Source organism: Rhodococcus sp. Leaf225, assembly GCF_001426145.1.
Lineage (GTDB): Bacteria > Actinomycetota > Actinomycetes > Mycobacteriales > Mycobacteriaceae > Rhodococcoides.
Map to the genome: position 1 here is coordinate 115,343 of NZ_LMRN01000022.1, position 50,655 is coordinate 165,997.

The 50,655-nt window shown below is 68.5% G+C and carries 63 protein-coding genes and 1 pseudogene (1 of these 64 running past the window's edge); 27 read left to right on the top strand and 37 right to left on the bottom strand.

Annotated features, from left to right (window positions below):
- Positions 1-457 carry the start of a hypothetical protein gene (locus tag ASG69_RS17995; RefSeq protein ID WP_156380574.1) on the bottom strand. 803 nt of this gene lie to the left of the window's left edge, so the window shows 457 of its 1,260 coding nt (coding positions 1-457); the start codon lies at positions 455-457; its stop codon lies off the left edge, out of view.
- A 37-nt stretch (positions 458-494) separates the two neighbouring features.
- Between ASG69_RS17995 and ASG69_RS22565 the strand changes: the two genes are divergently transcribed.
- Positions 495-662, top strand: coding sequence for a hypothetical protein (locus tag ASG69_RS22565; protein ID WP_156380575.1), 168 nt, complete (start codon positions 495-497; stop codon positions 660-662).
- 24 nt (positions 663-686) lie between these two features.
- Here ASG69_RS22565 and ASG69_RS18000 read toward each other — a convergent pair whose 3' ends face one another.
- Both ASG69_RS18000 and ASG69_RS22265 read right to left on the bottom strand, forming a co-directional pair.
- Positions 687-1,673: a phytanoyl-CoA dioxygenase family protein gene (locus ASG69_RS18000; RefSeq protein ID WP_056448728.1), complete on the bottom strand. Its 987-nt coding sequence runs from the start codon at positions 1,671-1,673 to the stop codon at positions 687-689.
- On the bottom strand, positions 1,664-2,476 hold the full coding sequence (locus ASG69_RS22265; RefSeq protein WP_162246788.1) for a class I SAM-dependent methyltransferase: 813 nt from the start codon (positions 2,474-2,476) through the stop codon (positions 1,664-1,666). Before ASG69_RS22265 ends, ASG69_RS18000 begins: the two co-directional genes overlap by 10 nt.
- A 48-nt stretch (positions 2,477-2,524) precedes the next feature.
- Between ASG69_RS22265 and ASG69_RS18010 the strand changes: the two genes are divergently transcribed.
- A complete protein-coding gene (locus tag ASG69_RS18010; protein WP_162246787.1) occupies positions 2,525-3,406 on the top strand; it encodes a class I SAM-dependent methyltransferase in 882 nt (293 codons plus the stop codon).
- Here ASG69_RS18010 and ASG69_RS18015 read toward each other — a convergent pair.
- Complete coding sequence (locus ASG69_RS18015) at positions 3,387-4,241, bottom strand: alpha/beta fold hydrolase (RefSeq protein WP_027505550.1); 855 nt, start codon at positions 4,239-4,241, stop codon at positions 3,387-3,389. The two genes, ASG69_RS18010 and ASG69_RS18015, sit on opposite strands and share 20 nt — an antisense overlap.
- A 156-nt stretch (positions 4,242-4,397) precedes the next feature.
- Between ASG69_RS18015 and ASG69_RS18020 the strand changes: the two genes are divergently transcribed.
- Positions 4,398-5,900, top strand: a complete 1,503-nt coding sequence (locus ASG69_RS18020) for a flavin-containing monooxygenase (RefSeq protein WP_056448723.1) — start codon at positions 4,398-4,400, stop codon at positions 5,898-5,900.
- Between the two features lie 18 nt (positions 5,901-5,918).
- Here the strand turns inward: ASG69_RS18020 and ASG69_RS18025 are convergent, their stop codons facing one another.
- From ASG69_RS18025 to ASG69_RS18035, 3 genes are read right to left on the bottom strand one after another with little or no spacing between them, the layout of a single operon-like run.
- Positions 5,919-6,572 carry an enoyl-CoA hydratase/isomerase family protein gene (locus ASG69_RS18025; RefSeq protein WP_056448719.1) on the bottom strand — a complete coding sequence of 218 codons (654 nt, stop codon included), beginning with the start codon at positions 6,570-6,572 and terminating at the stop codon, positions 5,919-5,921.
- Complete coding sequence (locus tag ASG69_RS18030; RefSeq protein WP_235579001.1) at positions 6,569-7,222, bottom strand: TetR/AcrR family transcriptional regulator; 654 nt, start codon at positions 7,220-7,222, stop codon at positions 6,569-6,571. Before ASG69_RS18030 ends, ASG69_RS18025 begins: the two co-directional genes overlap by 4 nt.
- A gap of 59 nt (positions 7,223-7,281) precedes the next feature.
- The gene (locus ASG69_RS18035; protein ID WP_082544688.1) at positions 7,282-8,133 is read right to left on the bottom strand and encodes an SDR family oxidoreductase; all 852 of its coding nucleotides are present in this window, start codon (positions 8,131-8,133) and stop codon (positions 7,282-7,284) included.
- Positions 8,134-8,333: 200 nt separating this feature from the next.
- Between ASG69_RS18035 and ASG69_RS18040 the strand changes: the two genes are divergently transcribed.
- Positions 8,334-9,614 carry a sensor domain-containing phosphodiesterase gene (locus ASG69_RS18040; protein ID WP_056448713.1) on the top strand — a complete coding sequence of 427 codons (1,281 nt, stop codon included), beginning with the start codon at positions 8,334-8,336 and terminating at the stop codon, positions 9,612-9,614.
- A 3-nt stretch (positions 9,615-9,617) separates the two neighbouring features.
- Here ASG69_RS18040 and ASG69_RS18045 read toward each other — a convergent pair whose 3' ends face one another.
- The 3 genes from ASG69_RS18045 to ASG69_RS18055 form a co-directional block, all read right to left on the bottom strand.
- A complete protein-coding gene (locus ASG69_RS18045) occupies positions 9,618-10,088 on the bottom strand; it encodes a MarR family winged helix-turn-helix transcriptional regulator (protein WP_027505555.1) in 471 nt (156 codons plus the stop codon).
- 30 nt (positions 10,089-10,118) lie between these two features.
- Complete coding sequence (locus ASG69_RS18050; protein ID WP_056448708.1) at positions 10,119-11,336, bottom strand: FAD-dependent monooxygenase; 1,218 nt, start codon at positions 11,334-11,336, stop codon at positions 10,119-10,121.
- 100 nt (positions 11,337-11,436) lie between these two features.
- Positions 11,437-12,012, bottom strand: a complete 576-nt coding sequence (locus ASG69_RS18055) for a TetR/AcrR family transcriptional regulator (RefSeq protein WP_235579002.1) — start codon at positions 12,010-12,012, stop codon at positions 11,437-11,439.
- A gap of 98 nt (positions 12,013-12,110) precedes the next feature.
- Between ASG69_RS18055 and ASG69_RS18060 the strand changes: the two genes are divergently transcribed.
- Positions 12,111-12,731, top strand: a complete 621-nt coding sequence (locus tag ASG69_RS18060; RefSeq protein WP_056448705.1) for an NAD(P)H-dependent oxidoreductase — start codon at positions 12,111-12,113, stop codon at positions 12,729-12,731.
- A 9-nt stretch (positions 12,732-12,740) separates the two neighbouring features.
- Here ASG69_RS18060 and ASG69_RS18065 read toward each other — a convergent pair whose 3' ends face one another.
- The gene (locus ASG69_RS18065) at positions 12,741-13,256 is read right to left on the bottom strand and encodes a hypothetical protein (protein ID WP_056448702.1); all 516 of its coding nucleotides are present in this window, start codon (positions 13,254-13,256) and stop codon (positions 12,741-12,743) included.
- 152 nt (positions 13,257-13,408) lie between these two features.
- Here ASG69_RS18065 and ASG69_RS18070 point away from each other — a divergent pair, with 152 nt between their 5' ends.
- Complete coding sequence (locus ASG69_RS18070) at positions 13,409-14,356, top strand: ABC transporter substrate-binding protein (protein WP_056448699.1); 948 nt, start codon at positions 13,409-13,411, stop codon at positions 14,354-14,356.
- 161 nt (positions 14,357-14,517) lie between these two features.
- Here ASG69_RS18070 and ASG69_RS18075 read toward each other — a convergent pair whose 3' ends face one another.
- Genes ASG69_RS18075 through ASG69_RS18090 form a run of 4 tightly spaced genes read right to left on the bottom strand, consistent with a single transcriptional unit; the run spans position 14,518 to position 16,983 of the window.
- Positions 14,518-14,985 (bottom strand): Sec-independent protein translocase subunit TatA/TatB, encoded by a 468-nt coding sequence (locus tag ASG69_RS18075; RefSeq protein ID WP_082544687.1) that lies wholly within the window; start codon positions 14,983-14,985, stop codon positions 14,518-14,520.
- Positions 14,973-15,755 (bottom strand): twin-arginine translocase subunit TatC, encoded by a 783-nt coding sequence (gene tatC / locus ASG69_RS18080; protein WP_082544686.1) that lies wholly within the window; start codon positions 15,753-15,755, stop codon positions 14,973-14,975. Before tatC ends, ASG69_RS18075 begins: the two co-directional genes overlap by 13 nt.
- On the bottom strand, positions 15,752-15,985 hold the full coding sequence (locus ASG69_RS18085) for a twin-arginine translocase TatA/TatE family subunit (protein ID WP_027505561.1): 234 nt from the start codon (positions 15,983-15,985) through the stop codon (positions 15,752-15,754). The genes tatC and ASG69_RS18085 overlap by 4 nt, the downstream gene beginning before the upstream one ends.
- 23 nt (positions 15,986-16,008) lie before the next feature.
- Positions 16,009-16,983 (bottom strand): intradiol ring-cleavage dioxygenase, encoded by a 975-nt coding sequence (locus tag ASG69_RS18090; RefSeq protein WP_056448696.1) that lies wholly within the window; start codon positions 16,981-16,983, stop codon positions 16,009-16,011.
- A gap of 161 nt (positions 16,984-17,144) precedes the next feature.
- On the opposite strand from ASG69_RS18090, the gene ASG69_RS18095 reads away from it, so the two are divergent.
- Positions 17,145-17,480 carry a nuclear transport factor 2 family protein gene (locus ASG69_RS18095; RefSeq protein WP_056448693.1) on the top strand — a complete coding sequence of 112 codons (336 nt, stop codon included), beginning with the start codon at positions 17,145-17,147 and terminating at the stop codon, positions 17,478-17,480.
- 12 nt (positions 17,481-17,492) lie between these two features.
- Entirely contained in the window at positions 17,493-18,305 is an 813-nt protein-coding gene (locus ASG69_RS18100; protein WP_056448690.1) for a MerR family transcriptional regulator, read from the top strand.
- A 9-nt stretch (positions 18,306-18,314) separates the two neighbouring features.
- On the opposite strand, the gene ASG69_RS22570 is transcribed toward ASG69_RS18100, so the two are convergent.
- Genes ASG69_RS22570 through ASG69_RS18115 form a run of 4 tightly spaced genes read right to left on the bottom strand, consistent with a single transcriptional unit; the run spans position 18,315 to position 20,290 of the window.
- Positions 18,315-18,485 carry a hypothetical protein gene (locus ASG69_RS22570; protein ID WP_156380576.1) on the bottom strand — a complete coding sequence of 57 codons (171 nt, stop codon included), beginning with the start codon at positions 18,483-18,485 and terminating at the stop codon, positions 18,315-18,317.
- Entirely contained in the window at positions 18,482-18,817 is a 336-nt protein-coding gene (locus tag ASG69_RS18105) for a hypothetical protein (protein WP_056448688.1), read from the bottom strand. The genes ASG69_RS22570 and ASG69_RS18105 overlap by 4 nt, the downstream gene beginning before the upstream one ends.
- Before the next feature lie 59 nt (positions 18,818-18,876).
- Complete coding sequence (locus ASG69_RS18110; RefSeq protein ID WP_156380577.1) at positions 18,877-19,284, bottom strand: hypothetical protein; 408 nt, start codon at positions 19,282-19,284, stop codon at positions 18,877-18,879.
- Positions 19,285-19,306: 22 nt separating this feature from the next.
- Positions 19,307-20,290, bottom strand: coding sequence for an arsenic resistance protein (locus tag ASG69_RS18115; RefSeq protein WP_056448682.1), 984 nt, complete (start codon positions 20,288-20,290; stop codon positions 19,307-19,309).
- A 93-nt stretch (positions 20,291-20,383) separates the two neighbouring features.
- On the opposite strand from ASG69_RS18115, the gene ASG69_RS18120 reads away from it, so the two are divergent.
- From ASG69_RS18120 to ASG69_RS18135, 4 genes are all read left to right on the top strand, one after another.
- On the top strand, positions 20,384-21,034 hold the full coding sequence (locus ASG69_RS18120; RefSeq protein ID WP_056448680.1) for a dihydrofolate reductase family protein: 651 nt from the start codon (positions 20,384-20,386) through the stop codon (positions 21,032-21,034).
- 31 nt (positions 21,035-21,065) lie between these two features.
- Positions 21,066-24,590, top strand: a complete 3,525-nt coding sequence (locus ASG69_RS18125) for an AAA family ATPase (RefSeq protein ID WP_156380578.1) — start codon at positions 21,066-21,068, stop codon at positions 24,588-24,590.
- A 59-nt stretch (positions 24,591-24,649) separates the two neighbouring features.
- Positions 24,650-25,666, top strand: a complete 1,017-nt coding sequence (locus ASG69_RS18130; RefSeq protein WP_027505574.1) for a LacI family DNA-binding transcriptional regulator — start codon at positions 24,650-24,652, stop codon at positions 25,664-25,666.
- A gap of 117 nt (positions 25,667-25,783) precedes the next feature.
- A complete protein-coding gene (locus ASG69_RS18135) occupies positions 25,784-26,968 on the top strand; it encodes a phytanoyl-CoA dioxygenase family protein (RefSeq protein ID WP_056448674.1) in 1,185 nt (394 codons plus the stop codon).
- Position 26,969: 1 nt separating this feature from the next.
- Here the strand turns inward: ASG69_RS18135 and ASG69_RS18140 are convergent, their stop codons facing one another.
- Complete coding sequence (locus tag ASG69_RS18140; protein WP_027505576.1) at positions 26,970-27,173, bottom strand: zinc-ribbon domain-containing protein; 204 nt, start codon at positions 27,171-27,173, stop codon at positions 26,970-26,972.
- A gap of 69 nt (positions 27,174-27,242) precedes the next feature.
- On the opposite strand from ASG69_RS18140, the gene ASG69_RS18145 reads away from it, so the two are divergent.
- Both ASG69_RS18145 and ASG69_RS18150 read left to right on the top strand, forming a co-directional pair.
- Positions 27,243-28,505 (top strand): MFS transporter, encoded by a 1,263-nt coding sequence (locus tag ASG69_RS18145; protein ID WP_056448962.1) that lies wholly within the window; start codon positions 27,243-27,245, stop codon positions 28,503-28,505.
- Positions 28,506-28,519: 14 nt separating this feature from the next.
- Positions 28,520-28,882 carry an ArsR/SmtB family transcription factor gene (locus ASG69_RS18150; RefSeq protein ID WP_027505578.1) on the top strand — a complete coding sequence of 121 codons (363 nt, stop codon included), beginning with the start codon at positions 28,520-28,522 and terminating at the stop codon, positions 28,880-28,882.
- 6 nt (positions 28,883-28,888) lie between these two features.
- On the opposite strand, the gene ASG69_RS18155 is transcribed toward ASG69_RS18150, so the two are convergent.
- Genes ASG69_RS18155 through ASG69_RS18175 form a run of 5 tightly spaced genes read right to left on the bottom strand, consistent with a single transcriptional unit; the run spans position 28,889 to position 32,597 of the window.
- Complete coding sequence (locus ASG69_RS18155; RefSeq protein ID WP_056448671.1) at positions 28,889-29,494, bottom strand: response regulator transcription factor; 606 nt, start codon at positions 29,492-29,494, stop codon at positions 28,889-28,891.
- Entirely contained in the window at positions 29,491-30,630 is a 1,140-nt protein-coding gene (locus tag ASG69_RS18160; protein WP_056448668.1) for a sensor histidine kinase, read from the bottom strand. Before ASG69_RS18160 ends, ASG69_RS18155 begins: the two co-directional genes overlap by 4 nt.
- A gap of 40 nt (positions 30,631-30,670) precedes the next feature.
- Positions 30,671-31,456: an ABC transporter permease gene (locus tag ASG69_RS18165; RefSeq protein WP_056448665.1), complete on the bottom strand. Its 786-nt coding sequence runs from the start codon at positions 31,454-31,456 to the stop codon at positions 30,671-30,673.
- Entirely contained in the window at positions 31,453-32,373 is a 921-nt protein-coding gene (locus tag ASG69_RS18170) for an ABC transporter ATP-binding protein (protein ID WP_056448663.1), read from the bottom strand. Before ASG69_RS18170 ends, ASG69_RS18165 begins: the two co-directional genes overlap by 4 nt.
- Positions 32,370-32,597 (bottom strand): hypothetical protein, encoded by a 228-nt coding sequence (locus ASG69_RS18175; RefSeq protein WP_056448660.1) that lies wholly within the window; start codon positions 32,595-32,597, stop codon positions 32,370-32,372. Before ASG69_RS18175 ends, ASG69_RS18170 begins: the two co-directional genes overlap by 4 nt.
- Positions 32,598-32,720: 123 nt before the next feature.
- Here ASG69_RS18175 and ASG69_RS22910 point away from each other — a divergent pair, with 123 nt between their 5' ends.
- The 5 genes from ASG69_RS22910 to ASG69_RS18195 all read left to right on the top strand — a co-directional run bounded on the left by ASG69_RS22910 (position 32,721) and on the right by ASG69_RS18195 (position 36,133).
- Positions 32,721-32,876 (top strand): hypothetical protein, encoded by a 156-nt coding sequence (locus ASG69_RS22910; RefSeq protein WP_197027779.1) that lies wholly within the window; start codon positions 32,721-32,723, stop codon positions 32,874-32,876.
- Between the two features lie 106 nt (positions 32,877-32,982).
- Positions 32,983-33,654, top strand: coding sequence for a TetR family transcriptional regulator (locus tag ASG69_RS18180; protein ID WP_056448656.1), 672 nt, complete (start codon positions 32,983-32,985; stop codon positions 33,652-33,654).
- The gene (locus ASG69_RS18185) at positions 33,651-34,583 is read left to right on the top strand and encodes a TIGR01777 family oxidoreductase (RefSeq protein WP_056448653.1); all 933 of its coding nucleotides are present in this window, start codon (positions 33,651-33,653) and stop codon (positions 34,581-34,583) included. Before ASG69_RS18180 ends, ASG69_RS18185 begins: the two co-directional genes overlap by 4 nt.
- An 80-nt stretch (positions 34,584-34,663) precedes the next feature.
- Positions 34,664-35,068, top strand: coding sequence for a four-helix bundle copper-binding protein (locus ASG69_RS22270; RefSeq protein ID WP_082544685.1), 405 nt, complete (start codon positions 34,664-34,666; stop codon positions 35,066-35,068).
- A gap of 207 nt (positions 35,069-35,275) precedes the next feature.
- The gene (locus tag ASG69_RS18195; RefSeq protein ID WP_056448647.1) at positions 35,276-36,133 is read left to right on the top strand and encodes a cyclopropane mycolic acid synthase family methyltransferase; all 858 of its coding nucleotides are present in this window, start codon (positions 35,276-35,278) and stop codon (positions 36,131-36,133) included.
- Here the strand turns inward: ASG69_RS18195 and ASG69_RS18200 are convergent.
- Complete coding sequence (locus tag ASG69_RS18200) at positions 36,117-36,650, bottom strand: hypothetical protein (RefSeq protein ID WP_056448644.1); 534 nt, start codon at positions 36,648-36,650, stop codon at positions 36,117-36,119. The genes ASG69_RS18195 and ASG69_RS18200 overlap by 17 nt on opposite strands.
- Complete coding sequence (locus tag ASG69_RS18205; RefSeq protein ID WP_231476307.1) at positions 36,641-37,315, bottom strand: RNA polymerase sigma factor; 675 nt, start codon at positions 37,313-37,315, stop codon at positions 36,641-36,643. The genes ASG69_RS18200 and ASG69_RS18205 overlap by 10 nt, the downstream gene beginning before the upstream one ends.
- Before the next feature lie 233 nt (positions 37,316-37,548).
- Here ASG69_RS18205 and ASG69_RS18210 point away from each other — a divergent pair, with 233 nt between their 5' ends.
- The 4 genes from ASG69_RS18210 to ASG69_RS18225 all read left to right on the top strand — a co-directional run bounded on the left by ASG69_RS18210 (position 37,549) and on the right by ASG69_RS18225 (position 41,205).
- Positions 37,549-37,968 carry an Asp23/Gls24 family envelope stress response protein gene (locus ASG69_RS18210; protein ID WP_162246786.1) on the top strand — a complete coding sequence of 140 codons (420 nt, stop codon included), beginning with the start codon at positions 37,549-37,551 and terminating at the stop codon, positions 37,966-37,968.
- A gap of 217 nt (positions 37,969-38,185) precedes the next feature.
- The gene (locus tag ASG69_RS18215; RefSeq protein WP_037185699.1) at positions 38,186-38,884 is read left to right on the top strand and encodes an aquaporin; all 699 of its coding nucleotides are present in this window, start codon (positions 38,186-38,188) and stop codon (positions 38,882-38,884) included.
- Between the two features lie 92 nt (positions 38,885-38,976).
- Positions 38,977-39,618 (top strand): luciferase domain-containing protein, encoded by a 642-nt coding sequence (locus ASG69_RS18220; protein ID WP_056448638.1) that lies wholly within the window; start codon positions 38,977-38,979, stop codon positions 39,616-39,618.
- 87 nt (positions 39,619-39,705) lie between these two features.
- A complete protein-coding gene (locus ASG69_RS18225; RefSeq protein WP_056448636.1) occupies positions 39,706-41,205 on the top strand; it encodes an amidase in 1,500 nt (499 codons plus the stop codon).
- On the opposite strand, the gene ASG69_RS18230 is transcribed toward ASG69_RS18225, so the two are convergent.
- The 5 genes and pseudogenes from ASG69_RS18230 to ASG69_RS18245 all read right to left on the bottom strand — a co-directional run bounded on the left by ASG69_RS18230 (position 41,186) and on the right by ASG69_RS18245 (position 42,897).
- Positions 41,186-41,335: a hypothetical protein gene (locus tag ASG69_RS18230; RefSeq protein WP_235579003.1), complete on the bottom strand. Its 150-nt coding sequence runs from the start codon at positions 41,333-41,335 to the stop codon at positions 41,186-41,188. The genes ASG69_RS18225 and ASG69_RS18230 overlap by 20 nt on opposite strands.
- A 6-nt stretch (positions 41,336-41,341) precedes the next feature.
- A pseudogene (locus ASG69_RS23375) lies at positions 41,342-41,386 on the bottom strand (hypothetical protein); the annotation flags it as partial.
- Positions 41,383-41,628, bottom strand: coding sequence for a hypothetical protein (locus ASG69_RS18235; protein ID WP_056448629.1), 246 nt, complete (start codon positions 41,626-41,628; stop codon positions 41,383-41,385). The gene ASG69_RS18235 and the pseudogene ASG69_RS23375, both read right to left, overlap by 4 nt.
- 28 nt (positions 41,629-41,656) lie before the next feature.
- Positions 41,657-41,953, bottom strand: a complete 297-nt coding sequence (locus ASG69_RS18240) for a hypothetical protein (RefSeq protein ID WP_056448626.1) — start codon at positions 41,951-41,953, stop codon at positions 41,657-41,659.
- Positions 41,950-42,897 carry a DMT family transporter gene (locus tag ASG69_RS18245; protein ID WP_056448623.1) on the bottom strand — a complete coding sequence of 316 codons (948 nt, stop codon included), beginning with the start codon at positions 42,895-42,897 and terminating at the stop codon, positions 41,950-41,952. The genes ASG69_RS18240 and ASG69_RS18245 overlap by 4 nt, the downstream gene beginning before the upstream one ends.
- Before the next feature lie 35 nt (positions 42,898-42,932).
- Here ASG69_RS18245 and ASG69_RS18250 point away from each other — a divergent pair, with 35 nt between their 5' ends.
- Complete coding sequence (locus tag ASG69_RS18250; protein ID WP_056448620.1) at positions 42,933-43,514, top strand: TetR/AcrR family transcriptional regulator; 582 nt, start codon at positions 42,933-42,935, stop codon at positions 43,512-43,514.
- On the opposite strand, the gene ASG69_RS18255 is transcribed toward ASG69_RS18250, so the two are convergent.
- Entirely contained in the window at positions 43,488-44,513 is a 1,026-nt protein-coding gene (locus ASG69_RS18255) for an LLM class flavin-dependent oxidoreductase (RefSeq protein WP_056448617.1), read from the bottom strand. The genes ASG69_RS18250 and ASG69_RS18255 overlap by 27 nt on opposite strands.
- A gap of 82 nt (positions 44,514-44,595) precedes the next feature.
- Here ASG69_RS18255 and ASG69_RS18260 point away from each other — a divergent pair, with 82 nt between their 5' ends.
- Positions 44,596-45,258 (top strand): GNAT family N-acetyltransferase, encoded by a 663-nt coding sequence (locus ASG69_RS18260; protein WP_056448613.1) that lies wholly within the window; start codon positions 44,596-44,598, stop codon positions 45,256-45,258.
- A gap of 19 nt (positions 45,259-45,277) precedes the next feature.
- Here ASG69_RS18260 and ASG69_RS18265 read toward each other — a convergent pair whose 3' ends face one another.
- The 3 genes from ASG69_RS18265 to ASG69_RS18275 are packed head-to-tail and all read right to left on the bottom strand — an operon-like array spanning position 45,278 to position 48,145.
- On the bottom strand, positions 45,278-46,150 hold the full coding sequence (locus ASG69_RS18265) for a sugar phosphate isomerase/epimerase family protein (protein ID WP_056448610.1): 873 nt from the start codon (positions 46,148-46,150) through the stop codon (positions 45,278-45,280).
- 1 nt (position 46,151) lies between these two features.
- Positions 46,152-47,186 (bottom strand): Gfo/Idh/MocA family protein, encoded by a 1,035-nt coding sequence (locus ASG69_RS18270; protein WP_027505593.1) that lies wholly within the window; start codon positions 47,184-47,186, stop codon positions 46,152-46,154.
- Positions 47,187-47,221: 35 nt separating this feature from the next.
- Complete coding sequence (locus tag ASG69_RS18275; protein ID WP_027505594.1) at positions 47,222-48,145, bottom strand: sugar phosphate isomerase/epimerase family protein; 924 nt, start codon at positions 48,143-48,145, stop codon at positions 47,222-47,224.
- Between the two features lie 161 nt (positions 48,146-48,306).
- Between ASG69_RS18275 and ASG69_RS18280 the strand changes: the two genes are divergently transcribed.
- Positions 48,307-49,308: a LacI family DNA-binding transcriptional regulator gene (locus ASG69_RS18280; protein WP_056448607.1), complete on the top strand. Its 1,002-nt coding sequence runs from the start codon at positions 48,307-48,309 to the stop codon at positions 49,306-49,308.
- On the opposite strand, the gene ASG69_RS18285 is transcribed toward ASG69_RS18280, so the two are convergent.
- On the bottom strand, positions 49,287-49,556 hold the full coding sequence (locus tag ASG69_RS18285) for a WhiB family transcriptional regulator (protein ID WP_056448604.1): 270 nt from the start codon (positions 49,554-49,556) through the stop codon (positions 49,287-49,289). The two genes, ASG69_RS18280 and ASG69_RS18285, sit on opposite strands and share 22 nt — an antisense overlap.
- 114 nt (positions 49,557-49,670) lie before the next feature.
- Between ASG69_RS18285 and ASG69_RS22915 the strand changes: the two genes are divergently transcribed.
- Positions 49,671-50,645 (top strand): MSMEG_6728 family protein, encoded by a 975-nt coding sequence (locus tag ASG69_RS22915; protein ID WP_200933854.1) that lies wholly within the window; start codon positions 49,671-49,673, stop codon positions 50,643-50,645.
- Positions 50,646-50,655 lie beyond the last annotated feature (10 nt).

The following is a 50,655-nucleotide window of genomic DNA, read 5'->3' on the forward strand; positions in this document are numbered from 1 at the left end:
ATCGGAAGTGGTCCGGATACTGCTGCGCAACGAGTGGGGAGAAGCGGTAGGCCGATGCGGCTCCGAGAGCCAGAGCGACGAATGCGGTGCGACTGGTGTGGGCCAGTGTCACCGCCGTGACGAGGATCAGTCCGGATCCGACACCGGCCACAGTCACGGACCACGCCGTGGAGATGTCGACCGCCGCCGGCGTTGCCAGGACGGCGGTGCCCGCCGCGCCGACACCGGTGATCAAGCCCCGCCGCGAGTGAGTGAACGCCACACGGACAGCCGTCAATACCACCACGACTGCGACGACGCCGGCCCACGCGGGACTGAGGAACACAGAGCTGACAGGAGAGTCGCGCTCTGCCACCATCAGATCGGTGGGCGGGGTGGACATCACCGCGAGACACGCTGTGAAGGCGCCCGTTCCGGCGGCGGCGCTCGCCCGAGGGTCGTACTGTCGCCACTGCACGGCGACCAAACTACAGCGGTGACACACGGAGGCAGCGATGAGTACCGACCACGAGCAGCCGGACGACCCACGCGCCCACTGGCGCGTTCTGCCGCAGACGGTGTCACCGACAGACGACGGAGTGCAGACGCAGACGACGCAGGTCGATCTCGATGTGCCGACGTCGTTCGATCCGATTCAGGGAATGGTGCGCACGTACCGCTGACGACGGCCGCTGCCGCCGGCCGACTCAGTCCCGGCGACCCACCACCGGGTTGAGCTCGGAGTCCGCGAGTCCGCCGGGCTCGATGCCGGGGAGGAACTCGCGCCACGTACCGCTGATCAGGGTCGGCGATTCCACGACACGGGTGCCGTCGGCGAAGTAGGTGGTGGCGAGTGCTCGACGCGGCTGCGTCGTCCGGTTCGGGCCCGCAGTGTGGAAGCACAGCGCGGAATGGAACGACACGTCTCCCACTGCGAACGGCTCCGCTTCCACCGCGACGTCACGCTGGAGGAAGCGTTGGGTGACGGCCTCGTCGTACGACGTGCCGACCTTGTCGAACTCCAGATCGGCGACCTCGTCCAACACGTCCCGGCCGCGGGCGAAGGACAGCGGACCCATCCGGCCCGGGATGGCCGACATCGGCATCCACGCGGTGACGGCGTCGGTGGTCTGCAGGGGGAAGTGTTCGGCGTCGTGATGCCACGGCGTGCGCCCGCAGCCGGGCTCTTTGGACAGCGCATTGTCGTGGTACAGGCGCACTCCGGGCACGTCGAGCAGTGCCGCAGCCAGACCGCCGATGCGGGGCGAGAGCGCCACGGTGCGCATCAGATCGTCGTGGAGCCACATCTGCTCGAGCGCGGTGAATCGCCCGGCGACGTCGTCACCGTGCTCCGCGCGCAGCAACTCCTCGAGTCGCTCGGCGAGGCGGCGCACCACCGCCGGCGACAGCACTGCGGGCAGTCGCACGAAAGCCTGCCGTGCGAAGGCCTCGACGGAAGCGGGATCGAGGGCGTAGGGCTCGGCCAGCTCGCGCTCGATCTGCTCGTCCGTGGCGGCCTCGACATCGGGCAGGCCGGGACCCTCGACCAGTTCGGCGGGCGCCGCATCGTTCGCGGCCAGGGTGACGTACCAGTCCCACCAGTCCTGATCGTCGCCTGCCCAGTCCTGATCGATACCGCCGTCCCGGTTCTGTTCGGGCAGGCGATCATTGGTGGTCGAGTCGTTCAGAGCCACAGCAGCGCCGCCTCGTGTGAGAAGGTGTAGGAACCGGACGCGTCGCGGCATGAGGCCAGGTACTCGCCCAGCACCGGAGCGGCTTCCATCTCTTCCAGCGACACCGAGTCGTCGAACGCGCAGCGCTGGAGAAAACCTTCGGCGATGCCACGGTCGGAGGTACCGGTCGTGTAGGTGACGCGCTGATCGCGTACGTCCGCGCCGGCTCGTGTCAGTGCGTCGCGCACCTGCTCGGCGGTCGTGTACGGCGTCGCCTCGCGCACCCCGGCGCGGAAGGCGTCGTAGAACGCGAGGTAGTGCGAGGCCGCCGTGGCCTGTGCGACCAGGCCCAGGCCTCCGGGAGCCAGTGCGGCCACGAATCGTTCTGCCGCAGCGTCCAATTCGTCCGGCGGCAGTGCGTAGAGAGCGTGGGTGGCCCAGACGACGTCGTAGCCGGCGTGATCCGCGGGGAGGTCCTGCAGGGTCATCACCAGGTCATGCCGGGCCGCGAACGGCGCGCCGAGCGCGCCGCGTGCCTCGGCGACGGAGAACGCGGACGGGTCGAGAAGGTCGTAGGCCAGCTCGGGAACCGCCGACAGGTCGGTGTAGCGGCGCAGCGCGGTGGGGAACTTTCCGCTGCCGCACGCCACGTCGAGCAGCGACCAGCCCTCGTGCGCGCGGTCGCCGAGGAGCGTCGGCCAGTCGGCGGCCAACGCCAGCTGCCGGTAGTCCTCGGTCGCGAGAGCGTAGAACGCCTCCATGCCCGTGCGACCGGCTTCGCTCCAGTGCTCGAGGCTGCGCTCTGCTGTGTCTCCGCTGCTCATGTCACTCCTCCTGAAAGGAGCCGACCGCAACACACCGGATGAGGCGTCGTGATTGACTCGTATCTGATGTCCAACATAGCTGCGCCACCGCCCACCGAGCTCGCCGCAGTGCTTCTCGACGGTGTGCGCGCCGTGCGGCGGGGAGCTCCGGCCCTGGCCGGCCTCGAACCCGACTCCTACGCCCGCCTGCATTCCGCTTTCGAACTGCTCTCCGATCAGCGCGATCTGATCGCCGAGCACCTTGCCGGCAGGCTGGGTACCAGGGGGGACGGACCGATCTCGGTGCTGTCCGTGGGATGCGGTGACGGCGTGCTGGACGTCCGTCTCGCCGCCGGTCTGGTGTTGGCGGTGCCAGGGCGCCCCGTGCGGTACGTCGGAATCGATCCGTGGATCGGCAGTGTCGAGCGCTTCACCGCCACGATGGCCGCGCTGGGTGCCGACGAGCTGAGTGCCGACGGCCACGTGGCGTCGTTCGGTGACTCCCCGGTGGACGACGAGACCTTCGACGTCGTGATGTTCGTGCACTCGATGTACTACGTCGCCGATGTCGGGGCGACCCTGCGCGCTGCTCTCGCGCTGCTACGTCCCGGCGGCGAACTGTGGGTGGCTGTCGCACCGTCGGCCGAGCTGAACGCGCTGGTGGGAGTTCTCGCACCTCCGCTCGAGGGTCATCGACAGTGGTTCAGCGGTGACGTCGGAGACGCCTTCGTCGACGCCGGGATCGTCGTCGACGACGTGGCCACTCTGCACGCGCTGGTCGATCTGGCGTCCGCGAGCGACGAGGTGCTCGACTTCGCGGTGCAGGCCAGGCTGACCCCCGATCTACAGGGCCCGGTGCGGGCCTACCTCGACGCGGTGTCGGTCCCCGGCGCGGACGGAGGCCTTCGAGTGCCGCATCCAGTGGACGTGTTCACCGCGTCCCGTCACTGACCCCGTCCCGCAGTGCGTCGTCGATCGTCTCGCCCACGGCAGCCGCGCCCACGGCGGTCATGATCGTGCCGGCATGATCGAGGCCGTCCAGTGCTCTGACGGACGTCAGCTCGAGAGCGTCGATGTCCTGCGGCGAGTACATCGGCGGAGACCCTGCCCCGACGCTCCACTGCGCGTGCAGGAATCGGATCGGCACCGTCAGGTCGCGGAACCGCGAGTCACCGAAGAAGACGTCCGTGGCGTCCGCGACGACCGCATCGGTCGACAGCCGGATCGCACCGTCGGCCAGATCATGAGCGGCGTACTCCCGGAGGAGCGGATCGTCACGGTCCAGCAGCGGTAACGACGTCGACACCAGGAAGTCGAGGTAGTCGTCGAGGTCGTCCCATCGCTGCCGCGTTCGCGCGATCCTGTCCTCGAACACGGCCGCGACGGTGTCTCGGGTGAGACCGGCAGGCGGTTCCACCGGCACGCCTCCGTCGACGAGAACGAGACTCTTCGCTCTGGATGGGAACCGCGCTGCGAATTCGACAGCCGCGAATGCACCCATCGACATGCCGCACACGTGCACGGAGTCGAGTCCCAGGGCCTCGAGAACGGCGTCCAGATCGTCCGCGTGACGGGCGAGCGACGACGCGCCCGTGACGTCGACGCTGTCACCGCGGCCGCGGAGGTCCGGCGCGACGAGCGTCAGGTGTGGCGCCTCCGCGTGCAGCCAGTTCCACAGCATGCGCTGGCTGGACACCCCGTGGATCACGAGGATCGGATCGGAGCTGCCCGTGAGTGTCTCGACGGTGATGTGTCCGCCCGACACCGGTACTCGTTCGACGGTCATGGTGCAGACACTAGGAGGTCGGACCCCGTGATGACGGTGGAAGTACGTGCGCTGCACGTTTCGCTGTCCGATTCGGGTCACGGTTGTACCGTCGCAGAGTCACGAGGCCACGAGGGACGCACCTCGACGGCCACACACCGTCGAAGAAGGGGCCTCATGCCCGACACGTCACCGCGCAGGCACCACGAGATCGTCATCGTCGGCGGAGGCTTCTCCGGCCTGGGTACCGCTATCGCGCTCCGCAAGGCCGGTTTCGACGATCTTCTCATCGTCGACGACGGTGACGGTCCCGGCGGCACGTGGCAGTGGAACACCTATCCGGGCGTGGCGGTCGACATCCCGTCCTTCAGCTACCAGTTCTCGTTTGCTCAGCGATCCACCTGGTCGCGCAGCTACGCCCCCGGCCGCGAGTTGCGTGCCTACGCCGAGCAGATCGTCGACGAGTACGGCCTGGCGCCTCATCTGCAGTTCGGCACGCGCGTACACGGGGCCTCGTTCGATGCGCCGTCCGCGACGTGGTCGATCTCGACCAGCGCCGGCGACGTGACGGCACGCTGGTTGATCCACGCGGGCGGGCCGCTGAGCCAGCCCAAGCTCCCCGACATCGAGGGCATCGACACCTTCGAGGGCGCGACGATGCACACCAGCCGGTGGAACCACGAGGTCTCGCTGGCCGGTAAGCGGGTCGGCATCATCGGTACCGGCGCGACGGCGGTGCAGGTGGTCCCGGAGATCGCACCGGAGGTGGACCATCTGACGGTGTTTCAACGCACGCCCATCTGGTGCCTGCCGAAGCCGGACTTCCCGCTCGGCCGGATGGGACGGGCGAGTCTCGAGACAGTCCCCGGAGTCCGGCAGATCGCCCGCCTGGCGAGCCAGGCGTTCGTCGAGGCGACGTTCCCGGTGCTGGCGCACTTTCACAAGTGGGTTCCCGCCACCGCGGCTCTCCAGGTCGCCGCGCGTCGGTACATCGCCGCACAGGTACACGATCCGGCCACACGGGACGCCCTGACTCCGACCTACGCGCTCGGGTGCAAACGGCCGAGTTTCCACAACTCGTATCTCTCGACGTTCAACCGGGACAACGTCTCTCTGCAGACGACGTCCATCGAGGCGATCACGCCCGGCGGCATCCGCACGAGCGACGGCGTGCAGCACGAGCTCGACGTGTTGGTCCTCGCCACCGGATTCAAGGTCACCGACAGGGACGCACTGCCGACGTATCCGCTCACCTCCGCCGACGGCACCGATCTGGCGGAGCACTGGGACGCCGAGAGGTTCCACACCTATCAGGGCGTCGCGACGGCGGGCTTTCCGAACTTCTTCACCGTCTTCGGCCCCTACGGATACAACGGCGCCTCGTTCTTCACCCTGGTCGAGAACAGTGCCGCGCACATCGTGCGTGTCCTGACCGAGGCTCGTCGACGCCGGGCCACCTTCGCCGAGGTGACCTCGGCGGCGCAGGAGCAGTACATGAGCGCGATACTGGCACGTCGGTCGTGGCAGGTCTTCACCGATCCGACGTGTGCCGGCGCCAACAGCTACTACTTCACCGCGAACGGGGACGTGCCGTTCCGGGCGTCGACCACTCCCGAGGCGGCATGGCGCAGCCGCCGATTCCCCCTGGCCGACTACGCCTTCGGTGGACGGGCGGGCTGATCGCCGCCGAGGTCGAACTCAGCTCGCGCGCAGAGCCGCGACGACCGGCGCGAACATGGTGGTCTTGATCGCGCCGAGGGTGCCGCGGTCCTTGCCGGCAATGGGCGTGATCCGCTCGATCGCGGCACCGACGACCTCGTCGTCGGGGGCGATGGCGTCGACGAGTCTCGCGGCCAGTGCGTCGTCGCCGCCGTAACGGTGCCCCGTGGTCATCGCGACGACGGCGTCCTGCGGTGACAGCTTCGCCTGGATCAGCGCCGCCATGCCCGGGGTGAAAGGAATGTCGATGTCGACCTCGGGGAAGCAGAAGTAACCGCGATCGGCTCGCATGGTGCGGAAGTCGTGCGCCAGAGCGAACATCGCGCCGGCGCCGAAGGCATGGCCGTTGACGGCGGCGACGGTGGGGAGCGGGAACGTCAGGATGCGGGCGAACAGAGCGTGCACGCGTCCGACGTACCAGTCGGCGCGCTCGCCGTTGGCCATGAGCCAGTCGAGGTCGAGTCCGTTGGAGTAGAACTTTCCGGTGCCGACGGTGACGAGTCCGCGGGCGTCGGCTTCGACCGTGTCGAGCTGGGCGCCGACGGTGTCGAGCCAGTCCGGGGAGAAGCGATTCTCGTCGTCCCCGAGGGTGAGGACGGCGATGCCGTCGCGGAGGTCGAGGGTGGCGGTCATGAGGAGGCCTTTCGTGTGGGCGGGGCGTGATCCGTGGTCGGTGGGGGCAGGGCGAGAATGCCGCGGACGGCGGCGGCAAGTCGTTTCCGGGCGGCGATGTCGGGTGATGTGTTGCCGCGCAGCAACAGTGCTGTCGGGAGCCCGACGACGCAGTCCTTGACGACGGCGACGCTCTCACGATCGGCGCGGTTCCACAGGGCTCGGGAGAGTTGGACGAGCAGTGCGGCCAGTGTCTCGTCGAGGGTGCGCAGGTCTGCGGCGACCTCGTCGGGCAGGTCGTCGGTGCCCAACAGCTCTCGCCGCGAGACCGTCATGAGAAACCGTGCTGCGACGGGTGATTCGGCGAGGAAGGCAGCCGGTGCGTCTGCGGCTGCCACGACGGCCCGGACGGCGGAGTCACGTCCGGGTCGGTGCTCGAGTGCCGTGGTCACCGCATCGTTCTGCAGAGTGAGCATCCGACGTGCGTCACGGACCCACACTCGTCCGAGGAGGCCCGCTCGTGACCCGAACGCGTGATAGATGGCGCCGTTGGAGATCGAGGTGCGCTCCGACATCGCGCGGATCGTGACGGCGGAGGCGCCGGAGTCGACCGCCAGCGACTCGGCGGCGTCCATCAGCGCGTCGAGGTCGTGGAGGCGGGGGCGAGGCACCACCGAACCATACCAGAGCATGTGCTCTGTTACGGCACGGTGGTCGCCGGCGGGCTGCCTCAGGCGGGTGGTCGGTAGCCCGGGGGATTGGGCTCGTCGACCCAGATGTCCACTGCGAGGTCGCCTCCCGGCGTGCAGTCGTATGCCGACAGGTCGGTCACGCCCGACTCCAGCAGGACGTCCTCGCACAGCAGAGTCTGTCCCGTGTAGTCGCGGGCCGGTCTGCTCAGCACCGCGTACGCCGCGTCCGCGTAGATCTCGGGCTTCCGTGCCTCGCTCATCGCCTTGTCGCCGCCGAGCAGGTTCTGCACCGCGGCGGTCGCGATGAACGTGCGAGGCCACAGCGTGTTCGATGCGATGCCGATCTCCCGCATCTCCTCCGCGATTCCCAGGGCGCACAACGTCATCCCGAACTTGGCCATCATGTAGGGGGTCGGCACGAGCCACCGTTGTTCGAGGCGCAAGGGCGGTGAGAGCGTGAGGACGTGCGGGTTGTCGCGGCCCTTCATGTGGGGCAGGCACGCCTGCGACACGGCGTACGTCCCGCGCACCTGGATGCCGTTCATCAGATCGAACTGTTTGAGAGCAACCTCGTCGATGGATCCGAGGTTGATCGCCGAGGCGTTGTTGATGCAGATGTCGATGCCACCGAACTGCTCCACGGCGGCGCCGACGGCGGCCTGCACCGCCTCGCCGTCACGAACGTCTCCGACGATGGGCAGCGCCTGCCCGCCCGCCTCCTCGATCTCCGCGGCCGCGGTGTACACGGTCCCGTCGAGCTTGGGGTGGGGTTCGGCAGTCTTGGCCAGCAGCGCGATGGTGGCGCCGTCCGCTGCGAGGCGCTTCGCGATGGCCAGCCCGATGCCGCGGCTGGCCCCGGAGATGAACACGGTCTTACCCGAGAAAGTCATGAGGCATCCGTCCTTCGTCGATGTCGCGGTGAACGGTGAGTACCGCGGACTCCTCGGACCGTAGCAGAGCGGATGCTCGGTTACTCGAACCCCGATCAGCGTCCCGACACGCGCGGGACCCGTAGGCTGGCGGGTGATCACAGTCGCTCCGTAGTCGAGCGGCGGCGGACCAACCCCGGAAGTCCGTCGGAGAGGGTGGCGTGCAGCGCATCGTCGATCCCGAATCCCGCGCGGTCGAGGCCGTCCTGGCGGACGTGTGGGGAGCGCGATCGGTGTATCAGCCGATCGTCGACCTGGACTCCGGGGTGGTGGTCGGTTACGAGGCGTTGGCTCGGTGGCCCGCGGTACCCGGTGTGGATGTCGGACGGGTATTCGACGAGGCGGCGGATCGAGGTGTGGTGCGTGAGCTCGACTGGGCATGCCGACTGGCCGCACTCTCCGGTGCCGCGGAGGCCGGTCTGAGTACCGAGTACAGCGTCTTCATCAACGTCGAACCGCACAACGGGCCCGTCATACCCGACTTCGCACGGAGAATGCTCGACAGCTTCGACCGGCCGATCAACGTCGTGATCGAACTGACCGAGAGGTCGCTGCTGTCCGATCCCGCCACGTTGCTGGCGGTGGTCGACGCTGCTCGACGACTCGGGTGCTCGGTGGCCCTCGACGACGTCGGGGCCAACGAGGCCACGGTCACCATGCTGGAGTTCGTGGCACCGGACATCATCAAGTTGGACTGCACGCTGGTGCAGTCCGATCCGAGTCCGGCACAAGCGCGTGTCATCGCTGCGGTGCGTGCGCACGCCGAGTTCACCGGCGCGACGATTCTCGCCGAGGGTGTGGAGAACGAGGAGCATCTGGCCCGTGCCAGAGCGCTCGGTGCCACCCTGGGGCAGGGCTGGCTGTTCGGCCGACCCGCGGCGTTGCCGTCCGACACGTCGCGACGCCGCGACGTTATCGACCGGACGCCGTCGGTGGTGTCACGCAGACGGTCGTCGGCCGGTTCCGCAGTGCCGGAGGTGCCGTCCGACCTGTTCGGGGAGATCCCACCCCTGGTGGGGCGAAAAGCGTTCGTGCTGAGCATGGCTCGTGAGATCGAGGACCACGCCCGCGGCGCTGTGGACCCACTCATCGTGCTCTCGGCATTCCAACGTGCCCGGTGGTTCGCGCCGAACGTGGTCGACCGGTACGCCGATCTCGCGGCCCTGCACCCGTTCATCGCCGCGCTGGGGGTGGGCCTGCCGGACGAGCCGGCCCCCGGAGTACGCGGTGCCGCACTGGATGCAACAGAACGATTCTCGGGCGAGTGGACGGTGACGGCGGTGGGCCGGCACTACTTCGCGGCGCTGATCGCTCGCGACCTCGGCGATGTCGACGTTCCCGACGCCGATCGGCGATTCGAGTTCATCCTCACGCACGACCGTCGTCTGGTCGTGTCGGCGGCACGGTCGCTGATGAGGCGCGTGCTGCCGTCTCGCGGATGATCCTCACGCGTCCTCGACGTGACCTTCCGCGTCGGAGACCCCCGGCAGCACATCGGCGAATCGAACGAGGAATTCGCTGATCGCGTCCACGGTGTCGGCGTCGTAGTCCCCGAGTGCAGTGTCGAGCGCCGCCGAGGACCGTCGAAGAAAGGGGTCGATCCGCTCGTGGGCGGCCTCGGTGGCCCGCAGCGTCACCGATCTGCGGTCTCTGCTCTCGCGGTTGCGGGAAACGAACCCCCTCTCTTCCAGCCGGTTGATCAACGCCGTGGTGGCACCGGAGGTGAGGCCCACCCGCCGCGACAGCGCCGCGGGAGTCAGCGGGCTGCCTTCGCGTTCGGCCCAGATCACCTCTCCCAGTGCGGTTCCGTCCGTGGTCGGCAGGTCCATCCAGCGGGCGAGGAGATGCGCCGATTCCTGGTACCTCACCGCGTACAGCCGGAGGGCCTGGAGAACGCGCGTCTGGGGTGAGGTCATCGGTGGGTGGTCTTTCCCGCGTGGGCGATGTCAGGCACGGAGACGAGGGTATTCCGCGAGGCGGGGAACATGCTTCTCGCTCGTCAGGAGGGTCGACTGGAACAGTCTGCGCACCGGCGCCGAAGCCGCCACGCGGTGGCCGACGCGGAGTGCCCGCACTCCCGTGGGAGACATCGGATGCAGCAGCTTCGCGCCGCCGCGGGGGAGTCCTTGCGCGCTGTCGGCGTAGCCACGCATGAGCTCCTTGTAGCGAGCGAAGGCGAGGTCCGGTCGATCGGGGTGCGCGGCCAACTCGCCGGTGAGGATGTGCGCTCCGACCAGGGAGAGTGTGGTGCCCATTCCGGTCGGACCCGAGCCCCACGCGGCATCCCCGACGAGCGCCACCCTGCCCTTGCTCCAGGTGGAGACGAGTACCTGTTCCATGCGCTGGGTGTAGAACTCGTCCGGCCGGGCCGCGAACCCCGCCACGATGCGGTCCGTCTGCCATCCGGCACCGCGGAACCGTTCACGCAGAATCTCCACTTGGGTTGCCACGGGCAGTTTCTCGAAGCCGAACGGCTCGGACCGGAAGGACATGCTCGCTCTGATGGTGCCCTCGTTGTCCGGCCTGACGGACGCGACGCGTCCGCGGGTCGCCGTGTACCAGTCCCACGTGTTCACGTCCTCGGGACGCCGATCGAGGGTGCCGTAGGTGATGCTCACACCGAAGTCGCGCAGCTCGGTCTCGGCTCCGAACATCAGGCGCCGTGTGCGAGAACTGCGTCCTTCGGCGACGAGCACCAGGTCGAAGCGCTCGGTGGATCCGCTGTCGAAGGTCACGTCGACACCGGAGGCATCCTGCTCGACGGCGGAGATGAAGTCACCGAAGCGGCGTTCGACACTGTCGGGGACCGCGTCGACGAGGATCTGCGCCAGTCGGCCCCGCAGGATCTCGATCTCCGCGGTGGGGCCGTCGCGACCCTCCTCGCGAGGGAAGACTGCGGAGGGTTCTCCGCGCTCGTCGACGAAGCGGGTGCCTTCTTCCCCGGTGAGGTGCTCCATGATCGAGTGATCGACACCCATGCGTCGGACGATCTCTCGGCCGAGGCCGCGAATGTCGATGTTCTGTCCCGTCTCACGCGGCGACGCCGACCGTTCGAGAAGGGTGACGTCGAAACCGGTGCGTGCAAGCCCCCATGCGAGGGTCGGGCCGGCAACACTCGCGCCGGTGACGAGGACGCGGACGGGGTGCTGCTGTGAGGCGGTCACGGTCGAGCCTTTCGATGGGGGGTCGAGGCCGACCCGCCACCACTATAACTTCACTGTGAAGTAACTTCACCATGAAGAGTGTTTTGCGACCTCGTCTCGGTCAGTCGGCGACGCGTCGACGGCTGCGTTCCACTCCGTCGACGATGGTCGCCGTCAGTTCGTCGTACGCCTCCCGGGTGTCCAAGTTTCCCGCAGCTGCTTCTGCCGAGAGTGCCTCCGCTGCACCGAGAACGGCCGTCATGGTCGACGCCGGAAGCGCTCCCTCGGCGAACGGTTCGAGGAATGATCGACACCGATCCGAGTAGGCGGCGTCCGACCGGCGCTTGTAGTCGGCCAACTCGGGTGCGCCTTCCAGGGCCGCGGCGACGCCCGCCAGTTCGCGCCCGTGGGTGACCACGCAGTCGACGTGCGCCGTGGCGATGGCGCGCGCTCGCTCGGCAAGTGAGTGCTCGACCGCGTCGAGCGCCTGCTCCAGTGCGAATGTCTGCGTCGCGTCGTACGCCTCGAACAAGGCCACCAGCAAGGCTGCGCGTGAGGGAAAGTGACTGTACACAACAGGTTTGGTGATACCGGCCGCGTGCGCGAGTCGACCCAGCGTCAGCGCGTCGGCGCCTTCCTCGCGCACGATCGTCCAGGCGAGGGTCACCAGTTGCCCGTGGCGATCCTCTCTCGTCATTCGCACCCGTGCCATCGACACCGCCTCGTCTCTTATGTACCGTTGGTAACCTACTACCGGTAACCTACTGATGGTACATCCCGACCGAGAGGATCATCATGACCGCGCTCGTCGTCGTCGCCCACCCCGACACCACGTCCTTCACCCAGCGTCTCGCTCGCTCCGTCGCCGATCGACTCACCGAGGACGCCGTGTCCACCGCTGTCGCCGACCTTCATGCCGAGGGCTTCGATCCACGGTTCTCGCTCGAGGACCGCGCCGGATATCCGGCGGGTGGGACTCCTCCTGCGGATGTACTCGCCGAGCAGCGTCGCCTGGACGGTGTCGACGACCTGGTTCTGGTCTTTCCGGTCTACTGGTGGTCGATGCCCGCGCTCCTCAAGGGGTGGGTCGATCGCGTCTTCACCGACGGGTGGGCATTCGACACCGGAGTCACGCCGACCGGACGCAGGCTCGACCACCTGACCGTGCATCTGGCCATGGTCGCGGGGGAGGACGCCGAGGGATTCGCTAAGCGCGGCTACGACACCGCCCTGTCCACCCAGATCATCACCGGCATTCTCGGATACACCGGCGCGCGAACCGGGCACACGGGAATCGTCCACGACGCGGAGACGCGCTCACGTGACTCCCTCGCCCGGGAAGCGCGGGCGATCGTGGACGGCGTGGCGGCCCGGGTCCGTTCCTCGGCGGCGGAGGCTTCCGGTGCGCGGGCGTGAACTCGGTGGCTAGGCCACCGTGAAGCGAACCGTGTTGCCCGCGGGGTCGAGCAGGGTGGTGTTGAGTGGAGCGTCCGTGGTGAGGGTCAGTCCCGCTCTGCCGGAACCGATGTCGATCGCAATCTGCTCGGTCCACTTCCTGCCCGCGGGTGGGACCGTGCCGATGGCGGCCGACTCGAGTTGGACCATCCAGGTCCCGCCTGTCGGCTTCGCGCCGCTGTAGGGATCCACGCGAGGTGCGTCGGTGTTGTTCATGTTCACGTAGACGGCCAGTGGGCACGCGTCGGTGACGAACGTCCTCCAGGTCAGAGTGACTACGGCGATGCCGGGCCTGTCGTGGGGTGTGTACACGTCGCCACCCACCTCGCCGGCGCACGGCAACGACATTCCCCGGCCCAGTGAGATGTTGTACGGGAAGGGTGTGAACTCCTGGTGGTGGGCCGATGCGAGGCCGGGTGATGTCGCGAGTACGCCGACGACTGCGGAACCTGTGACGGCCAGACGTCTGAACCACGAGGAAGACACGAGTGGCACGATACGGGACGAAAGGGACCAGGGTGGTGGGTGAGCGCGAGTCCGGTCGGCGTTGCGGTGTCGTTGACGCATCGTGACCGTTCACACATGCTCGGGCCCGAGCTGGCGCCACAATGCTGTCGGCCACCTCGCTACGGTGAGGCGTGCATTACCAATCCTTTACCAAAGTCTTCGCAGTTGCCGGTGCCGTCGCGGTGCTGACCGCCTGCAGTGCGGACGTCTCGGCCGACGACGCCACCGGCCGCACGGTCGACACCAGCCTGGGGGCCATCGTCGTCCCCGACGAGATCCGGTCGGTCGTGGTCATCGACGGGCGTCGGGATCTGGACATCGCCCTGTCCTTCGGCCTCCCTGTCGTCGGCATGCCCGTCGAGTCCGAGGCTCCGCCGGAGATCCCGGGGCCGTTGACGGCACCGACCCGAGACCTGCTGTCGCGGGGAGTCGCGGAGCTGTTCCCGCGCAACAGCATCGACATCGAAGCCGTGGCCGCAGCGGATCCCGACCTCATCATCGCGCGTGACGAGGTGGTCGAGGAGATCTACGACCAGTTGAGCGCCGTCGCGCCTGTGCTCCCCGTGGGATCGACCGATTCCGGGGTGTCCTGGCAGGACGACGTGACCAGGGTCGGTGCGGCACTGGGTCGCGAGGACACGGCCGCCACACTGCTCGACGAGTACTCGGACCGCGTCGACGCGCTCCGACAGCAACTCGCAGGACCTCTCGGTGACACGACGGTGCTGTCGATCGCCACCGGAGACGGCGGTGGCATCTCGATCAACAGGGAGCGAATCACCTCGCTGGTGCTGGAGGACGTCGGAGCTCGATTCGGACAGGCCTGGCAATCGGCTCGTCCCGAGGCCGACTTCGCAGCGGAGAACATCCCTGTCGCAGCGGATTCGGACGTTCTTCTCGCGGCCATCACGTCGAGTGACGATCTACGAGCACTGGAGTCGAATCGACTCTGGGCCGATCTGCCGGCTGTGCGGGACGGGCGGGTGGTGCGAACGGACAAGTTCACCAACGACGGTGGGCCTATCACAGCGCAGTGGTCACTCGACCTCGTCGAGCAGATGTACGGGTCGGCCGGCTGAGCGGTCTTCGGCGCGGACGTGCTCGGCGCAGGCGTCGTCGACCAGCTGCACGGGTCGCAGCGCACCACACCCCCTTAAGCCGGCTGTAGGGGGTGTGGACGACGTGGAACCCGTGCGGCGTCCCTGGTGTCGAGCGACACTGCCGACTGGAAGCACCAGCCCTACAGCGTCTCTCGCTGGGAAGGGCTCGCATCAGCGACAGGCGCGTCTGCCTCAGTCACGAGTCTCGCAGCGATTCGTCGGGGGTCGTCGGCGGGCAACGAGGCGATGAGGGTGCGGACGGGGTGCGAGGACGGTCCTGTCACCAGGTACTTCTGGCCCGGCCGTATCCGCTCCGCCTGCTCGATCATCTCGTCGGTCACGACGGTCTTCGGGGTGGTGTCGTGGAGTGCGTCGCGCACGATGCGTCGTGGGTCGTACTGCCGTAGGTCGAGCGACTCCCACTCCGAACGGTGGAGCGGCACGCCCATCTCCCGCTCCGCCGTGGCGCGCGTCGTCTCGACGAACTGCTTCAGCGTTCGAATCGCGCGGGTGAGGTGGTGTGCGTAGCCGGGCAGCCGGCTCGGTCCGAGGACGAGGCCGGCGATGACGGCGACGAAGAACAGCTTCTCGAGAGTCAGTCCGAACATGGGGTTCTCCCGATCGTGGTGGGGTTCGAGGTGAGTGCCCGCCGGTCGTGCACGGTGGTGATGGCCACGGCGGCTCCGAAGAGCGCCGACATCGGCAGTGCGACGAGAAACATCGACAGCACGTCGGCCGCCGGCGTGACGAGCGCGCTGAAGAGGGCGATGACGACGACGATGATGCGCCAACTGCTGCGTAGCCGGTGGGCGGACAGGACTCCGAGGCAGTTGAGCATCACCAGCAGTACGGGCAGGACGAACGCGACTCCGGTGGCGAGGACGATCCGCATGACGAAGTCCACGTAGTAGGAGGCGTCGAGGATGGTGCTGTCCTCCTCGGAGGAGAAGCTCGCGAGGAGGGTGACCATGCGGGGGAAGATGAGGAAGCCGAAGGCGCACCCGGCGGCGAACAGTGGCACCGCCGCCGCGGTGAAGCCGAGAACGTACTTCTTCTCCCGAGCCGTGAGGCCGGGGGTGAGGTAGGCGAACAGTTCTCGCAGCCAGACCGGGCTCGACAGGATGATTCCCGAGAAGAGGCCGATCCTCATCTGCAGGTCGAAGGCCCCGGTGACGGTGTCGTAGTTCAGGCTGGCCTGACGAGACTGCGCGAGTTCCTCCACCGGTGTGCGCAGGACGTCGAGGATCTGGTCGGAGAGTACGAAGCCGAGAATCACTCCGACGACCAGCGACACCGCCGCGCGGGTCGCGCGGCGGCGTGCCTCGCTGACATGCCCGGCGAGGGGCATAGTGCCTCGCGCGGCGGTGGTCGTGGTCATGAGGCGTGTCGGTACGGCACCGGGACGCCGTCCGCGGCGGTCGTGGTCGAGTCGACGGCGTCGACGCGTCCCGTCGACGGCGTGGGGGTGTCGTCGCGGACCTCGTCCTTGAGGATGCGCATGGACTGCCCGACGCCTTTGGCGAGGGAGGGGAGCTTGGTCGAGCCGAAGACGAGAAGCAGGATGGCGAGGACGATGAGTGCGTGCCAGCCGGTCAGGTTGTGCAACATGATGATTCCTTCTGTGTGAGTGGTCAGTTGGACGGTGCGGCGGGAGGGGTCCCGCCGCCCATGGGAGGTTGTCCGCCGCCGGGCCCGCCCCCGGCGGGTGCTGCGCCGGCGGCGGGTTCGGTGGTGGTGTCGACGGCGACGGCCAGTGATCCGACGTAGCCGGAGGTGGGGTCGCCGGTGAAGGTGCCCATCTCGAGGTCGTGGCCGTCGCCGAACACGTTGTCGTTGTCGAGACTGCCGATCTGGGTGAGGTTCTCGGTCGATCCGGCGTAGGTGTCCAGCTGGTAGACGGCGTCGAGCATGTCCTGGGGGAAGGCGACCTGGGAGGTGGCTATCGCGTTGTCGGCGGTGGTGGCGGAGGCGATGTCCGGGTAGACCTCGAAGTGGATGTGCGTCCAGCGGCCGGAATAGCAGGCCGGGACGATGGTCGTGAAGGTCACGACGCCGGCGGCATCGGCGACCTGGACGCCGCGCAGATAGGTTTCGTCCTCGATGCCGTCGGAGTACATCGAGTACTTGCCGGCTGCGTCGCAGTGCCACAGGTAGACGGCGGCGCCGGTGAAGGGGTTGTTGTCGTTCGCGAGGTCGGTGACGGTGAAGGTCATCGACAACGGAACTCCGGCGGCGGCGGTGCCGCCGTCCAGGCTCGAGGTGACGTCGGCGCGGACGATTCCCGATTCCTCGAGGACGTTGACGCCGTTGCTTCCGTCGGCCGGGTAGGGGCCGTTGGTCTCGTCGGGGATCTCGTTCGTGGCGACTGCGGCGGCGACAGCGGTGGTGGTCGTGGTGCTCGCGGTGTCGGACGACCCCGAGCACGCGGCCAGGGCCAGTGCTCCGGCTCCGGCGCCGACGACGCTGAGGACTCGGCGGCGGGTGACGAGAGTGGCGATGTCGAAACCGACTCCCTGATCGACGACGTCCTCGTCGGGCCGGGGGAGTGGGCGCCCGGCGTAGGTGGGCCCGTCGGGTGTGGGCGTGGGTTCGGGAACGGCGCTCATTGCTGTAGCTCCTCGGTTGTCGCGGTGTGCGTTTCGGTGTGGAGTCGATACTTCGTGAGGTTCCGGGGAGCGGCCTGCATGCCAGCTGTGAGGCACCCGGGAGCGTGTGTGGTCCGGCCACCACTTGACCTTCACCTCGGGGCAGGGCTGATTCTCGACGCATGACCACCACAGATGCTCCCGACGTCGTTCTCCGCTACCTCGATGCCGCCGACCGCGACGACAGCGACTCACTCACGTCATGCTTTGCTCCGGACGGAACTGTGACGGACGAAGGCCACACCTACCGGGGCCGCGACGAGATCCGCGCGTGGCGTGAGACCGTGGCCGGCCGCTACACCTACACCACGACGGTGACGGGGTCCGAGCTCGTCGATGCGAGGAATCATCGAGCCTCGGTTCGTATCGCCGGGAACTTCCCCGGTGGGGTGGCCGACCTCGTCTACCGATTCGAGCTCGCCGACGGCGTGATCTCACGGTTGACCATCGGTGGATGAGAGACTGGGTCCGTGGCGGCGCGGGTGACCATCGGCGATTTCTCGACGATGACGAGACTGACGCGAAAAGCGTTGCGGCTCTATCACGATGCTGGCCTCCTGGAACCGGTCGACGTCGATCCGTCGAGCGGGTACCGCTATTACGACGTCTCCCAGGTCGCGAGTGCACAAGTGATCAAGCGACTGCGCGACCTCGACATGCCGCTTCCTGATGTGCGGTCCTACGTCGCCGCCGAGAACGACAGTGTTCGGCGCAGTGTGCTCACGCAGCACCTCGATCGCCTGGAGTCGGAATTGCGGCGGACGCACGACGCGGTGTCGTCTCTCCGTGCACTGGTGAACGAGTCGACGACGTCGCCGTCGATCGAGATGCGGACCGACCCCCCGATCGTCGCCGTGGCCGTCAGCGGCACCGTGACGCTGTCCGGCGTCGCGGGCTGGTGGAATACCGCGCACGACAGCCTGATCGAGCGCCTTCGTAGTGCTGGAATCGAGGCTGTCGGGCCGCTCGGGGCCGACTTCGACAAGGAACTGTTCGCGGACGAGACGGGCTCCGCATCATTGTGGTACCCCGTCGACGCGACGCGCGCGGCTCGGTGCGCTCTCGACGTGGTGACGGTTGCCGGAGGCCACTTCGCCGTGGCGCTGCACGACGGTCCGGACGCCCGGATCGACGAGACGTACTCTGCGCTCGGCACCCATGCCGCAGAACACCGCATCGGACGAGAAGGACCCGTGCGTGAGCGCTATCCGCGAGGCGTCGTCTTCGAGGGTGAACTGGTGACGGAGATCGGCTGGCCGGTCCGGGACCCCACCGCGCTGTGACCGCGACCGTCAGGGTCCGGTTGCGCGCGTTGCGTGATGACGATTGTGAGTGGTGGTGATGACCACGCTACGGAACGTAGAGGGCGAGGACGTGTGGCCGACATTCACGGCGGACACCTGGAAATCGGTCCAGATGCGCAGCGCCGCAGCGACGACGAAGACGAGTGCTGCCGCGATCACGAGGTCGCCCGACCCTCGACGGCCGAATTGTGGCGGCGTGTGATGACGACGTGGGGAAGAAAGTAGCCGATCGTCAGCACGGCCGCGCTCAGCGCGATGGGTCCCGCGAAGGAGTGTGGCCACAACGCCGGTCCAAGGTAGAAGCTGCCGAGCATCAGCGCGAAGACGCCGAGCCCGCGAAGCAGGCGAATTCTCGCCGTGATCCGAGTCGCGGTGTTCTCATGTGTGAGCGACAGAACGACTGGCGGATTCTCCCGAGCCGTGACCTTGGCACCCACTGCAGCCAGAGCGCTGCCGATGACGACGAGCGCGACGGCCGGGATCACGGTCATCTGTTTCTCCTCACCTAGCGGATCTCCTCAGCGTACCGATCGGTTCGTACGGCGGCTCCTCATGGCCCGTCTGGGGGCGGACGCCTCGCGGCGTCCACCAACAGCGATGCCTCGCGTAGCCCCAGCCCGGGGTGCGTCTCCCTCAGTGCTTTCACTGCCATCACTCTGGACGGCGCCGCCGCCACGGCAGTATCGACGTCGGCACGCGGAACCTCGGCTGGATCGAGGGCAGGCGTTCGCCTCGTCGACCGGGCACTGCCACCGAGGAACCACGCCCTGACGAAAGCCGTACCGGCGTAGGCGACGAGGACGACGCACGCTGCTGCTTTCGCGACATGCCACCACGACGGCGCCGAGACGAGCTCGGAGACCGCGTCGGGGAGGACGAGCGCGGCGAGGAACACCAGGAAGAACGTCGTGCCCGCTTTCTCCACAGCAGGTCGTTCGAACCACGGGCGATCTGTCATACGTCCACCATCACACACGGCATCAGGTTCGCGCGGCGGGTACGAGCCTCGGAACCAGTCGCACGTAGACCACCATGCCGAGCAGCTCGACCAGTGTCTGTGTCACCACCACGACGGCAGCGAGGTCGAGTGCCGGCGGAAGGGCGAGGGCAAGGGGGAGAACGACGAGAGAGTTACGAGTCGCACCCGAGAAGACGAGTGCCCGTGTCGACGGCACGTCCTGACCGAACACCCGACCCACGCCGATGCCGGCCGGCGCCATGACCACGAGAAACGCGACGAAGACGAGGGCCGCGACGATGAGTCGGTCGAACTCGCCTCGGACCGAATCGATCTGCGACGCGACGACCACCGCGAGCGTCGCCATCATGAGGGGCACCATCGCGGCGGCCATCACGTCCATCAGCTGCAGGCCGACCCGATGCCGTCGGGCGAGTGCTTGCGTCAGTGCGGCCACCGTCAGAGGGACGACGATGAGCAGGACGAAGGCCTCCACGAACGGTGCCACGTCGATGACGGCCACCGTTTCGGATCCGGCGAATACCCACAGCCAGAGGGGAAGCAAGGCGACCTGCAGCAGCATCAGCAAGGGAGCGGCAGCGAGAAGCCGCGTCGACGCGGCACCCGCGAGCCCACTGAACACGATGACATAGTCGATACACGGAGCCAGCAGGACGAGCACGATGCCCACGAGTACCGCCCTCTCGTCCGCGACGACCCGCGTGAGGGCGAGGACGACCACCGGGACCACCACGAAGTTGAGGACCGCGACGGCTGCGAGGAAGCCGACATCACGGAGGGAGCGACCCATCTCCGCGAACGGGACTGCCAGGAACGTCGCGTAGAGCAGGGCGACGAGTACCGGATCGATGGCGTGTTCGAAGGCTGGGGCGGTCTGCGGGAAGGTCAGCCCGACAACGGCTCCGACGGCCAGTGCCGCGAGATACAAGCCGATCTGGTGCCTGTCCCACCACTGTGCGGCGGGGCTGTTCGCCCAGTCGGTCATGCGACGACACTAGGTGACGCGCTGGTCGTGCGATGAGTCCTCCCGGCTGTGCGAGTCTGCTCACCGACCACCTTCCTCGAGTCGGGAGCAGACATGACGCAGTTGTCGAGAGTGCAGAACTTCACCGTGTCCCGCGACGGGGTGGCCGCCGGCGTCGAGCAGAGCCTCGAGAACCCGTTCGGCCTGGACCATCGTGAGCTCATGTCGTGGTATCTCGGCACCGCGAGCATGCCGGGACGCCCCGGATCCGGCGGTACGCGCGGCCTCGACGACTACTTCGCTCGGGACTTCCCCAACAACATCGGTGCCGAGATCATGGGGCGCAACAAGTTCGGCCCACAACGCGGACCGTGGACCGATCACGAATGGCAGGGATGGTGGGGTGACGAGCCGCCGTTCCACACGCCGGTCTTCGTGATGACGCATCATGTGCGGCCGTCCCTCACCCTGTCCGACACCACGTTCCATTTCGTCGATGCCGGCCCGTCCGATGTCCTGACGCAGGCGAAGGCTGCGGCGAACGGTCGAGACGTCCGGATCGGTGGCGGTGTCACCACGGTCCGGGAGTTCCTCGACGCCGACCTCCTCGACACGCTGCACGTCGCGGTCGCACCCGTCGAACTCGGACCGGGCCTGGCGCTGTGGGAGTCCCCGGACGATCTGAACGATCGCTTCGAGCACGAGGTCGTTCCCAGCGCGAGCGGTGTCGTGCACCATCTGTTCTGGAGGCGCCATCAGACGTAAGGTTCCCGCCGACCCGGGATAACTTACAACTGTGTCGCTTCCTTCTCGTGCCGTGATCCGGCTCATCGGATCGCCGCGGGTGGAGAGCGACGCGGGCGTCGTCGACGTCCGGGCCTTCGGCGGACCTCGGTGTGCGACGGTGTTCTCGTATCTGGCGATGAATCACGGACGCGGTGTGGTGTACGGCGAGCTCGCCTCGGTGATCTGGTCGACCGATCGACCCACCACCTGGTCGTCGGCCGTTCGGAGCGTCCTGTCCAAGGTCCGCGAGCTGCTGGCGACGAGTGCAGCGCTGGCGGGCACCACCGTGTCCAGTCGATCAGGAGCGGTGACACTGACGCTCGGCCCCGCGGTGATCGTGGATCTGGACCTGGCGCGTCGGCACCTGGATCCCGATCACCACTCGGCGGATGCGCGTGCCGATCGCGCCGGTGAGTTGCTCGGCCTGCTCGACGCTCCACCTCTGGACGGCCTGCACGGAACCTGGGCCGACGAGGTTCGCACCGTGTTCGGCCGCATCCGTCTTCGTGCACTGGAGGTGGACGCCGCCGCCTCGCTCGAACTCGGTCGCCACGAGCACGCGCTGGCCCGGGCGCAGGAGCTGCTCGACTCGGACCCTTTCTGCGAGGCCGCCTACCGGGTCGCCATGCGTGCGCACGACGCCCTGGGAAACCGCGCTCGCGCCCTCGGTGTCGCCGAGCGGTGCCGCACCGTGCTGGCCACCGAACTGGGCGTGGAGATGTCCGCGGAGACCCAGCGAGTGTTCGTCGAGTTGCTCCGAGATCCCGACGCGATCGAGGTGACGACACCGTCGTCGTCGCAGATGGTCGTCGTCCCGGCTCGACGAGCGGAGGTGGACCGCGTCGGGGCCACTCCTCCGAGCGATTCGCCCTTGCTCGTGGGACGTACCAGGGAACTCGACGTCATCGCGTCGGCCGTCGAGGCGGCCGCGGGTGGGGCCGGTCAGCTCGTCGTCGTCTCCGGCGACGCCGGCGTCGGCAAGTCGACGGTGGTGACCGCGGCGCTGAACCGTGCCGACTCCGCCGGCGCCGACGTGCTCTACGGGCGGTGCAGCATGGACACGGTCGTCCCGTTCGAACCGTTCATCGACGCACTCGGGCGCGAGAACGACCGGAACGACGATGCTCCCGCCGCCTCCGCCGTCCGCGAGATGCTGACGACCGGGTGGGTCGACACGGATCGGTGGTCGGCCGAGGGACCCGACGCGGATCATCGCGCGATGCTCTCGTCGGCGATGGAACGGTGGTTGACCGGTCCCACCCGTCGTCGGGTGACGGTGTTCGCGATCGACGATCTGCAGTGGGCGTCGCAGGCCACGCTCTCCGTGCTGCGATTCCTCGTACACGCGGCGGGGCGCCATCGCCTCTGTGTGGTCGTGACGATGCGCGGAGCGCAGCTCGACGGTCCTGCGGCGGACCTGCGGTCGGCCCTGCCGCCGTCCTCGGTGCACACGGTGTCGATCCCGGCCCTCACCGTCGAGGACGTGCAGGACTGGACGCGCCGGTGCGGCAGCACCTTGGACCCGATCTGGTTGCACGGCTGGACATCAGGATCACCGATCTTCCTCGAGGCCGTGTTCGACGCGCATCGGCGCGAGCCGGACGGACCGTCACCGGCGTCCCTGGCGGACGCCGTGCTGTGGGTCCTGCACCGCCTGACTCCGACCGCGCGGGAGATCGTGACGCTGTGTGCCGTCGCGGGAGTCAGCGCCACGCGCGTCGTCGTGCGCACCGCGCTCGCCACCCTCGACGACCGTTCCTTCGCTCGGGCGCTCGACGAACTGGCCGCCGCCGGTCTGGTGATCGAGGAACGAGCGCAGGACGTCCTGCACCTACGCCACGCGCTGATCGTCGACGTCGTCGACGCCACGCTGTCCGGGGCCGATCGCGCAGCGGCGCATTCTGCCGTCGCGGCCGCACTCATCGGCTCGGGGGCCACGTCCACCGTCGACGAGCTCGCCAGGACCGCAGGTCACCTCGAACGCGCGCTCGACGCCGACCGGTCGGCGGCAGCGGAGTATCTACGTCGTGCGGGCGAGAGGTCCTACGCCGTCGCGGCGTACGAGGACGCCGCCGAGTTCTTTCAGAGGGCGTCTGAGCGCAGCGTTCCCGGGGGCGACACCCGCGCACGATGCGAACTGTTCATCCGGCAGGGGCGTTCGCAGCGGCGTGCACTGGACCGCGGCTACGGCGCGACCCTGCTGGACGCCGCCGAGATGGCGCGCCGACTGGGCGACCTCGATCTGCTGCTGGACGCGCTCACCGCGGACGTCATCGACGGCATCGCCCTGTTCCAGCTCTACGAACCCGACCCGAGGCGGACGGAGCACCTGCGGACAGGGCTCGATGCTCTCGAGAGGGCGGGTCGCGGTGCTTCCGGCGCTGCCTCCGAGCTCCTGACCCAGATGGTGGAGGAACTGGCATGGACCTCGACCGGATGGTCGGGTCGTGCTGCAGACCTCGCGCGCGCGGCCGACATGGCGCGCGGTGCAAGGGACGACGACGCCCTCGCCCACGCTCTGCGCGCCGTTCTCACCGGCCTGCGGCTGCCTCGCTTCCGGCAGCAGCGGGCCGAGGCGCTCGCCGAGCTGGTGCGACTGGTGGACCTCGGCCCCGGGCACCTCGATCCGTCGCTCGCCGTCACCATGGCGCGGGCGCACATCGAGTCCGGCGAGCCGCGCGAGGCCGCCGCGGCTCTCGACGCCGTGTCGGCCACGCGGCTCGCACTGGACGAGGAGGCCCTCTGGACGGTGCAGTGCATGCGGGTCGGACTTCTCGTCGCGACGGGTGAGTTGCGCCGTGCCGCAAAGGTTCTCGAGGACGACGTTCGCCGCCCGCCGCCGGCGCCGATGGGGCAGCACACGTGGGGCCGGGAGATGAATGCCGTCTTCCTGCTCGGAATGTTCCGAGACGGGCTCGGCGAGTTCGCGGCGATGAAGCGGGACATGGAGCCACTCTTCGAGGCTCTCCCCGCCTATCGAGCAGCCTTCGCGTTGTCCGCCGTGGACAGCGGCGACACGGACGGCGCCCGATCCCTCGTGCAGTGGTTCGAGAACGGCAGACTGGCGGCGCTCTCCGTCGACACCTTGTGGCTCATCACCGTCGTCCTGGCGGCGCGCGCGGCTGCGGCGACGGCATCCACCGCGGTGTGCGAGGACGCGCTCGCACTGCTGGCTCCCTACGCCGATCACACCGTCCTGCTGACTCCCGGTGTCCTCGGAGTCGTTCACCACCATCTCGCCGACCTCTGCGCGGCACTCGGACGGTGGGACGACGCGCACGCTCACGTCCGGCGTGCCCGCGCCGCGCACGCCGCTCGCGGCTATCGGATGTGGGAGGCCGAGAGTGTGCTCCTCGCCGCTCGCATCGCGGTGTCCCGCGGCGAGCCCGTCGACGCGGTCGACGTTCGTGCGGCCTGGTCGACGGCGCGAGAGTGCGAGGCGGCGGTGTTGCTCGACCGTTTCGAGGAGATTCCGCTCGGCCCGGGCACTCCCGACCGACGGCCCCGACAGCCCAGAGGACCACGTCGGACTTGATAGCGTGTCGCTGATCGGGCAGTCGCGCGGCGCAGTGCGTCGTCACCTCAGGAGCAGCAGTGGCGCATCGTTACCGGGTCAGAGAGATCGCGCAACAAGCGGAGTTGAGCGAGGCCACGGTCGACCGTGTGCTCAACGATCGCCCCGGTGTCCGCCCATCGACACGGGAGATGGTGGCGCGGGCGATCGCCGATCTCGACGGCCAACGAGAACAACTGCGGTTCAGTGGACGCAAATACATGCTCGATGTCGTCATGTCTGCGCCCGATCGTTTCTCGAAGACCTTCAAGCGTGCGGTCGAGGCCGAACTGCCGAGTCTCGAACCCGCCACGGTGCGCGCACGGTTTCATCTGCAGGAGAGCGCCACCGCCGAGGCGGTGGTCGCGCGGCTGAACAGGCTGTCGGGCAGCGGATCTCAGGGCGTCATTCTGAAGGCGCCTGCCGTACCGGACGTCGCCGCCGCGGTCGATCGCCTCGTGGCCGCCGGGATTCCCGTGGTGACCTACGTGACCGACATTCCGGGGAGCCGACGGTCCGGGTACGTGGGTATGGACAATCGTGCAGCGGGGGAGACGGCCGCGTATCTGATCACCACGATGATGGCCGATCACCCGGGTGACGTCCTGATCACGCTGAGCAGCAACGCGTTCCACGGCGAGGAGGAGCGGGAGATGGGCTTTCGCACCGCGCTGCGACGGCTACCCGGACCTGTGCGGACGGTCGTCGAGATCGCGGAGAACGACGGGCTCGACGATCGCGTGGAATCGCTGGTTCTCGACGCCCTCGATCGGCACCCCACCATCTCCGCCGTCTACTCGTGTGGCGGCGGGAACTCGGCCATCGTGCGGGCCTTCCGGACGCTGGATCGACCCTGCCGGGTGTTCGTCGCGCACGACCTCGATGCGGACAACCGGGACCTGCTGTATCGCCGACAGATCAGCGCGGTGCTCGAGCACGACATGCGCGCGGACGCCCAGCGTGCGTGTCGGATGGTGCTGCACGCGCGTGATGCCTCGACCGCGGTCCGCGGATCCTCGTCGCCCATCCGCATCGTCACCCCGTTCAACATGCCCTGATCGCGCGAGCGGGTCCCGCCTCGAGGGGAAACTGAGGGTTCGAAGCCTTGTCTCGAGGTGTCCGCGCCCGGCAGGCTCGACCATGACGACAACGGCCATCGGGACCGAGGAGCAGGTATGACCAGCAACATCAGCAGCCACTCGCACCGCGCGGATCGCCTCCGCGCGGCCGACTGCGACATCGAGGAGTTCCGGGCACTGGTGTCCGAGAGCACCCAGCTCGCCGACCACCCCCACGCGTCCGACGTGGTGCAGAACGTGCTCGTGTACGACGGACCGGAGCTCGCGCGGCGGGCGACCGACGACCAGGTGCGCGCCGACATCCAGGACGAACTGGCGAATGCACTCCTGAACGGCCCCGGCATCGTGGTGTTCCGCGGTGCCTTCACGGCCGACCACGCGGTCGCGGAGACCACCCGCACGTACCGGGACGTCATTCGTGGCCAGCGCGAGAGCGGTGTGAGCAACGGTGACCACTTCGCGAAGCCGGGAGCGAACGATCGCATCTGGTCGGCCCTGCAGAAGTTGGCGGTCGCCGAGCCCGAGCAGTTCGCTCGGTACTACGCCAACGACCTCCTGGCGCTGGTGGCGGAGGCGTGGCTCGGGCCGATGTATCAGGTCACGTCCGCCATCAACGTCGTCAATCCCGGTGGCGCCGCTCAGAATCCGCATCGTGACTACCACCTCGGGTTCATGTCGACCGACACGGCCGCGGCGTTCCGGGCGCACATCCACCGCCTGTCACCGGCGCTGACACTGCAGGGAGCGGTGGCGCACTGCGACATGCCGATCGAGAGCGGCCCGACGATGTATCTGCCGCACTCACAGAAGTTCGAGGCCGGCTACATCGCCTTCAACCTCCCCGAGTTCCGGGAGTACTTCGCCGACAACCACGTTCAGCTTCCGCTTCGGGAGGGCGACGCCGTGTTCTTCAATCCGGCGCTGTTCCACGCGGCAGGGCACAACACGTCGACCGACATCTTCAGGATGGCGAACCTGCTGCAGATCTCCTCGCCGTTCGGCCGCGCGCTCGACAGCGTCGACCGGCAGGCGATCGTGTCCGCCCTGTATCCGACGCTGGTGGACTGGGCGGCGCAGGGTCGTGAGCGGGACGTCGCCAACGTGATCGCGGCGTCGGCTGAGGGCTACGCGTTCCCGTCGAACCTGGACCTCGACCAGCCGATCAGCGGTCTGGCGGGGGAGACGCACGCCGAACTGGTGCGGCGCGCGCTGGCGAGCGGGCTCGACGCCGCCGAGTTCGACGCCGCCGCGGCGGATCTGTTCGCCCGCCACCGGGCGTGACTCACACCTCGGTCGCGGTCCCGCAGATTCCGCACACCTCGAGCACGCGCCGCTTCCAGCGTGCGACGGGGATGAAGAAGACGCTGAGCTGCGTGTACTGCCGCATCCGCTCCCACTGGGTGGTGTTGTGGCAGCGGGGGCACGTCCGGGTGCTGCCGGCGCCGAGCGAGGACCGTTTCGTGCCGTATCCGAAGAGGAAGAACATCGGACCAGCCTAGAGGCCACCGAACTCCCATATGTGCGCACGTGCGCACACATGGGTATGGTCGTCGGCATGGCCGTTCTGCAGGTTCGATCCGAGTCCGTTCTCGCGGTCCCGGCGTTTCGCAGGCTCTTCACCGCGCAGGTGGTGGCACTGGTCGGCACCGGTCTGCTCACCGTGGCGCTGGGACTTCTTGCCTACGACATCGCCGGTAGTTCCGCCGGCGCTGTCCTCGGTACGGCGCTGGCCGTCAAGATGGTCGCCTACGTCGGGGTGGCTCCGGTCATGTCCGTGCTCACCGGCCGTCTGCCACGCACGACCGTGCTGGTGTCCGCGGACGTCGTACGGATCGTGATCGCGGTACTGCTGCCGTTCGTGACGCAGGTGTGGCAGGTGTACGTGCTCGTGTTCGTCCTGCAGGCGGCCTCGGCCACCTTCACGCCGACCTTCCAGGCCGTCGTTCCTGCGGTGATCTCCCGCGACGATCAGTACACCCGCGCGCTCTCGCTGTCCCGGCTCGCCTACGACCTCGAGTCGCTGGTGAGTCCGATGCTCGCCGCGGCGCTGCTCACCGTCGTGTCGTATCACTCGCTGTTCGTCGGCACAGCAGTAGGTTTCGCGCTGTCGGCCGTCCTCGTGGTGAACACCCGAATTCCGGACAGAGAGCTCCGGTCCGCCCCGAACGGGGCTCGGTCGTTCGGTGACCGACTCGTGGCCGGAGTGCGCCGCTTCGGTGGCCGTCCGTCGCTTCGGGGGCTGCTCGCACTGAACCTCGTCGTCGCGGCCGGAACGTCGTTGGTGATCGTCAACAGCGTCGTCTACGTGCGCGACATCGTGGGTGGGCCGGCCAGCGCCCTGGCCGTGGCCCTCGGCGTCTTCGGCGGCGGGTCGATGATGGTGGCGTTCGCAGTTCCCCGCATTCTCACCGTCGTCGACGACCGTCGGCTGATGCTCGCCGGTGGTGTGGTCGTCTCTCTCGGGACGACGGGTGCTGTCGCGCTCGCCGCTCTCCGTCCGAACGGTGCCGCGGGCTGGGCGTCACTCGCCGTCGTCTGGGCCGTGCTGGGCGCCGGAACGTCGATGATCTCCACCCCGTCTGCTCGCGTGATCACCCGAGACTCCGACGACGGTGACCGGGACGAGCTCTTCACGGCGCAGTTCTCGCTGTCTCATGCGTGCTTCCTGCTCACCTATCCGGTGGCGGGCTGGGTGGGCGCCGAGGTGAGTCAGGTCGTCGCCGCGTCGATCATCGCCGTCCTCGCTACACTTGCCGCGCTGGGTGCCGGTCGGCTCTGGACTCCGGCATCGACGGTGGGCGCGCCACCGACCGAGTAGACGGAAGCGGCGATATGACGGCATCGGACGAGAAGCGGGCTCACGCGAGTCTCGACCACGCCGACCGCCCGGACCGCGCGCGTCTCGAGGCCGCCGGCGACACGTTCCGCATGCTGTCCGATCCCACTCGGCTGCACCTGCTCTGGACGCTGAGCCACGGCCCCGCCGACGTCACGGCACTCACCGAGGAGACCGGCGCGTCCCGCACCGCGGTGAGTCAGCATCTGGCGAAGCTGCGCTTCGTCGGCATGGTCGAGACCGAACGCAGCGGCCGCAACGTCATCTACCGACTCGCCGACGGCCACCTGGCCCGGCTGGTGCGAGAGGGTCTCAACTTCGCCGATCACACCGTGACCGGCGAGCCTCCGCATCACTGATCGGGTCTAGATCCACCCGTGGCGCCGGGCGATCGCGGATGCCTCGTGGCGATTGGCGGCGCCGAGTTTGGCCGCGGCGGCCGAGAGATAGTTGCGTGCCGTTCCCGGTGAGAGATGTGCGCGCTGGGCGATCTCGGCGATCGTGGCTCCGTCCGCGGCGAATTCGAGCACGTCCGACTCGCGCGGTGTCAACGGCGAATCGCCCGCGCCGATGGCCTCGGCCGCCAGGCTCGGATCGACGTAGCGTCCGCCGCTCACCACCGTGCGCACCACCTCGGCGAGAGTCGCCGCGGACGTGGTCTTCGGGAGGAATCCCCCGACGCCGGCCGAGAGCGCCTTCTTGAGGTATCCGGGCCGGCCGTGGCTGGTGACGATGATCGACCGGCAGTCGGGAAGCAGCGCGGCGATGCGTTGGGCCGTCTCGATACCGTCGATCCCGCCGAGCTGCAGGTCGAGCACCGCGACGTCGGGGGTGGTCCGCGCGGCCTCGGTCACCGCCGCCTCGCCCGAGTCCGCATGTCCCACGACCTCGATGTCGTCCTCCAGATCGAGCATCGTGCCCAGGGCCACCCGAATGAGGTTCTCGTCGTCTGCCAGCAGTACCCGGATCATGGTGTGCCCTTCGTGGGGGATGTCGTCGTCGGTGCGAATTCGACAGCGAGGGTGAAGGTGTCGGCCCCGGCCTCGACGGTGAGGGAACCTCCGACCGCAGCCAGACGCTCACGGAGACCGGCGAGACCGGTGCCGTCGCCCGCACGTTCCGGCGACGTCGGCCGGTCGTTGACGATGCGGAGCCGGTCGTCACCGAACTCGATACGGCAGTAGGTGGCACGCGAGTGGCGCAGGATGTTCGTGACGCCTTCCCGCACCACCCACGCAGCCTGTTCGGCTACTGCGCCGGGGATGTCGGCGACCGTCCCCGTCAGCTCGGTCCGGATGCCGGCGGCGGACAACAGGGACTGGGCGCCGCGGAGTTCCGCCGCGACGTCGACGGAACGGTAGCCGCGCACCAGCTCCCGAGCGTCGGTCATCGACTCCCGGGCGAGCACACGTACCTCGTCCATCTGCGCGGCAGCTCGGTCGTCTCCTCGCCGAGCCAGCGCGGCGGCGAGCTCGCTCTTGACCGCGATGGCGGACAGCGCGCGACCGACGACGTCGTGCAGGTCCCGGGAGAAGCGCAGTCGTTCCTCGGCGACCGACAGGGCGGCGGCGGCGTCGCGGGTGGTGGCCAGCTCGGTGACGATGCGCAGCAACCACATCGACAGGCGCACCGTGGTGGCCATGGCGACGATGCAGAAGGCCAGGAGTGTGATCTCGAGGGCGGTCGAGCCCGATGCGGCGGCGACCACCGGGGCGACCACCGCGGCGCCGAGAGACCAGCGCAGGTCCACCAGTGCCGCGATCGGTGTCGTCACCAGGATGGCCACCCACAGGAGGTTCGGTGCGGCGCCCACCACGACGAGCACGGCGGCCGCTGCGATCTGTACGCACAACGGTGCCCGGACGTCCGCACTCGAGGCGCCACCGAGTGCGGGAATACGGTGCAGGACAACGAGTGCAGACACCACGCACACCAGCGCGGCGGCGGTCGAGACCGCGTCACCCGCCCGCGCCGAGGCCGCCATCGAGGCCACCGCGACCGCGACGACGACGAGCTGGAAGGACTGCCGGGTGTAGGTGCGGACCTTCTCGACGTCGCTGCTGCCCCGCCAGCCGAGTGTCGGGTCGAGATGATCGCGCAGTCTCATGGTCTCCAGCCTTGCAGATCGGACGGTCGGTGGCGGGACGTCAGGAGCGCGGTTCCCAGCGGAAGTGGGTCCGGGCGATCAGGACGCTGCCCGCGATCCAGGCGAGCATGACGAGAGCCGGCTGACCAGCCTCCGCGAACGTCGACGCGAAGCCCACCGAGTCGGCGCCACCGGCGGCATCACCCACCGAGGTGGTGCCGAACCACCCGAGGTTCAAAAGATCGCTGACCGCGGCCATCGGTGTCAGAGCCACCATGTCGGCGAGGGACTCGGGTACCACGTCGCGCAGGAGTGACGATCCGAGCATCGCCAGCAGGATGACGGGCAGGCTGGTGATCTGTGCTGCTTCCGCGTTGCGGGTGAAGGCGGACGTGATGAGGGCCAGTGCGGCGAAGAGCGCCGCACCACCGACCAGTGCCGCCGCGATGAGCAGGACGTTGACGGGAGTGCCGCCGCCGAGGACCACCACGACCACGCCGACGATCACTCCGAGGAGGAGTGTCAGGAGGAACGACGGCACCGCGGGTCCGAGAAGGATCTGTGCGTCCGTGCTCTCCCCGGTGCGGAGACGTTTGAGCACCAACTCGTCTCGACGCGTCGCGTAGACCGACAGGAGGTTGTAGTAGACCAGGAACACCAGCAGGAACAGGGCGAAGATCTCCAGCGCGGCCGACACGCCGGCGTCGGTGAGCCCACCGTCTCGACCCGCGACGACCAGAAGGACGATCGGCAGGACGAGGGGCATGACCAGAGCGTTGAAGAGAAGGACGCGGTTGCGTCCGAGGAGCGTGAATTCCGCTCGGGACAGTGCGGTCATCGTACTCATGCCGTGATCACCTCGGGGTCGTCGAATGTGTCTGCGATGGAGAGGAACACGGTCTCGAGGGACGCGGCTCGCGCGTCGAGACCGTGCAGGGTGACGCCGCTGTCGCGGGCCCACACGAGCAGCTCGGTCAGCGTCTCCTGTACCGAGTTCGTCGTGATCGACACCGTGTCGCCCTTCCGGTCGACGTCGGCTCCCGGGAGTTGCGGCAGTGCGGTCCGCGGGTCCTTCAGCTCGATGCGCGCCGGGTGACCGGCGACCACGTCGTCGACCGTTCCGCTGCGAACGACGCTGCCGCGGTGCATGATCGCCAACCGATCGCACAGCGATTCCGCCTCGTCGAGATAGTGCGTGGTGAGCATGATGGTCACCCCGGAGTTCTTGAGCTCCTGAATGAGCTGCCACGTGTTGCGCCGACTCTCGGGATCGAGTCCGGTGGTCGGTTCGTCCAGGAACAGGACTCGCGGTCGGCTGATGATCGCGCAGGCGAGATCGAGACGACGCTGCTCGCCGCCCGACAGAAACTTCACTCGGGTGTCCGCACGGGCTTCGAGATCGACGCGCGCCAGGACGTCGTCGACAGGCAGTGGATCGCTGCACGTGCCGGCCCACATCCGCAGGCTCTCGGCCGCGGTCAGGTCCTGCGGTAGTCCACCCTTCTGCAGCATGATGCCCAGGGCGGGCCGGACCTTTCTCCGATCCGCGACGGGGTCGAGTCCCAGGATGCGGACCGTGCCCTCGCTGGGGCGCGACAGACCCTGGATGACTTCCAGAGTCGACGTCTTGCCGGCGCCGTTGGTGCCGAGCAGTCCGAACAGTTCGCCCTCCGCGATGTCGAGGTCGAGGTTGCGGACCGCGTCGTACGCTGTCTTGCCGGAGCCGTAGCGGCGGGTCATTCCCGACACCTCGATGACGGTCATGACGCTCGCCCCCAGTGCCGACGCCCGACGGCGACGCGGACGGCGAGGAACGCGGCGACGACGGCAGCCGCTGCCACGGTCGGCACCGAGACTCCGACGATCGCGATCAGCACCGCGATGAGGGCCACCGAGATGACGGCCACCACCAGTTCGCGGGCCGGGGTCGGCGCGGGTCCGATCTCCATGAGGTCGGTGAAGAGGTTTCCTTCGTCTGGTTGCTTCATGAGAACAATTCTTCGGATCATGCGGCAGGACCGGCAGTGCCAGGATGCATCGGTCGAGGTGACACCGTCACGGTCGAGCGATGACAAACGTCATGAACCGGACGGCCGAGTAGCGTGTCGACCATGAACGGATGGTTCGTCGTCGCGCTGCTCGGGGTGCTCGGTCTGGCGGCGATCGTTCTCGGCGGCGCCGACGATTCACCGGGACTCCAGTTTCTCGGGCTGATCCTCGTCGTCAGCGCGGTCGTGACGGCGGTTCGCCGTCGCCGTATCTCCTGATCGCACCCTCCCCTCGATTCTCGTCGCGAGTTCATGGTGGCACTTGTTGAACGTGTTCAACTTCGCTACGGTCGTTGTTGAACACGTTCAAGACGGGAGTCCGACAATGGTGCGAGACACGGCGACGCGGGAGCGGTTGGTGGAGGTGGCGCTTCGACTCTTCCGAGAGGACGGGTTCCAGGCGACCACGATGCGGCGCATCGCGACCGAGGCGGGCGTCTCGCTGGGCAATGCCTACTACTACTTCGCCGGCAAGGACGAGTTGGTCCACGAGCTGTATCTCGTCGTCCAACGCGAGCATCGGACCCGCGCGATACCCCTGCTCCGTGACGGCGCCTCGCTGGCGGACAACCTCTCGGCGGTGCTGCACGCCGGTCTCGACGTGATGCACCCTTACCGAAGCTTCGGCGGCTCGTTCCTCCAGTCGGCGCTTCCCCTGCAGTCGACCTCCAGTCCCTTCTCGCCCGAATCGTCCGCCGCGCGAGACATGGCCGTGGACCTCATGCGACTGACTCTGCAGAAGTCCAAGCAGCGCGGACCGGCATCGCTGGAGAGTCGTCTCCCCACGTTGCTGTGGGTCGCGTACCTGGGTGTGACCCTGCACTGGGTCACGGACGGATCCGTCGACCAACGCCGCACCCGCGCGCTCGTCGACGGTCTCGTTCCCGTCGTCACGAAGACGATCAGCCTGTCCCGACTGCCGGTCGCGCGAGGACTGCTCGGCGACATCGTCGGGCTGGTGGACACCATGACATCCGAGAAGGGAAGCGGGCGATGACGAGAGACGTACGGACCGTCGTGATCTGTGGAGCGACGGGATACATCGGGCAGTACCTCGCGAGGGCGTATCGGGACCGGGGAATCGACGTGAGATCCGTGGGCCGCGGCGCCGTCAACGACGCGTCGTGGTCGGATCGTGACCGGTTGACCCGTGTCCTCGACGGAGCCGACATGGTGATCAATCTGGCGGGCCGTTCGGTGAGCTGCCGCTACACCAAGAGTACCGCCGACGTCATCTTCTCCTCGCGGGTGGAGACGACGGCCGCACTGGGCCAGGCCCTCTCGCGTGTGGACCGCGCTCCGGACGTGTGGTTCAACGCCAGCACCGGAACCATCTACCGCGATGCTCGTGACCGGCCGATGACGGAGCGGGACGGGGACGTGGGGACGGGTTTCTCCGTCGAGGTGGCCCGCGCGTGGGAGCGCGAACTGTTCGACGCGCCCACCGGCGTCCGCAAGATCGCTCTGCGCATGGCGATCGTCCTGGGTGCCGGTGGCGGCGCCGTCAACCCCCTCATCGATCTGGCGCGGCTCGGACTCGGCGGCCGGATGGGTGACGGCACACAGATGTTCAGCTGGATCCACGTCGCGGACGTGCTCCGGTCCATCGACCATCTGTACGCGCGCGAGGACATCGCGGGACCGGTGAACCTCGCGACACCGTTCGCCGTGGACAACGCCACCATGATGCGCGAGGTCCGACGTCACCTGGGACGGTCACGAGGTGTCGCGACCCCCGCATGGTTGCTGCACGCCGGCGCCGCTGTCATCCGCACCGAACCGGAACTGGTCCTGAAGAGTCGGTGGGTGGATCCCGAGGTGTTGCGGCGCAGTGATTTCGAGTTCGAGTATCCGCGCCTGGGTCCGGCGTTGGAGCAGATCGCTCGCCACACGTCCCGCGGTCTGCTGCCGGTCGCCCTGGGCTGACGCGACGTCGTACGCGCCGTTTCCGCCGACGGTCCGCGGGTAGCCGACACCGACGCGATCCGTGCGACGAAGGAGCAGCGATGACGACCGTGACGGACCTATTGGCCACCCATCCCCTCGATGGTGATCGTGCACTGGTGGCGGCCTGTGTGGAGGCGTGTCTCGACTGTTCGACGGCGTGCACCGTCTGTGCCGACGCCTGCCTCGCCGAGGATTCCGTCGCGCGACTCAGGTCGTGCATTCGACTCGATCAGGACTGCGCCGACCTGTGTGCCGCGACCGCCCGGATCATCACGCGGAGCGGTGCCCGGTCCGAGACGGCACGCGCCGCGCTGATCGCCTGTGCGTCCGCGTGCGACGACTGTGCCGACGAGTGCGCCCGGCATGCGGGGATGCACCAGCACTGCGCCGCGTGTGCGGACGCATGTCGGCGATGCGCGCGGGCGTGCCGCGACCTGCTGGCCGCGCCGGGCACACCGATGTGAGGAGCCGGCGAGGAACAAGCACATCGGGTTTCCGTCACCTCCGGTGTTCGGTGACGCGGTCGGGCACGGGTACCGCGGTCGGACCGACCGAAACTCCCCGATCGAGGATCTGACGGCGTGTTTCGACGCGACGATCGCGGGAACACGGGCGCCGCAGCACCACCGTCGGGTGGGGCTCGGTTGTCCGGTGACCCGTGGAGGAACTCAGTGTCGGATCTTCAGCCGTTCTACGACGACGTCCAAGCTCACTACGACCTCTCGGACGAGTTCTTCAGGCTCTCCCTCGATCCGACGCAGACCTACAGCTGTGCGTACTTCGAGCGCGAGGACATGACACTCGAGGAAGCGCAGCTCGCGAAGATCGACCTGTCGCTGTCCAAGTGCGACCTCCGTCCAGGCATGCGTCTGCTCGATGTCGGCTGCGGGTGGGGCGCGACGCTTCGGCGAGCGGTGGAGAAGTACGACGTGAACGTCGTCGGTCTGACCCTGAGCAGGAACCAGTACGAGCACGTGTCGGCGATGCTGAACGGGCTCGACACGGGACGCACCACCGAGGTGCGGCTGCAGGGGTGGGAGGAGTTCGACGAGCCGGTCGATCGCATCGTCAGCATCGGCGCCTTCGAGCACTTCACCTCCCCCCGCTACGACGACTTCTTCGCCCGCACCTACTCGATCCTGCCCGGGGACGGCCGGATGATGCTGCACACCATCGTGCAACTCGGCCGCGACATGTTCCGGCAGAAGTCGCGCGTGACGCGGGCGGACATGGACTTCGCCGACTTCATCGGCCGCGAGATCTTTCCCGGCGGCGAGCTCCCGATCCCGCAGGTGGTGATCGAGAAGGGCGAGCGAGCCGGCTTCCGCGTGGAGAAGGTCCAGTCGCTGCAACAGCACTACGCTCGAACGCTCGATCTGTGGTCGGCCGCGCTGGAGGCGAGAAAGGACGAAGCCGTCGCCATCGCCGGCGAGGCGATGTACCAGACCTACATGCGGTACCTGCCCGGCTGCGCCGACTTCTTCCGGCGTGAACTGATCGACGTCCGCCAGTTCACGATGGTGAAGTAGACGCCGTCGCCTGGTCGGGGGCGTCGATCTCCGCGATCACGACGCCGATGTCGTCGGCGCTGTAGGGAAGTCCGAGGACATCCGTCAGAGCGGCAGCTGCCCGGCTCGCGACGAGATCGCCGGCCTCCTGGAGATCCGTGCCGTAGGCGGCGATCACCGTCACCAGACCGCCCGTGCACCGGTGACCCTCGGTGTAGAGCGAGATGTCGGCGGGCTCTGTGCCCGCCACCTCGGCGACGGCGCTGCGGACGGCGATACGTACGACGACGTCACTGACCCGAAGGGTGTCCGCGTCGACGTCCACTCCCTCGACGACGCCCTCGACGACGCCCTCGTCGGGGTAGCGGGCGTCGAGGGGCCACGTCCGGACCCCGACGGCTCGCACGCGTGAGAGGGCGGCGGCGCTGATGTCCACCCACCCGTGGACGGGCGCGTCGCGCAGCACGCTCGCGGCTCGACGGAGCGTCGAATCCGTCTGCGGCGGTGTCGAATCAGGCTGACCCGACGTCATCTCCACGTCTCCAATCGTGTCTCGAGTGTGGCGCGTGCACGCGTGAGGTGGCCGCGGACGGCACCGGGGGAGAGGGCCATGACCGTGCCGATCTCGGTGTGCTTCATGCCCTCGACCTCACGGAGCAACCAGCAGGCCCGCTGGCGATACGGTAGCTCAGCGAGGGCATCGTCCAACGCGGACAGGAAGTCGGCGTCGGACACGGTGCGCGACGGGTCGTCCCTCGGGTCCTGGCTCGGCCTCTCGAACACCCAGTCCTCGACGGGCGCGATGCTGCGGCGCCGCCGATGATCCGTCACCTTGTGGGAGACGACGCTGAACAACCAGGTGCGCAGCGACGAGTCGGAACGGAAGTGGCGCAGTCCGCGCCAGGCGTCGACCAACGCGTCCTGGACGATGTCCTCGGCAGCGCCTCGGTCGGACAGGAGGTGGGTTGCGTAGCGCAGCATGTCCGGTCCGAGTCGGCGCACGATCTCCTCGAACGCGCGTCGGTCGCCCATGCCCGCGGCGGCGGCGAGGGCGCGATCGCCGAGCTCGCGGTGGTCGGCGGCGAACGTCGGACGAGTGGACGTGTCGCGGTCCGCCGACGGTGCTGCGATGGACGGGAGGCTGACATCACCGGCCACGTCGGGACTGCCGGGATCGGGCGCGATCGACGGACGACTGAGCACTGTTCCCCCCGAACCGCCGTCGGAGTGACCCACCCCGAAGATTGATGAAGCAACTAATTTCCCCGACGTGACTGTTCCCGCGCAGGATCACGCGCAAACCGATGTGATGCGCATCACTTGATTTCCGACGTGCGTTTTCGTGGTGAGGACCCGACTCAATGACTGTGACGAGCCGTCACAGTCCAGAGAGAGGACCTGAAGTGAACGCCCCGCAGACTGCGACAGGAAACGCCGTGAGGACGTCCGTCGCATCGACCGTCGACCACAGTGACGACCGAGCCGACCGCAGAGATCGCGGCCGCACAGTCGTCGCGGATGCCGTGGTCGCCACCGTCGCCGGCATCGCCGCACGAGAGGTACCGGGCCTCCACGCCCTGGAACCGGCCGGTTCTCGTGCGCTGGACGTACTCCGGTCCGCAGTGGGCGTCGACGGGGCGAGGCACACACAGGGGGTGTCGGTCGAGGTGGACGACCGCACCGCAGTCGTCTCGCTCGATCTGGTGGCGGACTACGGAATATCCATCGCCGACGTCGCAGCGGACGTCCGCCGCAACGTCTCCAGTGCGGTGACGGCACTGACCGGACTCACCTGCAGCCGCGTCGACGTCGTCGTGCACGACGTGCAGGTCGGTGGCCACCGCACGGCCGCCTGACCACAGTCTCGTCCGACCACACACACCGACTCGCGCTCCGCGGGCCGGTCGAAGAGAGGAACCATGATGACCACGATCGAGAAACGCACCGACGAGGTGCGCGCATGAGCGCCCGTCGGAGCCTGTCCAGCCGACTCTTCGAGGGCCTGGGCCGCGTGACGTGGGGCTACGCCAAGCGCAAGATCGACGAGCGCCGCACCCGACGAGGAGGACGACGATGACCAAGTTCACCGTCTACATCGCCGAGGCCATCGGCACCGCCGTTCTCGTGATCGGAGGTGTGGGCACCGCCGTCCTGGCGGGCGACGACGTCGGCACCACCGGAATCGCGCTCGCCTTCGGCCTGACACTGCTCGCGATGGTGTTCGTGCTCGGACCCGTGTCCGGTTGCCACATCAACCCGGCGGTCACGCTCGCGTTCCTCGTCACCGGCCGCATGACGGCCGCCCGCGCCGCCGGATACGCCGCCGCACAGGTGATCGGCGGACTCGTCGGCGCCCTGGTGGTCTACGCCATGGCGACGGGTCGACCCGGATACGACCGGACGGTCGACGGTCTCGGCGCCAACGGATACGGCGACGCCTCGGCAGGAAACTACTCGCTTCTCGCCGTCGCGATCGTGGAGATCGTGGCAACGGCAGTTCTCGTGCTGGTCGTACTCGGCGTGACAGGGCCGCATTCCGTTGCGGCAGCCGGGGTTCCGATCGGACTGACGCTCGCGTTCGTGCATCTGCTCGCCATCGGGGTCGACTCGACGTCGGTCAACCCGGCGCGCTCCATCGGGCCTGCGCTGATCGCCGGCGGAAGCGCACTCTCGCAACTGTGGGTGTTCCTGGTCTTCCCGTTGATCGGTGGTGTGGTCGGTGCACTCGCCTACAAGGCCGTGCGGCCCGCCGAGGCGGTCGCCGCGCACTGACTCTCGTGTGCGACGAGCCCGTTGCTCGCCGGGTGCACCCGGGGCATGATGCGACGGTCGGTCGTGGGGGCCGTCGCACATGGGGGTGGGTCATGAACACGGTTCGTCGTACGCCAGGTCTGCGCGCGATCCTGGACGACTATCGACGCTGGCGCGCGATCGGGCCGGGCGGGCTCCCAGACAATCCGGTCGGCTGGGTGGTCATGACCGCTCTACGCCCCCTCTGTCGAGAGACCATTCGACTGCGCGACAACGATATCCGGGCCGCCGTCGGTGCGCTCGAGTTGCCGGACCGCGGCAGTCGACCCGTCATGGCACCGTTCCCGATCCCGCACCGGCAGGTGGTGTCCGACGGCGATCCCGTCAGTGTCCGGTCGTTGCAGGATCACCTGACGATCCTGAGCTCCACCGACGGATGCCACAGCGCGCGTAGCCATCTGGAACGTCGAGGCGACGCGCTCCACGTCGATCACCCGCGCAGCGCCGCCGCTCGGCGTGCTCGCGGAGAGATCGCCCACGTGCACGACGCGCAGGGGTCGATGCACGTGGTCGCCGATCCGCGGGACGTCGCCGAGATCGTCTCGCGTGGCTGGGGAGAGCGGCATCCGCTGGCCGGGCGTTCCCTCGTGGGACTGCCGGACAGCTATCTCTACCTCTACGCACCTCGGAACGAGGCAGAGCAGCAGCAGCTGCGGCGCATCGTGGACCGGGCGATCGTCTCTGCTGGAACGTGATCGGTTCCCGGGGTCACGGGCCGTGCGGTGTCCAGACTTCGACGACACCGGCGCTCGTCGGCGGCACGCGCACCTAGTCTGAGCGCCATGAGATTCGACGAGTATCGGGCCCACGACGCGACCGGGCTCGCCCAGCTGGTCGCGTCCGGCGACGTGACGGCCGCGGAGTTGGTCGAGGTCGCGATCGCGCGAGCGCGCGAGGTGGATCCCACCCTGAACGCCCTCGTGCAGTGGCAGGAGGATGCCGCGCGAGTGCGGGCCGCGGGCGCCTTGTCCGGTCCGATGGCGGGAGTGCCGTTCCTGCTCAAGGATCTCTTCCAGGCTCAGGCCGGGATCGTCGAGACGTCGGGGTCACGCTCGGGGGCGTCGTCCAGGCCCCGGGTCACGGACACCGTGGTGCAACGGTGGCTCGACGCCGGGGTCGTCGTCCTGGGCCGCACGGCCGTACCCGAATTCGGCGCCAAGGGAGTCACCGAGCCGCAGGCGCACGGTGCGACCCGCAACCCGTGGGATCCCGCCCGCACACCCGGTGGCTCCTCCGGTGGTTCGGCCGCCGCGGTGGCGTCGGGCATCGTGCCCGTCGCCGGCGCCAGTGACGGCGGCGGCTCCATCCGCATCCCCGCGGCGTACTGCGGCCTGTTCGGACTCAAGCCTGGCCGGGCAGTCGTCCCTGCCGGGCCCCGCGCCGGGGAGATGCTCTTCGGGAGCGCCGTCACCGGTGTGCTCACCCGCTCCGTGCGCGACTCGGCCGCGTTCCTCGACATCGTGCGCGGCGCGGACGACGACGCGCCCTTCGAGTTCGCGGCCCCGTCGACGCCCCATGTGGAGGCACTCGGCCGGCCGGGTCCTCGGCTTCGGATCGGGGTCGCGGCGCGATCGGCGCTGAACGACGCACCCCACCCGGACGTCCTCGCCGCGCTCGACCGCGCCCGCGACCTGCTCGTCGAACTGGGCCACACCGTCGAGGAGGTCGCCTCGCCGTTCGACGAGGAGCAGCTGGCCAGAGACTTCCTCGTGCCGTGGTTCGTCCACCTCGCCGCCGAGGTGTCGTCCGCGTCGGCCACGGCGCGGCCCACCACGACGGAGTTCGAACTCGACACGCTGGTCGTCGCCGAGATCGGGCGCGCCACGAGAGCGGTGGATCACGATGCGGCGCTGGCACGCTGGCAGGACCACGTCCGCGCCATCGCTGCATTCCACCGCCGCTTCGATCTGCTCATGACACCCACGACGGCGGGTCCCGCGCCGCTGATCGGCGCCTTCGACACCCCGTTCGTCGAGAGGGTGGGCGCCCGGCTCGCGCTCGCGCTGCGACTCGGACCGATTCTCGGACGGCTCGGCGCGGTGCAGGACGCGGTGATGCGCAGCCTGTCCGCTGTCCCGTACACGCAATCGGCCAATCTGACCGGGCGGCCGGCGATGAGTGTTCCGCTCTCGGCGACAGTCGACGGTCTGCCCGTCGGCGTGCACTTCCTGGCGCCACCGGGTGGGGAGACTCGGCTGCTGGTGCTCGCCGCGGAGCTCGAGGTGGCGCGGCCGTGGTTCGACAGGATCCCCGCGGACGTGGTCAGTGAGCGAGTCGGATGACGCCGTCGACGATCTCCACCTGCGCGGTGGTGAGCGGTACGGCGCGTCCGACGGCGGCCACCACTGCGGAGTAGGGCGGGAAACCGAAGATCACTCCCTTGGGCCCGGACACCATGGACCCGTCGGTCACGTCGAATTCCGCCCTGTGCCAGGGGCACTGGAGGCAGCCGTTCTCGGTCACCCGCCCGCGCCGAGCTTGGCGAGTTGGTGTCGGCACGTGTTCCCGACGGCGAACGGTGTCCCGTCGGGCCGGATGCCGACCGCGAGCACCCCGTGGTCGTCGGTGCGCACCTCGGCCACGCCCCTCTCGTCCAGATCGGCGACACGCACGAGGTCGCGCCCGCGTGCCCGGATCGGCTGATCGTGGAGCACGGGTGGGAGCACGCTGCGCGGTCGCGGGGCGGGGGCGCGGTCGTCGGCCATGGGCGGGGGTTACCCGGACGGCGGCCGACTACGCGTCGTCGGTACCGGGCCTCGGGACGTCGGTCTCCCAACGCGCGCGGCGTTCGTCGTCGGACTGTTCCCACCACGGCGTGCCGCGTTCGCCGAGAGCGACCTTGGCGGCCTGTACACCGGCGCGGGACTCCGCGGCGCCGCCGGTCCGGCGCACGTCGCGTCGCCACGCCATCAGGATCGACCGCAGTTCGGCGCCGCGCTCCTCGGGAATGTCGGGATCGGTGGCGCGCCACTTCCGCCCGACGATCACGATGTGGTGGCCGTCCTCGGTGTACTCCCGGCCGTCCGTCATGACACCGATGCTAGCGACGACTCCGGGATGTCCCGTCGGGTTCCGGCCCGGGGGCGCATCGTGACAACAGTGATGGCCACGAAGGTCAGCGCCAGACCGATCGCGGTGAGGGCGGTGAACGGCTCGCCGAAGAGCAGGGCGCCCCACACGGTGGTGACGGGCGGTACGAGGAACATCAGAGCGTTCACCCTCGTCACCCCCATCCGGTCGAGCAGATACCAGTACAGCCCGTACCCGCCGAACGTCGCGAACACCACCAGTCCCGCCGTCGCCGCCCAGAAGTCGAGTGTCGTCGGCGGTACCGCGGTGCCCGTCGCGACCGCGCCGGCGGTGAAGACGACGGCCGATGTGGCGCAGTGGATTCCGAGAGCGCTGAAGGGTGCCGGTCGCTGGGCGCGACGGTCGACGAAGGTCGCGGCGACCAGAGACATCATTCCCACCAGCGGAACGAGGTAGGCCCACGCCGGGGTGGTCGCGGTGGTCGCCGTGGCGTCCGCAACGGTGGCGAGCGCGACGCCGAGAGCACCGATCAGGAGCCCGATCCATTGTCGGCCCGAGGCCGCCGCGCCCAGCAGGGGGCCCGCCAGCGCTGCCGCGACGAGTGGCTGCACTCCGTCGACGAGGGCCGTGGTGCCGGTGGAGACCCCGAGGCCGATGGCCCAGTACACGGTGAGGAGGTAGCCGGACTGCGACAGAAAGCCCACGATCACCTGCCGCCGCAGGTCCGGGCCTCGAACTCGGCGAGACCCGAGGAGCCACGTCGGTGCGAGCAGCAGGGCGAGGGGGAGGAACCGCCACATCAGGACGGTGGTGACGGCAGCGTCCTCACCGCTGATCTTCGCGCCGATGAAACCGGACGACCAGCAGAGTACGAACGCCGCGCCCGCCAGTACCGACCCGACGGCAGTGCGTCGATCCACAGGTATACCGATCTGTCTACTCATGACAGCAGACTACACAGATCGGTATAGTTCGAAACATGACATCCGAGGTCGCCTGGACGCCGAAGGCACGTGCCGTGCTGGCCGCGGCCGACGAGCTGTTCTACGAGCAGGGCATTCACGCGGTCGGCGTCGACACGATCGCGGCGCGAGCCGGCGTCACGAAGAAGACGTTGTACGACCGTTTCGAGTCCAAGGAACGGCTCGTCGTGGAGTACCTGCGGGAAAGAGACCGTCAGTGGCGCGAGTTCCTCGCCGTCCGGCTGGGTGCCGTCTCCGCAGACGCGGCCGGCGATCGGATCGATGCGGTGCTCGTCGCCTCGGCCGAGTGGACGGCGCAGCGAAGTGGTAAGGGATGCAGCATGGTCAACGCGCACGCGGAGATCAGCGACCCCGCCCACCCGGCCTATCCGGTGATCATCGGGCAGAAGCGCTGGATGGCCGATCTGTTCGTCGACATCCTCACGGCCGCAGGCGTGCCTGACCCGGTGGGCACGGCCGACCTGCTGATGCTCGTGCACGAGGGCGCGCTGGTGTGCGCGGGAATGGGAGTGGTCGAGCGGCCCTTCGACCGTGCGCGTGCTGCAGCGCGTCTACTCCTCGAGCCCACCGGCCGGTGACCACCCGAGCGCCGGCCCGAGCGTCGTCGCCATGTCGGTGAGAATCTGCACGTAGTCGTCGTGGTCGAAGCTGAAAGGCAGAGCGAACGCCACCTCGTCGATCTCCCGGAAGGCTGCGCGCGCCTGCAACTGCTCCACGAGCTGCTCGGTGGTGCCCACCAGATCGGGAGCGAACAGCAGGCGGGCCGGGCCGACCGGTGACAGGGTGCGGCCCAGACGGGCATCGGCGTACTCCTGGTAGCGGGCACGCTGGCTCGGTGTGGCCGAGTCGGTCGGAATCACCACCAAGCCCTGCGAGACCCGAGCACCGTTCCCCGCCGAGTGTGCCGAGCGGAACGCCTCGATGTGGGAGAGCTGGATGCGGTCGAAGTCGTCGTCCTCCTCGGCCTTCACGACGCTGCTCGTCAGGAAGTTCATACCGTTCGCGCCGGCCCAGCGAGCCGACCCGAGCGACGCGCCGCCGTACCACATCCGGGACGCGAGACCGGGCGAATGAGGCTGTGCGCGTGAGGAATGCACCTCGATGCCGTCCATCCCCTCGAAGTCCGTCAGACGATCGCCTCGGATCGCGGCGAGGAGCCGCTCGACCCTGGCGTAGCTGAAGTCCTCCCGATCGGCGGTGTCGGGGTACAGCGCATCCCTGAGCCGGTCGAAGTTCATCGGCGGGCCCACGCTGACCCCGGGATTCAGGCGCCCGCCGGACAGGATGTCGACGGTGGCGAGGTCCTCGGCCAGCCGCACCGGGTTCTCCCACCCCAGCGGAGTCACGGCGGTGCCGAACTCGATCCGCGAGGTCCGCTGCGATGCGGCGGCCAGCACGGCGACGGGGGAGGAGATGCCGTACTGCAGGTGGCGATGCCGCAACCAGGCGCTGTCGAAGCCGAGACGTTCGCCCAGCTCGATGATCGCGAGCGTCGACTCGTGCCCGGCCGCGGGGTCGTCCCCGTCGAACAGTCCGATCGTGAGAAAACCCATCCTGCGCAGCGGTCTCGGGTGCATGGGTCCATGATCCCCCCGTGAGCCTTTCGCGCATCCCCGAGTACGCAAACCGCGCACGGGGGCGAAGCCCTATGATCACGCGATGACCGATCACGATCATGTTGCCGCTCGCCGAGAGATCACGTCCGCCCTACTGGCGGCCTTCGAACGTCGTCACGAGGTGCTCGACGTCATCGTCGAGGCCGAGACCCGGCCCGACGCCGTGGAGGCGATCGCCACCCTGCTCGGCACGTCACGGTTGGGCGGCGAGGCCGTCATGGGCATGTCGTTCTCCAGCCTCACCAAGGACGCCCGCCGGAGCAACGCCGCCGAGCTCGAGGACCTGGACAGTCGCCTGAACTTCACGTTGGCCCAGCGTCCCGCCAGCGCGGGAGAGACCCTGGTGCTGGAAGCGTTCTCGGACGACGACCGCGACCTGTTCGCCGCCCGCCTCGCGGACGTCGGTTCCGCGGGTGACGGATCCGGCGGAGCGGCCGGTGATCTGGACACCGAGCTGGCTGCGGCACGGGACCGCCTCGACTCCGAGCAGGCCGCGTGGTTCGTCGCACGCGAGGGCGCGGAGAAGGTGGGCATCGTCTTCGGCGAGCTCGCCGGTGGCGACATCGACCTTCGGGTGTGGATCCACCCCGGACACCGGAAGAAGGGCTACGGCACTGCGGCGCTGCGGAAGTCGCGCGCCGAGATGGCGGCGGTGTTCCCGGGGGTGCCCATGATCGTGCGCACCCCCGGGGTCCAGCCGTCCTGACACTTCTCGTGAGAGGCGATCAGGCCCGGTACTTCTCGACGTACCGGGTCATCGTCTCGAGCTGATAGCGGGAGACGTCGTGGGCGTTCTCGTTCTCGGCGAACACACTCGACACCATGACGGTGTCGTTGTCGTAGAACCCGAGTGAGCCGAGGCCGCCGAAGAACTGGTCCCAGTCGACGTCGCCGTCGCCGATCTTCAGGTGCTGGTGCACCCGCACCGCGTTGCCGGGTGGGTTGGTGATGTACCGCAACCCGTGCGAGCGGTGATGATCCATCGTGTCCGCCACGTGCACAAGACGCACCATGTCCCCGGCGGCGGCCATGATCGCCGGCAGGTCACCACCCATGTGGAACTGGTGGCACGCCACGATCACCATCCCGATGTTCGGGGAGTTGATCCCGCGGATGGTGCGGATCGCGGCGAGCCCGTCCTCGACGAAATCGTCCGGATGCGGATCGATCAGGACGTCGAGACCCTCGCGCTCGATGATGGGGACCAGTTCCTCCATCGACCGGTAGAACGCCCGCTCGGACTCCTCCGGCTTCTCCGGTCGACCGGAGAACTCGGTGTTCATCGTCGACACCCCGAGGTCGACGGTGATCTGGATGGCGCGTTTCCAGTACCGCACGGCCGCCTCGCGGGCGTCCTCGTCGGGACCGGACCACCGCAGCACCGGCAACACCGAGGCGATCCCGACGCCGGCGTCCGAGCACGCCTTGCGGAACTTCGCGACCAACCCGTCATCGGCCTTGGGATGGTTGAAGAACGGGATCATGTCCACGTGCGGGGTGAGCTGCAACCACTCGTACCCCAGATCGGCGACCACGGCGGGCAGCTCGAGCAGCGAGTGCGAATGATGAAACGGCGTCGGATCGAGCGCGATCTTCATCTCAGGCTCCGACGATGGACGAGCGCTGCACCATCTCGACGGCGACCGGGGCACCGGACTCGAGCGACTTCACGCCGGCCTCGCACACCGCGGCTGCAGCGTATCCGTCCCACGCTCCGGGGCCGTCGACGTAGTTGCCCGTCTCGGCGCCGGCCTTCACCGCGTCGACCCAGCGCTGGATCTCGGTGTCGTAGGCCTGGCCGAAGCGCTGCACGAAGCCGGGAGTGATGGTGCCGCCCCAGGTTCCGGGAGCGGACTTGCGGACGAGGCCGACGTCGAGACCGATCATCGCGCTGCCGTGCTCGGCCACGACCTCGGTGCGCACCTCGTAGGCGACGCCGGTGGTGACGAACACCTCGGCGTCGACGTGTCGACCGGACTCCGTGGTGAAGATGGCGATCTGCGGATCCCGCAGGCCCTGCGGTGCCGACGGATTGGCCGACGGGCTGATGATCTGCACCGACGTGATCTCCTCGTCGAGGAGGAAGCGCGTGACGTCCACCTCGTGCACCAGCGAGTCGCGCACGATCATCGCGCTGTCGAAGTGCGGCGGCACGGCGGGGTTACGGTGTGCGCAGTGCACCACCAGCGGACGGCCGAGCTCGCCGGAATCGATGAGTGCCTTGAGCTGGTCGTACTCGGTGTCGAAGCGGCGCATGAATCCGACCTGGATGAGCTTCTTGCCCAGCGCGGCCTCGGCTTCCACGACGGCGAGGGACGTGGCCACATCGGTGGTCAGCGGCTTCTCGCACATGACGGGCTTGCCGTGCTCGAGACACGCGAGAAGCTGCTTCTCGTGGGTCGGGCCGGGAGTGGCCAGGACGACGGCGTCGACCTCGGGGTCGGCGATCGCGTCGAGGGGATCCTCGACGACGCGGCAGCCGGGGATGGTCGCGGCGAGCTCGTGGGCCTTCGCGCTGACGTAGTCGTTGATCACGGCGACGCGGGCGCCGGTGATCTTCGAGGTGATGCGGGCGACGTGATCGGCACCCATCATGCCGACACCCAGGACCGCGATGCGGAGTTCGGTGGTCATCGTGTCAATCCGTTTCTGTAGGTGCGAAAGTGTGGTCAGGCGAACGTGACGGCAGGAATGCCGCAGGAGCCCAGGTACTTCCGGGTGCGCTGCGCGATCGGCAGGGGAGCGTCTACGGCGCACGGGTACATGTCCTGCTCGACGATCGCGAAGATGTCCGCGGTGAGCTTGCCGTCGTCCGCGAGGCGCTCGATGGTCTTCAGGAGCGGAGGCATGTCCGGGATGCCGAGCGGCGGTTCCGTCATGGCGCCGAGCTTGACGGCCTCGCCGAACGGCAGGTCCTCCGCTGCGACCCTGGCGCGGACCTCCTCGTTCACCTGCTTGAGGTGGAGGTACCCGATGCGCTCGGGTGCCCGCTCGATGATCGCGATGTTGTCACCGCCGCAGTAGCTGATGTGGCCGGTGTCGAGGCACAGGTTCACGAACTCGCTCGAGGTGCCGTCGAGGAAGCGGTACACGTTCTCTTCGGTGTCGACGTGGCTGTCGGCGTGCGGGTGGTACTGCGCCTTGACGCCGTACTGCTCGAACATGCGCTTGCCGAGCTCGTTCATGCCCTCGGTCTTCTTGCGCCACTGGTCCGCCGTGAGGTCGCGGTCCTCGAGCACCGCGCCGGTGGAGGGGTCACGCCACATCTCGGGGATGACGACGACGTGCTTGCCGCCGGCGGCGGCGGTCAGCTTGGCGACGTCCTCGATCTGAGTCCACACCGCGTCCCACGCGTCGTCCTGATGCAGGTGTTCGAACACCGTGCCGGCCGACAGCTTGAGACCCCGAGAGCCCAACTCCGACAGCAGCTTCTGCGGATCAGTGGGCAGGTAGCCGTACGGGCCCAGTTCGATCCACTCGTAGCCCGACGCCGACACCTCGTCGAGGAAGCGGCCGTACGGGGTCTGCTGAGGATCCTCGGGGAACCACACTCCCCAGGAGTCGGGGGCGGATCCGACGCGAATCGTGCTCATGTCTCGGGGGTTCCTCTCGAAGAATGTCCGGCGCTCGTGCTGTGGCACTAACGCGCTTAAGTAACGCGCTTAAGCTACTATGAGGTGGATCACGCTTCCGTGTCAAGCCCCGTCCCAGAGGAGTGCCGGTGTCCACGCCGCCCCGCAGCCGCAAGACGACGATGAGTGACGTCGCCGCTCTGGCGGGAGTGTCCCGGACCCTGGTGTCGTTCGTCCTCAGTGGCAAACCGGGTGCGAGTGACGACACTCGCGACCGTGTCCTCGCCGCTGCGCGCGAACTCGACTATCGACCCGACAACGCCGCGCGACTCCTCGCGCGCGGGCGGAGCAGGACGTTGGGGGTCGTGATCGACGTGCGACAGCCGTTCCAGGCCGATCTCGTGACCCACATCTATCCCGTGGCCGAGTCGGCCGGGTACGAGGTGTTGCTGTCCGCGAGCGCGCCCGGCCGGGACGAGACGAAGGCGATCGAGGCGCTGCTCAGCCATCGCTGCGAAGGCGTGATCCTGCTCGGCCCGTCGTCCTCACCCGAGTACGTCGCGCATCTCGAGGAGCGGGCGGTGGTGGTCATGATCGGACGGGCCCTGCCCGCCACCGACTTCGACATCGTGCGCAGCGCCGACGACCACGGAGTGCGTCAGGCGGTCGACCACCTCGTCGGTCTCGGGCACGTGGACATCCACCACGTCGACGGTGGCACCGACTCCGGTTCGACCGAGCGTCGCGCCGCCTTCCGTGCCGCGATGGACGAGCGCGGTCTTCCCGCCGTGGTGTGGCCGGGTGCGCACACCGAGGAGGCGGGCAGTGCTGCCGGAACGCGCATGGTCGCCGAGCGGCGGGTGCCCACCGCGGTGATGGCCGGCAACGATCTGTGCGCGGTGGGACTGATGGACGCGTTCCACCGTGCCGGAATCGCTGTGCCCGATGATGTCTCGGTGGTGGGATACGACGACAGCGAGCTGGCGCACCTCTCGCGCATCGATCTCACGACCGTCCGGCAGGACGCCGAGGGTCTGGCCGCGACGGCGGTGCGGTTCGCCATCGCCCGCCTCGAGGACGAGAGCCTCGCGCCCGCCGAGCTGGTGGTCGAGCCGTCACTCGTCGTGCGCGGGAGTACCGGGCCCGTGCGCACGGTCGCGCGTCAGACGGCCCGGCGCACCTGACGTCGTTCGCGGGCGGTCAACCCGCCCCACACTCCGTACGGTTCGGCGGACTCGAGAGCCACTTCGCGGCACCGAGCGATCACCGGGCAGTGTGCGCACAGTCTCTTCGCGATCTCCTCGCGTTCGCGGGCAGCTCGTCGTCCCTCTCCGGCGGGGGAGAAGAACAGGTCGCTGCGCTCGCCGCGGCACACCGCGGCGAGACGCCACTGCCCGGAGTCGGTGGAGTTCGTCTCGACGGAGATCGTCATGACACACGATGCTGTCGCAGTGAGAGGGGTCGGCACAGGGTTCGACTCGAGCAGGTCGCAACTCCGCAGAGGCACCCTCGTTTCGACGCGGCCCTCGTCGGTCACCCTCTCGAAATGCAGACGTTCCTCCCCGACCCCGGCTTCGCCCGCAGCGCACAGCTGCTCGACGACAAGCGGCTCGGGAAGCAACGCGTCGAGACCTTCCAGATCCTGCGCGCCCTGGTATGGCCCTCCTACGGGTGGAAGAACCACCCGGCGGTGGTGATGTGGCGGGGATTCACCCCGGCGCTCGTGGCCTACGGGATCGCGACCTGCCGGGAGTGGGCGGCCCGCGGGCGGGCGGAGGCCCTGGAGGCACGGCTCCTCGACTACAGCGACGGGCGTGCGTGGACGTACGACGAGTTGCGCGACGACGGCCGACTGCCGCCCTGGCTCGGTGACGACTCGGTGCACGCGAGCCATCGTCGCGCCCTGGCCGCGAAGGCGCCGCAGGCGTACCCGGCCGACTGGGCAGGGGAGACCGGGTACGTCTGGCCCGGATCCCTCTTCCCGCGCTGGCCCCTGACGGTCGGCGACACCACGCCCAGTGCCGTGGTGTCCTCGATGATCGAGATGGGCGCGCCCGCAGAGCTGTTCGACCCGGGTACGGAGGAGTGGTCCGCCCTGCGGGCCCTGCACGGTGGCCGATCCGCGCAGGTGCGGACGACGAACCACCGTCTGCTGACGGTCGCTGCAGCGCTGGTGCGGCCGGGCCGCACGGCTCTCCTGCTGGACACCGACCCGCTCGCTCCCGACCTCCCGCTGCCCGAACCGTCCGCCGAGCCGGGTGGCACGGTGTCGGCGTCCGTCGCGCGCGAGCCGACCCCCCGAGGACGTCGAGGCGATGCGGGCCGAGGGCCGCGATCCCGGGCGTCTGCGCGTGTTCCGCCGTGGCGCGACCGTGCGCGATGCCGGGGAGTACGCGCTGGTGGTCACGTCCGGTGCCGCGGTGCCGGGCGAGCTCGCGGCTGTTCCGTCGCTCCGTCTGACGACGTGAGGACTAGCTGTAATGGCCAGGGACGTTGTGGACGGCGTGGCGACAACAGATAGGTGAGGACCT

Bases quoted from the DNA above. Each gene is read 5' to 3' on its own strand.
- ASG69_RS18270 (WP_027505593.1), bottom strand. From the start codon at position 47,186: ATGACCACCGAACTCCGCATCGCGGTCCTGGGTGTCGGCATGATGGGT.
- ASG69_RS18025 (WP_056448719.1), bottom strand. From the start codon at position 6,572: ATGACCGCCACCCTCGACCTCCGCGACGGCATCGCCGTCCTCACCCTC.
- ASG69_RS18220 (WP_056448638.1), top strand. From the start codon at position 38,977: ATGAACACGGTTCGTCGTACGCCAGGTCTGCGCGCGATCCTGGACGAC.
- ASG69_RS18035 (WP_082544688.1), bottom strand. From the start codon at position 8,133: ATGACTTTCTCGGGTAAGACCGTGTTCATCTCCGGGGCCAGCCGCGGC.
- ASG69_RS22265 (WP_162246788.1), bottom strand. From the start codon at position 2,476: ATGAGCAGCGGAGACACAGCAGAGCGCAGCCTCGAGCACTGGAGCGAA.
- ASG69_RS18185 (WP_056448653.1), top strand. From the start codon at position 33,651: ATGACGAGAGACGTACGGACCGTCGTGATCTGTGGAGCGACGGGATAC.
- ASG69_RS22565 (WP_156380575.1), top strand. From the start codon at position 495: ATGAGTACCGACCACGAGCAGCCGGACGACCCACGCGCCCACTGGCGC.
- ASG69_RS18250 (WP_056448620.1), top strand. From the start codon at position 42,933: ATGACATCCGAGGTCGCCTGGACGCCGAAGGCACGTGCCGTGCTGGCC.
- ASG69_RS18155 (WP_056448671.1), bottom strand. From the start codon at position 29,494: ATGATCCGGGTACTGCTGGCAGACGACGAGAACCTCATTCGGGTGGCC.
- ASG69_RS18260 (WP_056448613.1), top strand. From the start codon at position 44,596: ATGACCGATCACGATCATGTTGCCGCTCGCCGAGAGATCACGTCCGCC.
- ASG69_RS18075 (WP_082544687.1), bottom strand. From the start codon at position 14,985: ATGTTCGGACTGACTCTCGAGAAGCTGTTCTTCGTCGCCGTCATCGCC.
- ASG69_RS18280 (WP_056448607.1), top strand. From the start codon at position 48,307: ATGAGTGACGTCGCCGCTCTGGCGGGAGTGTCCCGGACCCTGGTGTCG.
- ASG69_RS18150 (WP_027505578.1), top strand. From the start codon at position 28,520: ATGACGGCATCGGACGAGAAGCGGGCTCACGCGAGTCTCGACCACGCC.
- ASG69_RS18255 (WP_056448617.1), bottom strand. From the start codon at position 44,513: ATGCACCCGAGACCGCTGCGCAGGATGGGTTTTCTCACGATCGGACTG.
- ASG69_RS18060 (WP_056448705.1), top strand. From the start codon at position 12,111: ATGACCGCGCTCGTCGTCGTCGCCCACCCCGACACCACGTCCTTCACC.
- ASG69_RS18045 (WP_027505555.1), bottom strand. From the start codon at position 10,088: ATGACCTCACCCCAGACGCGCGTTCTCCAGGCCCTCCGGCTGTACGCG.
- ASG69_RS18160 (WP_056448668.1), bottom strand. From the start codon at position 30,630: ATGAGACTGCGCGATCATCTCGACCCGACACTCGGCTGGCGGGGCAGC.
- ASG69_RS18235 (WP_056448629.1), bottom strand. From the start codon at position 41,628: ATGGCCGACGACCGCGCCCCCGCCCCGCGACCGCGCAGCGTGCTCCCA.
- ASG69_RS18135 (WP_056448674.1), top strand. From the start codon at position 25,784: ATGACCAGCAACATCAGCAGCCACTCGCACCGCGCGGATCGCCTCCGC.
- ASG69_RS18015 (WP_027505550.1), bottom strand. From the start codon at position 4,241: ATGACCGTCGAACGAGTACCGGTGTCGGGCGGACACATCACCGTCGAG.
- ASG69_RS18145 (WP_056448962.1), top strand. From the start codon at position 27,243: ATGGCCGTTCTGCAGGTTCGATCCGAGTCCGTTCTCGCGGTCCCGGCG.
- ASG69_RS22910 (WP_197027779.1), top strand. From the start codon at position 32,721: ATGAACGGATGGTTCGTCGTCGCGCTGCTCGGGGTGCTCGGTCTGGCG.
- ASG69_RS18140 (WP_027505576.1), bottom strand. From the start codon at position 27,173: ATGTTCTTCCTCTTCGGATACGGCACGAAACGGTCCTCGCTCGGCGCC.
- ASG69_RS18170 (WP_056448663.1), bottom strand. From the start codon at position 32,373: ATGACCGTCATCGAGGTGTCGGGAATGACCCGCCGCTACGGCTCCGGC.
- ASG69_RS18115 (WP_056448682.1), bottom strand. From the start codon at position 20,290: ATGACCGACTGGGCGAACAGCCCCGCCGCACAGTGGTGGGACAGGCAC.
- ASG69_RS18265 (WP_056448610.1), bottom strand. From the start codon at position 46,150: ATGAAGATCGCGCTCGATCCGACGCCGTTTCATCATTCGCACTCGCTG.
- ASG69_RS18285 (WP_056448604.1), bottom strand. From the start codon at position 49,556: ATGACGATCTCCGTCGAGACGAACTCCACCGACTCCGGGCAGTGGCGT.
- ASG69_RS18175 (WP_056448660.1), bottom strand. From the start codon at position 32,597: ATGAAGCAACCAGACGAAGGAAACCTCTTCACCGACCTCATGGAGATC.
- ASG69_RS18085 (WP_027505561.1), bottom strand. From the start codon at position 15,985: ATGTTGCACAACCTGACCGGCTGGCACGCACTCATCGTCCTCGCCATC.
- ASG69_RS22270 (WP_082544685.1), top strand. From the start codon at position 34,664: ATGACGACCGTGACGGACCTATTGGCCACCCATCCCCTCGATGGTGAT.
- ASG69_RS18055 (WP_235579002.1), bottom strand. From the start codon at position 12,012: ATGACGAGAGAGGATCGCCACGGGCAACTGGTGACCCTCGCCTGGACG.
- ASG69_RS18225 (WP_056448636.1), top strand. From the start codon at position 39,706: ATGAGATTCGACGAGTATCGGGCCCACGACGCGACCGGGCTCGCCCAG.
- ASG69_RS22915 (WP_200933854.1), top strand. From the start codon at position 49,671: ATGCAGACGTTCCTCCCCGACCCCGGCTTCGCCCGCAGCGCACAGCTG.
- ASG69_RS18240 (WP_056448626.1), bottom strand. From the start codon at position 41,953: ATGACGGACGGCCGGGAGTACACCGAGGACGGCCACCACATCGTGATC.
- ASG69_RS18095 (WP_056448693.1), top strand. From the start codon at position 17,145: ATGACCACCACAGATGCTCCCGACGTCGTTCTCCGCTACCTCGATGCC.
- ASG69_RS18245 (WP_056448623.1), bottom strand. From the start codon at position 42,897: ATGAGTAGACAGATCGGTATACCTGTGGATCGACGCACTGCCGTCGGG.
- ASG69_RS18105 (WP_056448688.1), bottom strand. From the start codon at position 18,817: ATGACCGTGATCCCGGCCGTCGCGCTCGTCGTCATCGGCAGCGCTCTG.
- ASG69_RS18180 (WP_056448656.1), top strand. From the start codon at position 32,983: ATGGTGCGAGACACGGCGACGCGGGAGCGGTTGGTGGAGGTGGCGCTT.
- ASG69_RS18110 (WP_156380577.1), bottom strand. From the start codon at position 19,284: ATGACAGATCGCCCGTGGTTCGAACGACCTGCTGTGGAGAAAGCGGGC.
- ASG69_RS18020 (WP_056448723.1), top strand. From the start codon at position 4,398: ATGCCCGACACGTCACCGCGCAGGCACCACGAGATCGTCATCGTCGGC.
- ASG69_RS18090 (WP_056448696.1), bottom strand. From the start codon at position 16,983: ATGAGCGCCGTTCCCGAACCCACGCCCACACCCGACGGGCCCACCTAC.
- ASG69_RS18120 (WP_056448680.1), top strand. From the start codon at position 20,384: ATGACGCAGTTGTCGAGAGTGCAGAACTTCACCGTGTCCCGCGACGGG.
- ASG69_RS18275 (WP_027505594.1), bottom strand. From the start codon at position 48,145: ATGAGCACGATTCGCGTCGGATCCGCCCCCGACTCCTGGGGAGTGTGG.
- ASG69_RS18165 (WP_056448665.1), bottom strand. From the start codon at position 31,456: ATGAGTACGATGACCGCACTGTCCCGAGCGGAATTCACGCTCCTCGGA.
- ASG69_RS18215 (WP_037185699.1), top strand. From the start codon at position 38,186: ATGACCAAGTTCACCGTCTACATCGCCGAGGCCATCGGCACCGCCGTT.
- tatC (WP_082544686.1), bottom strand. From the start codon at position 15,755: ATGACCACGACCACCGCCGCGCGAGGCACTATGCCCCTCGCCGGGCAT.